We start from the raw sequence: 55723 nt of genomic DNA, 5'->3' as shown, positions 1-55723 counted from the left end.
GCATGAGGAGGGTAGCGCCCTCGGGCACGAGGTCGTTCACGGTCAGCGTCACCAGGCGGCTGTTCGTCTCCGAACGCTCCGCCGTGCGCATGAGGATACGTTTCGTGCTGCCGTCAGCCTGGGGCGCTTTGATCTCGAACAGCGAGGGGAACGGCAGGTTCGTATCGGCCAGCTCCCAGTCGCGGTCGAACTTCACGATGATCGTCGAGGTCAGCTTCGCCTTGCCATCGACCACGTCGCGCTCGGCCACCACCGAAGCGATCTTCGGCGGCGAGAGATCCTCGCCTCCGGAGGAGCAGCCGGCGAGGGCCAGCGTGGCCGCCACCGCGCCGCCAACCCAGAGCCCGAGGCCGGCATTCCCGAGTCGCATCAGCGGCCCTTGAAGTCGGGCTTCCGCTTCTCGGCGAAGGCGCGCGGGCCCTCCTTCGCGTCTTCCGTCGCCATCAGGCGGGCGAGGAGCACGTCCTCGTAGGCGAGGCCGTGGTCCATGGGCATGTCGAGGCCGCGCTGGATGGCTTCCTTTGCCGTGCGGACGGCGAGCGGGCCGCGTTCGCAGATCGTGTTCGCGATCTGATGCGCTTTATCCATCAGCTCCGGCAGAGGGACGATGTGGGAGACGAGCCCGGCGCGGAACGCGGTCTCCGCGTCGATCTGGTCCGCGGTCAGGATCATGTAGTTCGCGAGCGCCTGGGGGATGGCGCGCGGGAGGCGCTGGGTGCCGCCCGCGCCCGGCATGATGGCCCAGCGGACTTCGGGCAGGCCGAAACGGGCCTCGGGCGTGCAGATGCGGATGTCGCAGGTGAGGGCGAGCTCCATGCCGCCCGCCAGGCAGTAGCCGTTGATCGCGGCGATGATCGGCTTGTAGATCGGCATCCGCTTGGTGAAGCCGCCGAATGGCACCGGCCGGCCGCCTTCGAACTGGTTCTCCCCGCGCGACGTCGCGACGAGGTCCATGCCAGTGGAGAACGACTTCGCGCCGGTGCCGGTGAGGATGCACACGCGCACGTTCGAATCGTCGCGGAAGTCTTCCCAGGCCCGGTACATCTCGCTCGAAGTCTGGGCGTTGACGGCGTTGAGCTGGGGCTCGCGGTTGATGGTGAGGACCGCGACGGGGCCCTCCTTTTTGTAGATGATGTTCTCGAAAGAAAGGTCTGCCATGCCCTCACCCCGTGTGGCTCGAAGTGAAGCGAAGGATACGCCTGCCGCCGCCGGGGGCGATACCGCCGCCTTTCCCTTTCGCGAACGCAAACGCAAGCTCGACGGCTCGGTCCACGATTACGAAACCGAGCTGGTCCACCGCGACGGGCGCGTCGCCATCGTCCGTTTCCACATGACCCGGGGCGGTGGGCCACCGCGCCTGCCGGTGGTGGTTCCGGCCGGGTCGGTCTCGTACGGGTTCTTCTGGGCGCGCCGGCCGTACAACCTCTACCGCTGGCTCGACCCCGAGGGGAATGTGATCGCGCACCGGCTCGATGCGGTCACCGACGTCCGCTTCGGTGACGACGGGCTGGAGTACCGCGACCTCGTCCTCGACTGGTGGGTCCTCCCGGACGACACCCTCCTGGAGGAGGACCGCAACGAACTGGAGGAGGCGATCGCCACCGGCGCCATCTCGCCCGATGATGCGGAACGCGCGAACGAGGCCGCCCGTCAGGTGTACAGCCGCTATCGCCACATCATCGATGAGGCGGTGGCACTGGAGCGGCGCTGGGTGCCCTGAACCGGGACCGGCACCGGGCACTGCCGTCCGGCGCGCCGGTCGCTGGTATAGTGCGCCCATGATGCGCGCACTTCGCCGGTACCTGAACGCTGCCCTCATCGGCTTCATCGTCACGTTCGTGATCTATCTGTTCGTGCGGTTCGACCCGGACAAGATCATCACGGGCATCGTCATCTCGCTCGTGGGCGCCGGTGGCGCGCTCGCGCTCTACATCTTCCTGGACCGCAAGTTCGGCGGCGAAGAACCGGACCTCTTCGACAGAGACGGCAACCTGGTCGACAAGGCCGGGAAGATCCTGAAGGCGAAGTCGCAGCTGTAGCGTGGGAAGTCCCGCCCGAGAAGCGCTGGCGATCCGGCGAGGAGAGTACGGCGTCGCCTCGGCGATCCTGACCGAAGCCGCCAACTGGCTTACCCATTCGGGCCGGCAACTGTGGCCGCCCGAGGAAGTCTCCGAAGACGCCCTCAGGCGGCGAAGTGCGCCCGATTCGGTGCTCACCGGTTACTGGCGGAGTATCCCCGTGGTCACCACCCTCCTGGAGTGGCGGGACGACATGTTCTGGCCGGGCATCGACGATGCTGGCTTCATCCATCGCCTGGCTGTTCGGCGGGCGGCTGCCGGTCAGGGGCACGCCCAGGCGATGCTCGAATGGGCCGCCAACGAAGCGGCCAGTCGGGGCAAGGAATGTCTCCGGCTCGATTGCGTCGCCACGCGGACGCGTCTTTGCGCGTTCTACGAGCGTTGCGGGTTCGAACGCGTCGGCTCCTGGACGCGGGCCCCGCACTACGAACAGGCGCTCTATCGCCGCCCCGTCGCCAGTCGCGGCTGAGCCAGTTACGTTCGCGTCCCTGTATCGTTTCCCGTCAGTGACTGGCCGCGCCTTTGCCCTCCCCCGCGAAGCCTTCGCATCGCTGACCCCACACCAGCAGGGGCTGGTGGCAGTGCTCGGCGCGGCCATCCTCTGGAGCTCGGGAGGGCTGTTCATCAAGTGGGTCTCGCTGGACGCACTGGGGGTCACGATGTGGCGATCGCTCCTCGCCGGCGTGGTGATGTGGGCGATCGCGCGCCCGCCCATGCGCCCCCCGTGGAAGACCGGCAAGCTTACCTGGGGCATCGCCATTAGCTACGCGCTGACGCTCGTGATGTTCGTCGCCGCCACCAAGCTCACCACCGCGGCGAGCGCGATCTTCCTCCAGTACACGGCGCCGCTCTACCTTCTCGTGACTGGCGCGGTGTTCCTCCACGAACGGGCGACGAAGACCGACTTCGCCACCGTGGCCGTTGCTTTCGGGGGCATGGCGCTCTTCTTCGTCGGTAAGCTCGATGCCGATGCGATGACCGGGAACGCACTTGCCGCCGCCTCGGGCGTGACGCTCGCGGCCATGTTCACGCTCTTGCGCGCCCCCGGCTGCGCTGTTGAGACGCGCCCCGAGGCGATGGTGTGGGGGAACATCCTGCTCGTCGTTGGCCTGTTCGCGGTGAACCTGGGCCGGCGGACGAGTTCGCCGTTCACACCGGACCTGAGCGATATCGCGGGCCTGGTCTTCCTCGGCGTCGTGCAGATCGGCTTCGCCTACCTGCTCTTCGGCTACGGCGTTGCCCACGTCCAGGCGCTCGAAGCCTCGCTCATTGGCATGCTCGAACCGGTGCTGAATCCCGTCTGGGTGTTCCTCTTCCTCGGCGAAACCCCCGGATGGTGGGCTGTCCTCGGGGGCGCCATCATCATCGCCGCCGTCGCCGCCCGCACGTTCACGACTGAACGCGGCAAAGCCAACGCGAACACCACCGTCATCCCCGCCGACATATGAACACGCCTGCGGACCGACAGCACCTGGTCGATGTCTACCATGCGCTCGACGCAATGCACTCCTGGCGCGGATGGCACTGGTGGCCCGAGGCCGACCCTTTCGAGGTCTGCGTTGGGTGCATCCTCGTGCAGAACACGATGTGGACGAACGTCGAGCGGGCCATCGAACGCCTGAAGCTGGCCGGTGCCCTCACCCCTTCAGCCATGGCCGCACTCGATCACGCCGACCTGGAAGAACTGATCCGTCCCAGCGGCCAGTACCGGCAGAAGGCGCTGAAGCTCCGTGCCTTCCTGGAACTGGCCGGGCAGCACGGGGGCTTCGGGGCGCTGATGGCGATCCCCGCGGCCAAACTCCGGCCCATCTTGCTGGCCTGTTTCGGCATCGGCCCGGAGACCGCCGACGCGATGATCTGCTACGCCTCCCGGCAACCGGCATTCGCGGCCGATGCCTATTCCATCCGGCTCTACAGCCGGTTGGGGCTGGGCCCCGTCGCCTCGCGGGACTACCACCTGTGGCAACGCTGGGTACTCGCCGGGCTCAAGGGCGCATCGCCTGACGGCTGGGGCGAACGCGATCTGCTCGCCCGCTACCACGCCCTCATCGTGATGCACTGCAAACACCTCTGCCTCAAGAACCGGCCGAAGTGCGGCGACTGTTCCCTCGTGAGTCGATGCGAGCATGGCAGCCGGGTTACGCTGGGCGCGTGATGAAACGGGTCAGCCTCAGGGTCGGCACGGCGGTGCGAAAGCTTGCATGGGAAGGCGAACGCCTCCGCTGGCGCCTCTTCCACCCGGTCACGGTGGGTGCCCGCGTCATCCTCATTCGCGACCGCCAAGTGCTCCTCATCCGGCACACCTACCGCGACGGGTGGTTCTTCCCGGGCGGCGGCGTAGACAAAGGCGAACCACTCGACGAGGCCGCCCGCCGGGAGGCTGAGGAAGAAGCCAACGCGACCCTGCACGAACTCACCCTCCTGGGCGTTTACAGCAACTTCGACGAGGGCAAGAGCGACCACCTCGCGATGTTCTCGTCGCGGGACTTCGCACTGCGCCCGTTCACGCCCAACAACGAGATAGCGGCGCGGGAGTGGTTCGCCATCGACTCGCTACCCGCGGACATCTCCGCGGGAGTGCGGGAACGGATCGAAGAACTCATCGCCGGCGGGCCGCCCCGCGCCGGGGTGTGGTAGATGGTCGGCGAGCCGGTCGGCGACGCGATTCGTGCCGTCCTCCGGGAGTACGGGGCCACACTCGATGTCGCGCCCGCGCTCGTGCCGGATTCGATCAGTGCGGAGAACTACCGCGTCGAGACCAACCGCGGGACGTTCTTCGTCAAGCGTTACCGCGAATCGCGGCCGCGCGACCGGATGGTCAAGGAGCAGGCCGCGATCGCCTGGGCGGCGGCCAATGGACTACCGGTCGCCCGGCCGCTCGCCAACCAGCGCGGCGAGACGTTGCACGAGTGCGAGGGCCGCTGGTGGTCGGTCTCGCCGTGGGTCGAAGGTGGCACGTACCGGCGAGGGCAGATGTCGCCGGCCGGCGCCGAACACCTCGGCGCAGTCCATGGGAGGACGCACCGCGTCCTCGCGGCACATCCCATCCGGGCCCTTCCGCCGAACAGCGAACTCACGTGGGATACCGCGGCCTCGGTCGAGATCCTGAAGACGCTTGGACCACACGTCCGGGACCGCGGCGACGACCGGGAGCGGCGCATGGTCCGCAAGCAACGCGAACTGCTGGAGTCGGGCATCGCCCGCCCGTCTTCCGAGTTCTCCGGGATACCGATGCAGGCGACCCACGGTGACTTCCACGAGCGAAACGTCATGATCGATGAGACTGGTGAGGTCGCCGCCATCGTCGATTGGGAGCGCTTCTGCGTCCAACCCCCGGCGTTCGAAGTGCTGCGGGCCGTCAGCTTCGTCCTGCTCCTGGAGCAGCCGCTGCTGAGCGCCTACCTGCGGGGCTACCGGCGCGAAACCAGCCTCGATGAGACCACCATCGAGCCCACCATCGAAGCGTGGCGGCAGTCCGCGATGCACAACACCTGGGCGCTGCGGGACTATTTCCTGCAGGGGAACCCCGCCACGCGCCAGTTCTTCGCCGAGGAAGAGGCGCGAGCCCGGATATTCAACGACTCCGCCTTCCGGGAACAGCTCGCGGAGACGTTCCTGCGCGAGGCCTGCTAAACGTCAGTAGCCCCGGTGCTCCTTGTTCAGCGCCCGCACGTCAGGCTGGGGGCTCGCCTCCACCGGCCGGCCGGGCCGGCCATGCTCATCCGGCTCGGCGAGTTCGCTGACGGTGTCGGATTCGGGCTCGACCACGCGGACATCGGACTCCGCCGGCTCAAGCACCTTCGCCGCGGTCTCCATGAATTCCTTGACTTCTTCGATCGGGTGAAGACCCTTCACGAACTTTACCGCGCCCTTGATGTCCTCAATCGGATTCAGGTCGCTCTTCGCGTCTTTGTCCTTGCTCACCGGTGGTGCCTCCCAAGTTCGTGACGTCCAGTATGCCCCGCCCCGCACAGGCGGCACCACCGGCGTCGGTTTCCGCACCACCCTCCCGGTGGCAACCTCCACGTACCAGCCTCCGGGTCGGTCCATTCCAAATTCCTCGCGATAGCCAGGTTGCATGGCGCCGCTCAAGCCGTCTTGATACTGATCGGCCGTGGAGACGGCGGCGGCGAGGGTTCCGTCTTCGGCAGGCGCACCTCCAGCACGCCGTCCTTCAACGATGCCTCGATCTTCTCCTCATCGACATTGCCGGGGATGGAAAGGCTGCGTTCGAACGAGCCGAAGAACCGCTCGCTGTACCCGCCGTCCGGCTCGCCCTTCTTTTCCACTCGCTTTTCGCCGCGAAGCGTCAACATGCCCTGGTGGACGTTGACCTCCATGTCCTTCGCCTCAACCCCGGGGAGTTCGGCATGGACGACGATGGATGTCTCGTCTTCCCTCACATCACACCGCGGGCTCCATTCGCCTGCGAGCGATCCACCCCCGAAGCGGGCAAGGAGATCGCGTGGCCAGAACGATGTGAGTTCTTCGAAGGGGTTCCGGCGCACGATATTCGACATCTGACATCCTCCCTCTGGATGGATATCAGCGTAGGCTCGCTCCCTTGCCGCCCTATGGATCGTTCGGCCCTATTCTGATGGGCCGAACGGCACTAGTTTCCAGCGGCACTTGCCAGCGTCGCTTCGACCAGGGCGAGGAACTGGTCCGCGGCGAATGGCTTCTGCACAAAGACGGTGTTCGGCGTTCGGGCGGCGAACTCGGCTGGCCCTTCGGCGCTGTAGCCGGAGATCAGGATCACCGGTAGCCCGGGCCAGCGCTCAAGGATGTTCCGCCGAAGCTCGATCCCCGATTCGCCCGGCATGACGATATCGCTGATCACCAGGTCCGGCTTCTGCAGATCGATCTGCGCACGCGCCTCGCTGGCGTGGGCGGCCTGGAGGACGGTGTAGCCTTGCGTCCGGAGCAGGCGCGCCAGCATGACCCGCACCGGATCATCGTCATCGACGACCAAAATGGTCCCGGCCACACGTTGCTCCTGCCCCGAGGAGGACACTGCCCCGGAAACTCGTAACGCGTCTTGGGCGGCAGTTGTCGCGCGCACGTTGCTCCCTGGCGGCTCGCCTTTTGTATGCATCTATTCTCACCGAGCGCGCGGGTCCGCAGTCATTGGGGATTACCCTGATAGGGTATCCAGCACCCCCGCAGGCACAGGCGCGAATGATACCGGGGCACAACCGGTCAGTGTCTATCTTCCGCCGTGCCAGCTTTCCAGCGCCCCGGGGAACGCTATGATGCCGGGCCATGGACCTCCTGAGGAACTGCCGCTACTCGGTCGCGTCGTATGGCCCCGGCGCCGCCTATGCCGCCTGGCTGTTGCGTTCATTCGGCGCCTCTGTCCGCCACGTCTCCGCCCTGGACCCGGAAGGGCTGGGCGCCTTCCTCGCTGAAGGCGGCGAGAGTGACGACGCGCCCCCGCTTCGACCAACTCCGGGCGAGACGTTCATCACCGACGCGCCCGTGACAGCTGCCAACCGCCGCGTCCTCGAATCCGCGGCGCTCGCGGGCCGCGTCATCTGGATCACTCCCTGGGGTCTCGATAGTTCGTGGGCGGAACGCCCGGCGAGCGACCTGACCCTCTACGCCGCCAGCGGCTGGATGTACTCCGTCGGCGACCCCGGCCGCCCACCCCTGGCACCGCCCGGCGCGCAGTGTCGCTTCATCGCGGGCCAGTTCGCGACAATCGCCGCGGTCGAACACGCCGCGAAGGGGGCTGCTCCGTCGCCCGGCCTGGTCGATGTGCCGGTGATCGAGGCACTCGTCGCCACGCTTATCTATGACCCCGTGGCCTTCCAGTACTTCGGACGTCCCCGCGGCCGTGCCGGCAACCGCCTCAACGCGAACCAGCCGCTGATTGCCACGCTCGCCTGCCAGGATGGGTTCATCGGCCTGCATACCGCCCTGCACCGGCAATGGGTCGCGCTCGCCGAGCTGATTGGCCACCCGGAGATCGTGAAAGACGCGCGCTTCGAAACCATCGCCGCCCGCTCGGGCAACATCCCTGCCCTCGATGAAGGATACCTGCTCCCCTGGCTCGCCTCGCGGACGCGCTGGCAGGCATACCACGAACTCCAGCGTCACCGCATACCCGCCTCTGGACACCCGGACATGGCAGAGGTCCTCTCCTCGCCGCAACTCGAAGCCCGCAAGAGCTGGCACACCGTGACTACCCCGGGCGGGCGCTCGTTCCAGGTCCCGGGGGAACCCGCCCGCATCCCTGCAGAAGCCGGGCCTGGCCAGCGCGATAACGCCACGGGCCCGTGGCGTGCCGGTGCGTTGCGCGTCGTCGACCTCTCGATGGGGTGGGCCGGACCGTTCGTCGGCATGAACCTCGCCGCCATGGGCGCCGATGTCATAAAGGTAGAGAGCCATACTCACTTCGACTGGTGGCGCGGCTCGCGCCCACCCGGCGACGGCGATGGCGGCGACCTCCACGAGCGCAGCCACGTTTTCAACAGCGTGAACCGCGGCAAGCGGGGCATCACCCTGGACTTAACCCACCCTCGTGGCCGTGAGATCGCGCTCGACCTCATTGCAAGCGCCGACGTGGTGATCGAGAACTTCGCTGCGGGGGTAATCGAGAAGCTGGGCCTGACCTACGCGGCCGTCAGCGTCAGTAACCCGTCGCTGATCATGCTGAGACAGCCCGGGTTTGGCTCAGATGGCCCCGAAAGCGGCTATGTCGTGTTCGGGAACACCATCGAAGGAATGTCGGGGCTGTCCTCGCTCATCGGCTACGAAGGCGGGCCGCCGACGATGCTGAGCAATGCTTGCGGCGACCCGGTAAGCGGCCTCGGCGGCACCCTGGCCGTGCTCGCCGCCCTCGAAGCGCGTTCCCACGACGGCAAGGGCCGGGTCATCGAATGCGCCCAGCTCGAAGGCTTCCTCCCGATGGTCTCCGAAGCGCTCATCGCCTACCAGCAGACCGGCCAGCAGCCCCGGCGGCAGGCGGACCGCCGGCCGGGCCACACGCCTTCCGGGGCATTCCCCCTCGGCGACGATCGCTGGCTCGCACTGGAAGTCGAAACAGACGAACAGTGGGCCGCGCTCGCGAAGGAAATCGATGGCGCCTGGGCTCATGACCCTTCGCTGCTCCCGTCGTCGGGACGTGAAGCGCGGCGCGACGCCATCGAGGCGGCAACCGCCGCATGGGTCGCAGCCACCGGGGAAGCCGCCACCCTGAGCGCCTGCGATCGCGCTCATGTTCCCGCTTCGCTCGTCATGAGCGAAGGCGAGACGCTCGGGCTCGAGCCGCTCCTGGTCAGCGGCTTCTGGCAGGGCATCGACCGCGAACCGGTGGGATACCACCTCTACCCGGGCATCGCCTTTTCGTCGGCCGGCTTGCGTCCGCTCCCCGGGACCGCCGCACCCCTTCTCGGCGAACACACCGCGGAGGTGCTGGCGGCGATGGGGTACGACGCCGACGCTCGCGACGGGCTGGCCGCCGCGGGCGTCACCGGGCGCGTGCCCGTCCCGGCTTAGCGCTTCGAGATCGCGTCTACTTCGGCCAGCTCTTCGGCGGTCAACCGCCAGCCGCCGGCGGCCACGTTCTGCGCGACCTGCTCCGGTTTCGTCGCCCCGGCGATGACGCTGCCGACGTGCGACAGGCTGGCGAGCCAGCCGATCGCGAGGTCAAGCATGGTCTTGCCGCGCGCCTCCGCGAACGCTTCGAGTTTGCCCAGCATCTCGTAGTTCTTATCGGTAAGGACGCGGGCCGCCATTGGCCCCGCGTTCGCGAGTCGCGTACCCGCGGGCAGGTCCTGGCCCTGGCGGTACTTCCCTGTCAGGAAGCCGCTCGCCAGCGGGAAGAACGGCAACACGCTCACCCCGTACTGGTTGCATGCCGGTACCAGCTCCGCCTCGATCCGCCGTTCCAGCAGGCTGTACTCATTCTGGGCGCTGATGAACGGCGTGTAGTTGCCTTTCTGTGCGACGAAGTGCGCCTCGGCGGCCTGCCACCCGGCGAAGTTCGAATGGCCGATGTAGCGCACTTTCCCCGACGAAATGAGGTCGTCGAGCGCGCGCAGCGTCTCTTCCATCGGCGTCTGGGGATCGGGCCGGTGGAGCTGGTAGAGGTCGATGTAGTCGGTCTGCAGGCGGCGGAGCGAATCTTCCACGGCGGCCATGATGTACTTTCGCGACCCGCCGCTCTTGTGCGGCCCCTCGCCCATCTTCATGCCCCATTTGGTCGCGACGAGGACGCTGTCCCGCTTCCCCTTGAGGATCCGGCCGAGGAACTCTTCGCTCTTCCCCTGGCCTCCATAGACGTCGGCCGTGTCGAACAACGTGATGCCGGCATCGATGGCGGCGTGCACCACCTTTTCCGACTGGTCGTAGTCGCAGCGCATACCGAAGTTGTTGCATCCGAGTCCGACGACCGAGACCTGGAGGCCGGAACGGCCGAGGTTCTTGTAATCCATGCGTAAGCCCCCGAGAGAAAGTGAGTGAGGGCAGTATAGGCACAGCACGCTGCGCTGGCGCGGAACTCAGCACACCGGCAATCCGCTCTCGTAGCGCGACGCCTTTAAACCCGTCAGCTGATGCTGTCGCGGAACGCCACGGCCTCGGCCGAGATCGTCGCAGCCTGTTCCACCGGGACCAATGCTCGGGACTGGATCTCCAACGATGGCCTCCAGACTGCAGCGGCTCTCAGCAGCGTGGCCGCTGAATCGGCTTCAAAGATGGCGGCGCCGCCCGTCCCATCGGCGAACTCGTACCACCCCCTCACCTCAACCTCCGGCGGAGGCGACCACCTCGAGAGGATCTGGAGCATCCGCTTCGCTCCTTGCTCACTGGAATCCACGACACGCCACGTGTTCAAGAACAGCATCCCTTGGCCTCCCTGGGAAGATCGCGGGCACTGTAGACCTCAATGCTTAAGTTGCATAGATCTGTTTTTGTCGTCCCTGGCCCCGGCAGAGCGCCATCGAAGGGCACTGCCGCGCCCTGGGTGCCGAGTGTCCTCGCCCGCCTGCCATGAGTAGAATCCCGCAATGCCACTCCTCACCTTCCCCGACGGCTTCCAATGGGGCGCTGCCACCGCCGCCTACCAGATCGAGGGCGCCTGCCGCGAAGACAACCGCGGCCTGTCCATCTGGGATACCTTCACCCACCAGCCCGGCACTATCCAGGACGGCGCTACCGGTGATGTCGCCTGCGACCACTACCACCGCATGCAAGAAGACGTCGACCTGATGGCCGGCCTCGGCCTCCAGGCATACCGTTTCTCGGTCTCGTGGTCGCGGGTGATGCCGTTCGGCAAGGGCGCTATCAACGAGAAGGGCCTCGCCTTCTACGACAGGCTCATCGACGCCCTCCTGGCGAAGAACATCGAGCCCATGCTCACTCTCTACCACTGGGACTTGCCCCAGTCGCTCCAGGACCTCGGCGGTTGGGCGAACCGGTCGATCACCGACTGGTTCGCCGACTACGCGAACCTGATGTTCGAACGGTACGGCGACCGCGTGAAGAAGTGGGTGACGCTCAACGAGCCGTACATCTTCACCGACATCGGCCACCGGCGTGGCGTCATGGCGCCCGGCATCCGCGACCTCGCGATCTACGGACGGACCATCCACCATGCCCACCTGGCGCATGGCAAGGCGGTGCAGGCATTGCGGGCGAGCGGCAAGGGCGGCGAAATCGGCATCACCAACGCCAACTCCAGCTACGAACCCGCCGACGACACGCCCGAGACCGCGGCCGCCGTGGAGCTCGCGCGCGACTTCGATTCGCGGCTCTTCCACGGCCCCGTCTTCGGCAAGGGTTATCCCCAGAGCGTCCTCGACTACCACGATGCGCGGAACGCGAGCCTCCCGATCGAGGAAGGGGACATGGCAATCATCGCCAGCCCGACCGACTTCCTCGGGACGAACCTCTATTCCCGCTCGCTTATCCAGGCCTCACCTGGCCGTGGCGTCGGGTTCGCCTTCGCAGCGCCGCGGCTGCCGCTCCTGCCGATGGGTTACGAAGCCGCGCCACACGCGCTTGGCGACTTCGTCCGCTGGGTTTCGAAGGAGTACGGCTACCCGAAGATCTACATCACCGAGAACGGCGTCTGCGACAACACCGAGCCCGGCCCGGACGGCCAGGTGAACGACGCCACCCGTGTCGAACTGCTCGGGGGCTTCCTCAAGGGTCTCCACGGCGCCATCAACGACGGCTGCGACGTGCGGGCCTTCTACCAGTGGTCGCTCTACGACAACTTCGAGTGGGCCTTCGGCAACACCAAGCGCTTCGGCATGGTCTACACGGACTTCGACTCACTCAAGCGCATCCCGAAGCGAAGCGCGGCCTGGTATTCGGAGGTGATCCGGCGGAACGGGGTGGAGGGGTAGAGACGTCCCCAGGCCGGTCCAGTGGCGGCCATCGTTACGACGCAGGAGACATCCATCCGGACCAAGCGACCGGGTCCGCCCGAAGATATCCAAACCGATCGGCCGCCCTCCGGGACTCCAGGGAACCGAATTGGCCCCCGCAGCGTCATGATGATTGCATGTGGTGGCGCTGATGCGTTGTTTTACCAGTCCTGGAGTGCTTGGAGCACTCGCCTTGCTGGCGGCCGCATGCTCCGGCGACTCGAAGGACGAAACCGTCTCCGCCCCGACTCAAACCCCAGAAATCGTGGTCCAGCGGCCGCGCCTGAACTACTGCCCACCCGGGGTCGGCGACGAGATCTGCGACTTCGCCGCCGCCGCCGAGGGCCGGGTTCAGCAATCCGACGCCGCGAGTCTGGTTGGCGCCGGTGGCCCGTTGGACAACGCCACCGGCCGTGACGCGCTCTCGGCCGCCATCGCTGCCGCTCTGCCAGTTTCCGAAGCTCACCCTCGCACGCTGCGCAGCATCACCTGCCCGATGGTGCGCGTCCCACCGCCCGAGCCGAACTGCACGGCGAAGTTCGGGCTGGTGTTCGCGACCATCTCCGAAAAGGAGATCGACGCGGGCCCTATCGGGATACTGGTCCTGGTGTTCGAGCGCGCGGCTTCTGGTCCGCGGCTCACCACTCATGGCATCCCGGAAGGTCCGGGGCGCCTGTACGTCATCTTTGGCCCGCGGACGACCGGCGGCGAAGTGCCGGGCTCCGACATCAACGGGCCGGGCCTCGGCCACGGCGTCTACCCGGTCGAAGTCCTCGCGCCCGGCGAGGAACCGTACGCCCCCGGCGCGGCCGAGATCATCGATGGCGTCGAAGTCCGGCCCCTCCGCATCGGTGGCGATACCACCCTCCCGGACGATGTTGTTGTTTACCTCGGCCCCGCGCCCTGGGCAGCCGATAGCTTCGCCGTCCTACTCTGGCGCGAGTATCGCGGTCCGGACGGCGCCATCCGCCGAGACGACCTCTTCGGGAACGCTATCGCACAGCACGGTCCGCTCGGGATCACCGCCTGGGCTGCCGATGAGAAGTTCAACGACATCACCCTTACGGCCTGCCAGGAAGGCGCCTGCCGCGGCATCGGCGTTGGCGGCTGGGCCGGCGAATTCAACGTCTTCCGCTCCATCGACGGCGGCATCACCTGGACGGCCGCGGGCCGGGTCCCGGCAATGGCATTCCCTAAGGCCGTGACCGGCGATGGCGTCATCTTCGGCCAGTACCTCGCTCGCGATGTGAACGAGCGGCCCGTCTACCGCTTCTTCCTCCATCCTTCGGGCAGGGAAGTCCCCCCGCCCGCACCGCATACCGAACCGCGTAGCGTCCCCGGGCTCGGTGTTGTCTGGGAACCGACCTACCTCGGACGGTCAATCGGCATCGAGCCTTCCTACGACTCTGCCGGCAACCAGCTCGCCGGGCTCTTCGCGTGGAAATTGCAGGCGAGGATCGCTGCTCGCTTCGAAAACGGCGGCATCTTCGCCTCCTGGACCTACACTCCGGACCGGCCTTCCGACCCGCATCCAGCGATGAACTACATCGGACGGGTCGAGCCGTCTGGCCACCCCTCGGCCATCTACTCCAACGAGACCACCCTCAACTGGATCGGGCCCTTCGCCCTCGGCCACCGCTACCTCATCGGCAATGCCGAGGTGAAACCGAAGCCGGATAGCCAGATCCCGTTCGATGTCCCCGCCGTGCTGATCGACCTCGCGACGGGCTTCGTTTCGCCGCTGCGCGAACTCAACGCTGGCCTGCCTCCACAACTGCAGCCCTTCGTCCGAGGCGCGGTGCCGGGCCGCGTCGCCAGCGTCTCGAACAGCACTACCTGCCTGAACGTCCGCGAACAGGCTACGACCACCTCAGCCAGCCTCGGCTGCTATCGCGATGGCGTGCTGCTGTTCGAGCGAGGAGAGACGACCACCGTCTCCGGGGTCACCTGGGTCGCTGTGACCCCACCCGGCGGGAAACCCGGGTGGGCAAGCGCCGAGTTCCTCGAACGGCGTGCGGACTGACTCCTGATGCCTGACCCCTGACACCTCCGTATAGTCCACCCCCATGACAGCCTTCTCCGGCATCCGCATCATCGACTTCTCCGGGGGCATCGCCGGACCCATGGCCACCATGCTCCTCGGCGACCTGGGGGCAGAGGTCATCAAGGTCGAACCTCTCGCCGGCGACCGGATGAAGGACCACCCCGGCTACCTTTGCTGGAATCGCAACAAGCAGGTGGTCACGCTCGATCTCCACACGTTTGCCGGCCTTTCCGCCGCACGCTCGCTCCTTGCCACTGCCGATATGGCTGTGTTCGACTGGCACCCGGGGGAGCTGGAGCGGAGCGGTCTCGACGCCGTAACAGTGCGAGCAGCGAACCCCGCCTTGCTGCACGCCTGGTTTCCGCCCTACTCCCCCCATGGCCGCTGGAGCCAGCTCCCCCCGGATGAAGCGCTCCTCTCGGCGGTAAGCGGCGTTTCGTGGCTGCAAATGAGCTACGAAGACCGCCCGACGTACCTCATCAGCCCCCAGGTGCAGTACGGCCAGGCCATGATCGGCGCCGGTGTGCTCGCCTCGGCGCTGGTCGAGCGTGCCAAATCGGGCGAAGGCCAGGCGATCACCGTCAGCGGACTCCACGGCGTCTCCGCTGTCGAAAGCGGCGGCACCATCCGTGCGGCCGATATGTTCCGCATGGGTGGGCGCGGCAGCCGCGGCGGCGTCCCGAACTACCGCCTCTACGAATGCGCCGATGGCGAATGGTTCTTCCTCGGCACGCTCACGCCGCAGTTCTTCCTCAAGGCTCTCGAAGCCACCGACATGATGCACCTGATGGCCTGGGAACAGGTCGGGGGTGAGTTCACCAACCTGCTGAAGCCCGATATCAACCCGCTCGTCATCGCCGCCCTGGAAGAGCGGTTCAAGGAAAAGCCGCGCGCCGAATGGCTCAAGATCCTCCACGACAACGACGTCCCCCGGGGGCCTGTCGGCAAATCGCTCGAATGGTTCCGAAGCGAGACTGCCCGCATCAATGAAATGCACCTCGAGTTCGAACACCCCACGCTCGGCAAGGTCGAGTTGCCCGGCGTCCCTGTGAAACTGACGGCTACCCCGGGCTCTGTGCAGTCGCTCCCCATCTCCACGAAGCTGGACGCTATCGCCCAGAGGGCGGCCCCGAAAGTCAGCCCCAGGGCACCGGCTGGGAAGCGGGGTGGTCCGCTTTCCGGCATTCGCATCCTGGACCTTGGCGCCTTCATCGCCGGCACCTTCGCGCCCGGCATCCTCGCCAACTGGGGCGCCGACTCGATCAAAGTCGAACCGATCGACGGCGACCCGTTCCGCACCTACGGCCTCGGCTTCATCGGCTACAACCGCGGCAAACGCGGCCTCTCCATCGACCTGAAGAACCCGAAAGGGCGCGAGGCATTCCTCGACCTCGTCCGCGTCTCCGATGTCGTGCTGGACAACTACCGCACCGGTGTGCGCGAACGTCTCGGCATCGACTACCAGACGCTCAAGGCGATCAACCCGCGCATCATCTCTTGCTCGGTAACCGGCTACGGGCCGGTGGGCGAACTTTCGCCGGACCCGGGGTTCGACCCGCTGGTCCAGGCGCGCAGCGGCCTGATGGATGCCCAGGGCGGCGGTGTGGAGCCCGTCTTCTACCAGATCCCGGTAAACGATACCGCCAGCGCCATGGTGGCCGCGTTCGGCGTCGTCGCCGCGCTCTTTGCACGAGAACGCTCCGGCGAGGGCCAGGAGGTCCTCACCTGCCTGGCCAACCAGAGCATCCTGACCCAATCCGGCGAACTGACCTGGTACGAGGGCCGGCCCGCGAACCCAAAGGGCGGCCTCGACCTTCTCGGCACGAGCGCGACGAACCGCTTTTACGCCTGCAGCGACGGCTGGGTGATGGTGGCGGGCACGAAGGCCGAGCACTTCCCGGCGATCTGCATCGCGCTGGGCCACCCGGAGTGGGCTGGCCGCCTCATCGCTGAGAAAGCCATCCAGGAACCGGTCGAGGGCCAGCTCGCGAATCAGTTCGCGGAAATGTTCGCGACCATCTCGAAAGACGAGGCGGTCGACCGGCTGCTGACGAAGGGTGTACCGGCCGCGACCGTCACGAGCACGGCGGACCTCTTCGAAAGCCCGTACATGCACGAGAACAACTACTTCGAAGATTTCGACCACCCGGCCTTTGGCGCCATCCGCGGCCCACGGTTCCTGGGCGAATTCTCGAGGACTCCCGGCGGTTATCCACGGCGCTCGCCCGGGATCGGGGAACATTCGGTTGAGGTGCTCCGCGATTGCGGCTTCAGCGAAGACCGCATCAGCGAGTTGCTCGCCCAGGGCGTCATCCGCCAGGAATGAGTACGACGGTCCGCCTGCGGGAACCAACCGAGGGCGACGTGCCCCTGCTCGACGCATGGAACGCTTCGCTGGCGTTCCGGGGCGAGTTCAACGACTTCGGCCTGCCGCCGCGCTCCGCAAATGAAGCCGCCGAGAAGGGTTTCATCGATGACCAGCACGGCACGCTGATCGTCGAGGCGGATGGCACACCCGTGGGCACGATCGACTGGCGCCCGGCAATGTACGGCCCACCGCCCGAATCGATGGCCTACCAGCTCGGCATCTCGCTCGCTCCCGAAGCGCGCGGCAAGGGCTACGGCACCCAGGCGCTCCGCCAGGTCGTCGAATACCTGTTCGCGAAGACGAAAGTGAACCGCATCGAGGCTTCGTGCGATGTCGAGAACGTCGGCAGCCAGTTCGCGCTCTCCCGGGCGGGTTTCCGCTACGAAGGCGTGGCCCGCGGTGCGCAATTCCGCGCGGGCAGCCACCACGACCTCATCCTGTTCGGTTGGGTCCGCGGGGAACCGCCTGGCGAGGGGTGATCGCCACGGCTCTGGCCCGCTCGCATTCAAGTGACCCTCGCGCCGCGGGGTATAGTAGCGGCTCCAACCGCTCTGAAGGCACGCACGATGACGACGACGACTGAAGCGATTTCCCCGGCAATGCTCGATGACGACGTAGCGGACTACATCAGCCGCGGGCTCGAACACCTCTGGGTGCACACCCAGCAGCAGGCCGACCTCGAAAAGGAGGACGGCCTCAAGGTCATTGTCCGGGGTGAGGGCATCCATCTCTGGGACATCAAGGGCCGCAAGTTCATCGATGCGATGTCCGGCCTCTGGGTGGTCAACGCCGGACACGGCCGGGCCGAACTTGCCGACGTCGCCGCGACGCAGATGCGCGAAATGGCCTACGCCAACACTTTCTCGTACGCGAACAAGCCAGCCATCGACCTCGCCGAGAAACTCGCCGGCCTCATGCCCCCGTCACTCAACCGTGTGTTCTTCGTGAACTCCGGCTCGGAGGCCGTCGAGACCGCCATCCGCATGGCGAAGAACTACCAGTACAACATCGGCGAGAAGAAGCGGTACAAGGTCCTTGCTCGCCGCGGCTCCTACCACGGCATGACGGCCGGCGCGCTCTCCGTGAACGGCGCCGCGGCCATCAACCGCGCTCCCTGGGAGCCCCTGGTCGCCGGCTCGGTCTTCGTCGAGAACGTGAACTGCTACCGCTGCCCGTTCGAAAAGACCTACCCGTCCTGCGACACCTTCTGCGCCCGCAGCATTGAGCGCACGATCCAGGCGGAGAGACCCGAGACCATCGCCGCATTCATCGCCGAACCCATCTCCGCCGCCAATGCTGTCTCCCAGCCCCCACCCGAATACTGGCCGACGATCCGCAACCTCTGCGACAAGTACGGCATCCTCCTCATCGCCGATGAGGTGATCAATGGATTCGGCCGCACCGGAAAGTGGTTCGCAAGCGAGCTCTACAACTTCGAGCCGGACTTGATGACGATGGCTAAGGGCCTCTCATCCGGCTATCTCCCGATCGCGGCCGTCGGTGTCAGCGATCGAGTGGCGAAGGAATTCCAGGGCGAGAAGGCGCGCACGTTCGCCGGTGGCATCACCTTTGGGACCCACCCGGTCGCCTGTGCCGTGGCGCTCGCGAATCTCCAGATCATCGAACGCGAGAACCTGGTAGAGAACGCGGCTCGCAACGGAGCCTACCTGCTTCAGCGGCTCAACAGCCTGAAGGAGAGCCACCCGACGATCGGCGAAGTGCGCGGCCAGGGATTGCTCATCGGCGTCGAGATCGTGAAGGACCCGGCAACCAGGGCTCCCTTCCCGGAATCGGACGACCTCGCGGGCAAACTGTCTGCCGCGCTGGTCCGCAACGGCATTCTCAGCCGTGCCGGCAACCTCGTGAACATCGCCCCGCCGCTCGTCATCAGCGAGGCAGAGTGCGACGACCTCGTGGCCCGCTTCGATGCCGCCCTGGGCGAAACCGAGCAGGAGCTCGGTATCGCCTGAGCTACGGCAGGTAGGCGATGCGGCTGGTTTGGCCCAGGAGGTCCGGGAGCACACGCTGGGCGTCTCTCACGAAGTCGACCATCAACGGCCGGGTCTCGCGAGGGTCGATGATATCCTCGACGGCGAACGCGTGGGCAGTCCGGAAGGGCGATTGGAGCGTATTCAGGCGTGCCTCGATCTCCAGGCGCTTCGCCTCCGGATCCGGCGCCGAATCGATCTCGCGCCGGTATGCAGCGGTCACGCCACCTTCGATATGCATCGAACCCCAGTGGCCTGACGGCCAGGCAAAGCGCCGGTACATCGCCGTTCCGCCGCGGTAGTGCAACCCGCCCGCGACGCCGTAGGCCTGGCGGATGAGGAAGCACAGGTACGGCGTTTTCGAAAGCGAAAGGAGCGAAACGATGCGGGCGCCCGCGCGGACAATGCCTTTCTTCTCCTCCTCGAGGCCAACCATGAAGCCCGGTTCATCGCAGAAGTAGACGAGCGGGAGGTGGAAGGTGTCGCAGAGCTGCAGAAGGCGCGCAGCTTTCTCTCCCGCGGCCTTGTCCATCGAGCCACCGAGGAAGCGCGGGTTGTTGATCATCACGCCGACCGGATAGCCATCGACCCGCGCCAGCCCGGTGATTCGGGACCGCGCGAACTCCGGCTGGATCTCGAAAAACGAATGCCGGTCCAGGACCATCTCGAGGATCTTGCGCGGGTCGTAGACGCGCTGGCGGTTCTGGGGGACGACCGAGAGCAGCCCTTCGTCCCTCCGCTCGGGATCATCGTCCGTCTCTACCCTGGGCGGCATGTCCCAGACGCTCGAAGGGAGGTAGGAAAGGAATCGCCGCACCTGTGCCAGCGCATCGGCTTCGTCTGCCGCCAGGTTCGCCACCACACCAGAAGTGCGCACCTGGATGTCCTCATTGCCCAGGTCTTCCTTCGAGATTTCGATGCCAAGGCCCGCCTTCACGACAGGCGGGCCAGCCACGAAAAGCTGGCTCGTGCCCTTCACCATCACGTTGAAGTGACACATCGCGGCCTGCACGGCCGGCAACCCGGCGACGGAACCCATGACCGCCGATACGCAGGGCACCATCTGGAGAAGCTCCGTATCGAGCACGCGGTCGTTCGCCGGCAGGTATGTGCGGCCCATCGACTCGAACGTGCGGACGCTCCCGCCCGTGGCATCCAGCAAGCGGATGAACGGCAACTTCAGTGAGTACGCCTGCTTCACCGCCCAGCCGCTCTTGTCGGCAACCGAACCATCGGCCGAACCGCCCCGGATCGTGAAGTCGCCACCGTGGACGATGACCTTCCGGCCATCGATCTTGACGACACCGGTAACCGAATTCGCAGGGGTGAGTGCTTCGAGCTCCCGCCCTTCGTACGTGGCCTTCCCCGCGAGGACACCGGTCTCGGCGAACGTCCCCGGGTCGGCGAGAATGTCGAGCCGTTCGCGCACCGTGAGTTTGCCGCGGCCCTTATGAAACGCAACTGATTCGGGGCCGCCCATCTGTCGGGCCATATCGGCCCGGAGGTGCAGTTCATCGATTTCGGCCTGCCAGGTCATGGACGCACTCCTCCGAATGTGGCGGTGGGCGGGATTCTACGGGGAACGGCGCGATGCGGCGGAGGGCGCTTCACGCCCACGGCGCATCGCCGCCGAAGACGTTGAGCGCCACAGGATAGGGGGGTACCCTACCGGAACAAACAACCGGGAGGCCTCTGATGCATCTACCTCCACTTCGTGCCGGCGGTGTCGCAACGCTCGCGTTCGTCGCGCTGGCACTGGCAGCGTCCGCGTGCGGCGGAGACAACCCGGGCAAGACGGACGGGGGCATGGCCTCCATGCAGGATGCGCCCGAGGGCGCCATCCGGGTCGACCTCGTGAACTGGGCGGTTAAACCGGCTCAGGCGAGCATCAAAGCCGGCGAAGTTACCTTCTGGGCGGTCCACACGATGGAGCACATGCACGGAGAGAACGAAGGTGGCGCGACGCACGACCTGCAGGTGATGAAGCGCGGTTCCGACGGCGCTCTTTCGCTGGTTGGCCAGGTGCAGGGCCTGCGCATGGGGGATGAAGAGTCCCTGACACTTACGCTCGAACCGGGTGAGTACGAACTCGCTTGCAACGTCGTCGAGAAGGTAGGCGACCAGGCGATTGGGCACTACGCGAAAGGTATGCACGCCACCTTCACCGTGACCGCATGAGCACCCATCGGCGTCAGCTTCGGATCAACACGCGCCTGCCGGACGCGGCGCTTTCGTGTGCCGCATCGATGACACGCATGTAGCGCACGCCATCGGCGAAGCTGGTCAGCCGGACGGGGGCGCCGTCGCGGACAGAGGCAACGAAGTCCTCCTCGACTTTCCAGCCACGATCGGTGCCCGGGTCGGCGACGATCGGGGTGGCCTCGCCGCCGTGGGGCTGGATGACGGCAGAGTCGCCCATCTTCCAGCGAATAGTGGCCTTCGTCCCAAAGACGGTGACGCCATTCGAATCCGCACCGGCTGCCACAGAACTGAAGTGATGGGTGATGCGCGCGCCGCGCTCCAGGTGTCCAGTGACGATATACGTGTCGGGAACAGTCACCGGCAGCAGCTTGCCCGTCTCGGCGTCCAGGCGCTCCTTGACGAAGATGTCGCCCGAAGCGGTCACATCGGCGTGATCCCCAAGCCAGCGATGGATCACCTCTACGAAGATCCCGAACATCATCACGTTCTTTCCGGAGTAGTCGGCGCGTTGCCGCCAATGGAGCGGGACGGCCGGGTCAAGCGCGGAAGCGTTCAGGACGTTTACCGCGACTTCGCGGATCTCGCCCAGGGCGCCCTCCTCGATCAGCCGCGTGATCGTCGGCCCGAGCTTGAAGTCGAAGGGAGCCGGCACGAGCTGGGCGACGAGGCCGGGGTTCCGTTCGCTGGCTGCGAGCATGTCCTCGGCCTCCGCCAGGTCCATCGCCATGCGGGCCTCGCACAACACGTGCTTGCCCGCTTCGAGTGCCTTGACGCTGTACTCGCGGTGCTTATAGGGCCAGGTGCCGATACAAACGGCATCGATGCCCGGGTCCGCCAGCAGCGCTTCGACAGAGTCGAACACCCGGGCGATCCCGAACTCGTCCGCGATCCGCTGGCCGCTTTCGATGCTCCGGTTGGCGACTCCGGCGAGGACGACGTCCGGTGCGCGGAGGAGGCCCGGGATGTGCTGGGTGCGGGTGTTTGCTCCCGCACCGATGAGTCCGATTCGAAGCGGCATGCTGTGAGGTACTCCAGGGGAAGGTGTTCGGGAAGGCTAACGATAGTTGGCCGCGTATTCCAGACGCCCCCAGCCCCGGGGTGACCGCTGTTACCCGAGGACCACCACCATCTCCTCCGCGCCGTGTATGCCACGGACGATGATCTTCTCCACGTCGGCCGTCCTGCTCGCACCCGTCAGGATCAACGCGTCGCCACCACCGAGGTGCGCCGCAAGGCCGTGCGGGAAGGCCACGACTGTCGCCGGGTCGACCTTCACGACGACTCGGCCGGCCGCCAGCAACGGACGGCGTGCTGCCTGGTCGCCGGTCAGGAGGACGCTTCCAGTGGATGCGATCGCCGCGGTGGCACGAACCAGACGGTCGCCCTCGCGGGGCACGCAGGCGTCGACGACATCCACTCCCAGCTGCCGCGCCCGATGGGCGAAACGCTCCGGCAAGCTCGCGGGAAGCGCTTCCGTGATAGCCGACTCGGGGATAATGCTCCTGCGGGCGGACGCCTTCAGCAGGAGTTCCGGGTCGTGGTCGATGCTCGGGTCCGGCAAGAGCCGCGGGTCATCGCGATGCGGGCCGGGCGGGCGCAAGGTCCGGCCGAAACTGCGCAGGCCGACTCGGGTGAATGCCGTCGCCGCGCGCGCACGCGTCGCCCCACCGAACGAGAGTGCCCACAGTTTCCAGGCTGTTCGCTCCTTCAGGTCAGCCGCGTGATGGCCCTTCACCGCGTCGGCGCGCAGGTCCAGGAGCATGCGATGGAGCGGGATGCCCACCGGGCAAACCTCCGTGCAACGCCCGCAAAGGCTCGAAGCAAAGGGCAGGTCCGCATACCGGCCGTCCGGCCACAACAGCGGCGCGAGGACTGCACCGATCGGCCCCATGTAGGGAGACCCGTAAGAAAGGCCGCCGGCAACCCGGTAGACCGGGCAACTGTTCATGCAAGCGCCGCACCGAATGCACTTCAAGACCTCGCGGTAGCGCGGATCCCGCAGTGCGCGCGAACGCCCATTGTCGACGAAGACGACGTGCCGTTGCTGTCCCGGGAGCGGGTCGGCCAGGAAGTGACTGAACGACGTCAGTGGCTGTGCCGTTGCGCTCGGGGCGAGCACTTCGAGGATAGCCAGCGCCCCCGCTTCATCGGCGACGACCTTCTCGATGCCGGTCAGCACGATGTGGAGCTTCGGGTGGCTGACACCCAACGAAACGTTCCCTTCGTTCTCCACGATGGTAATGCGGCCCGAACTCGCCACCACCGCGTTCGCACCGGTGATCCCGGCATCGCAATCCTGGAAGAAATCTCCCACCACGTCGCGCACGTGACGGCTAAGCCGGGTGGGGTCATCGTCCGGGAGGTCGGCGCCGGTCCGCGCGAGCATCTCCCTGATCCGCGCCCGGTTCAGGTGAAGCGCCGGGGCCGTGATGTGGCTGGGGCCGCGGCCCTCGATGTCGACGATGTACTCGCCGATGTCGGTCTCCAGCACGTCGATCCCATCGTTGCGGAGGGCATGCGTCAGGCCGATCTCCTCGCCAACCATCGTCTTTGACTTCGCTACCCGGCGGGCATCGCCAAGGAGTGACCGCACCATCGCGACCGCATCCTCAGCCGTCGCGCAGCGGTGGTAGCCGATGCCGCGCCGCTCGAACTGGCCACGGAGCTGCACGTGCAGGTCCTCCAGGTTGTCGATCGCGTACGCTCGGGCGGCGGACGCTCGCTGGCGGGCATCCGCCGGTCCGCGAGAGAGCATGGCCTGGGAATCGCCGACGAGCTTCCGCATGATCGGCGTGACGGTCGCCGATGGCCGCTCGAGCCGTATCTCCCTGCTGGCTCGCTCACGGTAGGTCTTCATGAGAGCGCCCGCGAAAGCAGCTCGGCAAGCGTCCATCCCTGCAACTGCACGCCTATCCCGCGCGCTCCGCTTTCGATGTGCGACAGGCAGGAGTAATCCGCAGAGACAACCACCCGCGCCCCCGTGAGGGCAATGTCATCCAGCTTCGCGGTCATCATCGCGACCGAAAGCTCCGGCTGCTTGGCCGCGAACGTCCCGCCGAATCCACAGCACTCGTCCTCGTAGAGAAGCGGCCGCACCTCGAGGCCTTCGACGCGCCCCAGCAACCGCAATGCGGCGCCGCTGGCATGGAGCTCTCTCCGAGCGTGGCAAGAATCGTGGTAAGTGACGACGCCATCGAGCTTGAACACGACATCCTGGAGGGCCGGGTGGCCCGCCACGTAGCTGGCGAAGTCCGCGAAACGGCTGGCGATGGCGGCAGCCCCGGCCGCTCGCCGGCCCTCAAAGAGGGTCGGCAGATAGTGGCGGACCATCGAGGTACACGAGCCTGAAGGCACGACAACCGCCTGATGGGGACGGGCTGCCTTCAACAGCTCTCGCCCCACACTGTGTGCCTCGTTGCGGAAGCCGCTGTTGAAGGCCGGCTGGCCACAGCAGCGTCCGTCGATCATGGTCACCCTGTCGCCGAGCGCCTCCAGGACGTGACGCGCGAAGCCGACGTCCTGGGGACGAAGTGCCGACATGTAACAGGGATCGAACAGCGCAACGCGGGCCATGGGCGCCATTGTAAGCATCCCGGGCCGGTTGCTTGTCGCCACCGGGACTACACGTATACTGCTGCCTACGAAACAGAAGAGGGTTACTCCAAATGGCCGACACGACCATCACGATTCGCGACAACGGTCCCTATGTGATTCGAGGGGGAGCGACGCTCACGGATGCCGACGGCAAGCCCTACGAAACCCAGGACGCGATCTTCCTGTGCCGCTGCGGCGCCTCGGCGAAGAAACCATTCTGCGATGGGACGCACAAGACCACGGAGTTCCAGTCGGCGCCACGCGCCGAGAGCTGAACTTGCCTCGAAGGCGGACGCGCTAAGCTGTGCAGCGCAATCCCGTCTTGAGGTATGGCGTTGAAAGTCCTCCAGTTCGTCACCGAGGCGCTCGGCGATGCTTCTTACCTTGTCGTCGCCAACGGGACCGCCGCCGCCATCGACCCTCAGCGCGACGTCCGCGCGCTGCTGGCCGCTGCGCGGGAACACAACGCCTCCATCGATTACGTCCTCGAAACCCATGTCCACAACGATTACCTCTCGGGCGCCCGGGAACTGGCAGCACTCGGGGCGCGAATCGCCGCGCCCGCGAAGGCGGACCTTGAGTTCCCCCACCTGGCGCTCGAAGACGGCGCCGAGCTGCAGTTCGGCGGCGTCACCCTCAGGGCCGTCGCGGCGCCCGGCCACACCTACGAACACACCGCCTACGTTGGCGTGGATGAGCGGGGCCACACGCGGGCGGCCTTCACAGGCGGCGCCCTGCTCATGGGCAGCGCCGGACGCAGCGACCTCCTTGGCCCGGAACACACGGCCGACCTGACCCGTCTCCAGTGGGAGACCGCCCAGCACATCCGGGGACTTCTGCCATCGGCAGCGGCGCTCTTCCCCACCCACGGCGCCGGTTCGTTCTGCAGTACGACGGGTTCCACTCTGGAGCGCTACGGGCCGCTCTCCACCGAACTCACACGCAATCCCGCCCTCTCCAGCCTCACTCCCGAAGCGTTCGCTGCCATTCAGCTCGCCGCGCCTGCACCGATCCCGGGCTACTACCGCTACATGGCGCCGATCAACCGGAAGGGCCCCAAGGTTTATGGCGAGCCGCCTCGGCCCCGCCTGCTGTCACCGGAAGAGGTTGCCACGACAACCGCTGCCGTCGTGGACGTGAGGCCCCGCGCGTCTTTTGCCGGTTCGCACATCCCTGGTTCGATCGAAATCGAGGAGAGCACGTCTCTCCTCGCCTATACCGGCTGGCTCATCCCGTTCAACGCGCCCGTCGTGCTGGTTTCCGAAGACCGCGCCCAGGCCGACCGCGTCACCCGTGACTTCTTCCGCATCGGATACGAAGACGTGCGCGGGTATCTCCCTTTTCGGGACTGGCAATTGTCACGGAGGCCAACCGCCTGGCTGCCCCACGTCGATAGCGCCCGGGCGCGGGAAATCCTTCGCACCGCCGAAATGCCGGTACTCGATACGCGCTTCTCCAGCGAACAGCTTGAACGCCCGCTGCCGGGAGCGCTGAGCCTCCCCCTCGATCAGCTCACTGAATGGGTCGATACCGCACCCGCTCGCTCGCTTGTGGTCTGTGCCAGCGGCCAGCGCGCCACGATGGCGGCGAGCGTCCTCCTCAAGTCCGGGCGCGACGCTATCGCACTCGTCCAGGGCGGCGCGGAGGAACTCCTCCGTAACTAATCGGCCGCGGGCCTCGGCCCGGTGCCCAGGTGTTCCCCGAAGAATGCCTCGATGCGGCGCCAGCTATCTTCGGCCGCGTCCTGGTTGTAACCGACCCGCATCGGGCCCCAGGAACTGAGTTTCGCCGCCACGCCACGATGGTCACTCATGTAGCTGTGGCCCGCCGCCGGATAGGTCACGACGTCGCCCGGCACCCCGGACCCCTGGAGGTGGCCGGCCAGTCGCTCGCCGCCCTTCCCAAACACTTTGTCGCGTCCGCCAAATCCGCCAAGGACAGGGCAGACGCCCTCCATATCCCGTTGGTCTTTCGGCACACTCCCGTAAAAGACCGCCGCCGCCCCCACCGGCGCCCGGATGGCGAAGAGCAATGCGATCCCGCCCCCGAGGCAGAACCCGGCCACTCCGATCCGGCCCGGGTCGACTCCCGGCCGCCCGGCGAGCCAGGCCCTGCACGCTTCAAGGTCGTCGAAAACGGGACCGGCGCCATCGCCAAGCCCACGTACCGTCCGGACGACGCAGAGCGGCATCGGGCCGCGTGTGCTGTACAGGTCTGGCGCGAGGGCGACGTAGCCCATGTCGGCGAATCTTTGCGCCTTCGCCCGCATGTCTTCGTTCAGCCCCAAGATCTCGTGGATGAGGATGACTGCCGGCCGCAGCCCAGCCTCGCGAGGTGTTGCCACGACTGCATCCAGCAGACCGCTTGCCCCGCGAATGCCTACATTTTCCACCGCGGGATTCTAACCTCGGTGGCTGCGGAGGGCGCTAGTCGCCGTCGGAAGCGAGCCCGACGGCAACCGCGCAGCCGTTCCAGGTGCACTTCGCCGGCATCGGCGGTTTGGGAGTGGCGGTGGGCGTGGCTGTACCGGTCGGCGTCGGGCTGGGCGTAGGCGCCTCCTTCGAACAACCCGGCGTCCCTGGTCCCGTGTTGGGGTTGAAAATGGTGACCGAATGCCCGAGTCCGGACTCGACCACGTACGTGCCGCCGAAGTTGAACCCAAGCGCGCTCGATGTCGCTCCAGCGGCGAGCGTCTCATCGAAGACCGCCGGGGCGCCGCCGATCTCCGGGTGGAAGACGCGGATGGGCTGATTTGACGTGTTCTTGAACTCCACTTCATCGTTCCGGACGATGTTGCACTGCCGGGGATTGAACCCCTCGGTGTTCACTTCCACGGTCCACCGCGTGACGGCTCGCGCGGGCGTTTCGCCGCCGCTGAAAACCGCCAGTGTGATCGCTCCGAATAGCGCCATCATCAGCGCCGAAGCCGCAAAGAGCGGCCGATAAGAAACCAAACGCATGCCGACCTCGAAGACCCCACCCCACCACGGGCGGTACTTACCGTAACCAGCATCGTCCGAAGGGGAAAGCAGGAAGGAAAGGTCGGCTTAATCGATCGCCAGTGCCGGGAGCCGCAGGCAGTGCGGGTTGGTCCGGCAAGGAGGCTGCGGTGGCGTGTAGTCCGGGTCCGGCGTGCAGATCGGCTCCCAGTACTCGACGAACACCGGAGTCACGACCGTCATCGAGTGCTGCGGCCGGTCGAAGTCGTAAAACACCGTGCTGCCGCCGTGCGGGATGACAATCTCCGAAGAGTACTCACCCGGCTTTACGTAGCCGGTATCCAGCAGTGGTGGGTCGCTGGCGACGACACCAGGGCGGACGACGCGAATCGGTGTCGCCCCCACGTTGTGGAAGCGGACGTACTCGCGGTTCATCCGGCATACGCCAGGGTTGAACCCGAGTTCGCTGACCTCGACCGTCTGGACTGTGTAGGCGCGCCCGACAGTCGCCGGGAAGGAACCGGAAAACACCGTCACCGCCAGGATGACGAAAGCGGCAGCGAACGGTGCGAATCGAACCACAGGCGCAGCCTAGCGGAGCCAACGATTGCGGGCACCCAGGCCCGGGTTCGCCCCGGACGCAAACAGGCCCCGAAAACTCGGGGCCTGCTTCATTCGCTGCTCATTCTTTGGGCTACCGGGCGGTCTCCCGAAGAAGAGCGGCCACTCGTTGCTGGGACTTCGGTCTCGTCCGCCGCTCCCCAGGGGAGCGATCCGGGCCGCCTGCCTCGTGCAGGTCTTTGATTGTGCCCGGCTCTTGTTGCGAACTACTCGGGACACGTGCCCAGAGTGGCCGCAGTGCCTGGTCTGCTCAGCGCAGACCTTCCCTCTGCACAATCCATACTCCGTAGACGGCGTGAAGCTTGCTGTGCATTTGCGACCCCCTACGCCGGCCGCGGTTCCTCCGGTCCCCGGCCCTCTTCAGGCGGGCGGATCGACCGCGAACTCTGATACCAAAGTACTCCTCCAGATCCGCCTGTCAAGGTGTTTTCTTGGTAGAAGGTGAAGAATGCGCGTATGGATGGATAGGCAACCAGTTTGTGGCCTGTTTGGCCCATCGGCACCGGGAGTCGCCCCGTTGCAAGCGGCTCAAGCGCGGCATGGCGAACGTTTACCGCCGAATCGTCTTCAACAGCATGAGATGGGCCGAAACACCCAGGGCAACCGCGAGCAGTGTCAGCCTGAGCCACGTGTTGTCGATCAGCACTTCGGTCACTCCGATGCCCAGCCAGAGCGAACCAATAGACATCACCTTTGCCCCGACCGTCGCGCCGCGCTCTTCCTTGTAGTCGCGGAGATGGCTGCCGAACCAGCGGTTGGTTGTGAGCCAGTGATACGCCGAGGGCGAACTCTTCCCATAGCAGGCGGCCGCCATCAGGAAGAACACCGTCGATGGCAACAGTGGCAAAAAGATCCCGAGGACGCCGACACCAACGAGCAGGGAGCCGAGGCCGATGAACAACCACCGGACCAACCGGTGACGGCTCGGCACTCGAAGCGCCACCGGCTGAGAAGTTCCCAATTCTGTCAATTCGCCTACGGAAGACTGTCCCACGAGAGCTTCAGTATGGCATATCCGACGCGGCGGGGGCTACGCCGGGGACCCGGATCAGAAGATCACGCGGCGGAGCTGGCCACCGCTGAAGATCAAGGCGTCGCCCTTACGGATCACGAATGCGCTGGCCCCATCGAAGTCCTTATGCCGGTACTGCCGGGCGAAACCGCCATCGCGCCGGAGCACCACGATCCGGTCGTTCGAGGCATCGAGGATCGCCACTTCACTCCGATCGGTCATCGCCTGCACCGCCTCGGGAGCCACCAATTTCCGGTCGATACCTGCCTGTGAGAACGTAATCGCCGTCTGCCCGCCGGCGATGAAGCGGTGAACCGTCCCATCGGCGTCGGTCGTGATGAACTCGCCATCGACCATCAGCCTGCGGGCATTGCCGAGGTCGCTGTTCTTCAGCGCGGCGAGCGGTGCGTTCGGGAAGCCCTGGGGAGTCTGGAGGTAACGGTAGATAGTCGACTGGCCGGCATCAAGGACGAACAGGTCCGGCCCGTTCACGGTGATATCGCTGATCGCCAGGTTCGCGGGCGCCGCGAAGGAAACCGTCCGAAGGCCGTCAACCCGGGAGTACATCCAGAGCTTGTTCGCGGCATCGGCAATGAGCAGCACGGGACCGCCAAGGTCCGATTCATCCAGGTGAGCAATCGCGATCGGCTTCCCGCGCTTCTCGTCTTTGTTCTCGGAGAAGACAATCTGCGGCTCCGCGCCGTTCGACCTCACCGCGATCACCTGCGCCGAATTCACATCCAGCAGGTAGACGGTGTCATTCCCTGCTGCGATACGGCTGACCGCTACGGGCTTCGTCCCGAACTGCTCGAGAGAAGCAATCGCTTCGACGCGCTGCGGCTCGAAGATGCTGTCCATCTTCGAAATCGCGCCCGCCACTTCGCTGATGAGTTGCTCGGCCTGGGCGTTTTCCCCTTTTTCGCGCACGGCCAGGAGCATTGCCTGGGCCTCCGTCAGGAGCTGGCGCTTCTGCGCCGGGTCCACCTGGGCATTGGAAGCAGCGACTCGCTGTTGCGCCCCGGTGAGCAGGGTCTCCACGCGTTCGCCATCGCCGTCTCGAAGGAGCCGCGGGACCGTTGCCATCCCCGCCAGGAGCACGAGGATGATGAGCGCTCCCAGGATCACCATCCACGCCGGTGGGAGCTGGCCCGCGACGACCGAGCGATGTCCGAACGAGTTCCCGCCCTTCCAGCGCCCACCCATGTTGGTGCGCGGCCGGACGAGTGCCGTACCCCCGTTTATAGCGGCGCCGTTCTCGGCGGCCAGAGTCTCAGAAGCAGAGGACTGCACCGAGGAACGTGCCCGCTGCCCCGCCGCGAGCTCCGCCGCCAGGGGAAGGTCCTCGGCGAGGAGCTCGGGGCGCGCAGGCGGCGCCCCCGAAGACACCAGCCCCCGTGAGAAGCTCTGCGCCTTTCGGGGCCTGTTCGATGACGGCGGCTGGTTGCCGAGGACGTTGACGGGGGAATGGGCGACGTATCCGCCACCCGGCGTCCGCCACGCGGGAATGACCGCGGCCGGCGCAGCCGCTGCCTCAGCGGAAATCGTCGCGACAGCGGCGCGCGAGCGAGCCGCACGCGCCGCCCCTTCCGCGGCCAGCCGGTTGATGGAGATCGCTGACTCCCCGGCGGCACGCAGTAACGGCGCCGGGGCTTCCATCGCCATCAGGGGAGCGGGGCTCGCAATGGCCCGGCGCGGCGTCACTTCCAGCAAATGCGCCCTTGCCGAGAGCACGACGCCCTGGTCCTCATCTTCGATGAAGAGACTCGGCTGAAACATGCCCCCGGATTCCCGCCCGGGCGCCGCCGAGTCGCCACCGATGATGTAGTCGTCGCCCGCCGTTTCCTCGGTGTCGTCGAGTCCCTCGGGGCGCGGTCCGGTCACCAGCAGGACAGTCGCCTGGCGCATCTGCTGCAAACGGCGGTAGAGGTTGGGCAAGACCTGTTCTTCGGGAAGCGCCAGGATCCCCTCGATGAGCTCATCATCGAGCTCGATAACGGCGCTGCTGGAAAGCAAGAGCAGGCGGTCGCCCTCCCCGAACGGGATGCGCGTCAATTGGGGCTGGACTGGAGCCGAGCCCAGCGCGCTCCCGTGCTCGCCGTCGGCGCAGAACGAAGTCATTCGTCCATCGTGAAAGAGGAAGGCGGCCGTGGGGCCTGCCTGGGCGATCACGGCCTGTTCGCCCCGCCGGCCAAATGCCGAAAGCCCAAGCGCCACGCGGTGCTGGGCGATGCTCTTCCGGTTCCAATCGCCGACGTTTCGTTCGGCCTCCTGGAAGAGGCGGCCCAGCGAACCCGTCAGGCTCATATCGAGCCCCGCGAAGACCTGGCCGAGATCTGAGATCACGTGGCCGGCAAACGCCTCGCCCGCCGGCGTGGTGCCTTCTGCCAGGAGAAACAACTCCGCGCGGTCGTCGGCGGGGCCTTTGCCGCGAAAGACGCCGGCATTCGGCCCCCGGTCGACCGGTTCACCGTCAACGATGGCGAACTGGCCAACCTGGAGGGGTTCGGTCAAACGGAGACCGTCCTTTAACTACCAGGATGGACACGGGGATGCGGCCCTGGTGCATCCCGACGACGAAATCGGCAGGCCCCCGCCAGCACCAGGGGATCACTATACCACCGTGTTTTCGCAGTAGAACAACCCGAGCGTGAACCTGTGAGTAGGGGATTCACCCGGTTTTCCTACGGATTTCTCCCCACAAGTCAGTCCCCCGGCGGCATCAACGGTATACTCGAAGGCACGCATGCACGGTACCTGTAAGACCTGCGGTTCGGCCCTCCACTCCGACCTTTCCCGCGCTCACGGCCGCTGCGGGCCGTGTCGTGCCGGCGAAGATCAGGCCGCGCCGCCGGAGTGGACTCGCCACTTTTCGACTGCTCCGGCTCCGGCCGAGCCGCGGCAGGAACCCCGCGCGAACACGAAGTAACCAAACCTCCGCCGGGTGTTGTTGTGGGGGCGATTCGCAAGTTCCGCGGAATCCGCTACCATGCGAGCGTTTGCGGGTCATGCCCGGGGTACGGGCAGCCCAGTTCACTACAAGGAAAACACGTTGCAACTTCAGAACGCCGTCATCGTTGATGGAGCCCGCTCGGCATTCGGCCGCGGCGGCCGCGGCAAACTCGTCGCCACCCGCCTGGACGAAGTGGGCGCACAGGTCGTGCGCGCACTCCTCGAGCGCAACCCGAAGGTCGACCCGGCCCTCATCGAAGACATCGCCATGGGCAATGTCGGTGGCGCGGGCGAACTCGCCGGCATCGGCGCCGATACCATCGCCCGGCTCGCCGGCCTCCCGGCCGAAATCTCCGCCGTCGATAGCAACCGCCAGTGCGGTTCATCCATGGAAACGCTCCACCGCGTTGCCCAGTCCATCATGGTCGGAGCGACCGAAGCCGGCATCGCCATCGGCGCCGAGCGCATGGGCCGTTCCCTCGGTGGTGGCCCGCGTGGCACCGCCACCCGCATCACCGAATTCAACCAGAAGCGCCTCAAGCAGACCGATGTCCAGCGCAACATGGCCGCCAACCACTTCCAGGACTTCAGCGTCCCCTTCCCGGATGAGATCCTGGATTACTCGCCCGTCCTTTCGATGACCCAGACCGCCCAGAATGCCGCAGAGGTCTACGGGCTCAGCCGCGAGGACATGGACCAGTTCTCGGTCGACAGCCACAAGAAGGCTGTCGCTGCCTACGAGAAGGGCATCTACAAGGACGAGATCATCCCGCTCGAAGTCGAAGAGCCGGTCTTCGATGCCGAGGGCAACTGGGTCGAGGCCGAGCGCGGCAAGACGATCATCTTCGACCGCGACGAGTGCATTCGCCCCGGTACCAACATGGAGACCCTCGGTTCGCTGCCGGCCATTAAGGGCGTCGTCAGCCCGACCGGCCAGGAAATCCGGATCACGGCCGGCAACAGCTGCCCGACGAACGATGGCTTCAGCGCGGCGCTCATCATGAGCGAGAAGAAGGCACTCGAACTCGGCCTCACGCCGCTGGCCCGCATCGTCGGGTTCGGCATCGCCGGAGTGAAGCCCCAGGTCATGGGCCTTGGGCCGATCCCTTCAACCCGCAAGGCGCTCCGTCACGCCGGTATCACCGCCGACCAGATCGACCGCGTCGAGTTCAACGAAGCCTTCGCAGCCCAGGTCATCCCGAGCTGCAAGGAACTCGGTATCCCGCTCGACCGCGTGAACGTGAACGGCGGCTCGATCGCTCTCGGGCACCCGCTCGGCGCGACCGGCGCCCGCCTCGTCCTCGCCGTCGCGCACGAACTGCGCCGCAGCGGTGGCCGCTACGGCCTCGCCACCCAGTGCATCGGCGCCGGCATGGGCATCAGCACCATCATCGAGCGCATGTAATCCTTCGGCTTCGGCCAAACAAGCAACGCGGGGGAGGCCAATGGCCTCCCCCGTTTTGCGTGCATCCCGTTTCACCGTTCCTTGTTCCTGCGCTCCCTATGCTCTGGTGAAGCGATCGTTACCTTTCTCACGAAGCTCTAAGAAACCACCGTGAGTATCCAGCGGTTGGGTGTTCACCCCGGAGGAGAGTCTCTTGAACCTGAAGATGATCGGCGGCGCCATCGCCGGCTTTGCGGTCCTGGCAGTCGGGGCGTTTGTGCTCTGGTTCTTCGTGTTGCGCGAAGACGGGCCCGAAGCGGTCTCCACCGACTCGGCGCTCGAATCGCTGGACAAGGCGACAGCCACAGCCGCGGCCGGTACAACGCCGGCGTCGGGTGCGACCACCGCCCCCACCGCCGGCGGCCCTACCACCAGCACCGGCATCAACGGCACATGGAACGTCGACACGAGTGTTGAAACGTTCGTCGGTTACCGCGTGAAGGAAGAGCTCGCCGGCATCGGCGGCACCGAGGCCGTTGGCCGGACCGCGAAGGTCACCGGCACCGTCACCATCGCCGGGAACAAAGCCACCGCCGGAACCATTACCGCAGATATGACCGCCCTGAAGAGCCAGGAGTCGCTGCGTGACGGCCAGCTCCGCAACCAGGGCATCGAGTACTCCAAGTTCCCGACCTCGGAGTTCAAGCTCACCGGAGCGGTCGATGTCCCCGCAACCGTTGAGAGCGGCACGACCGCGAAAGTCACTCTCAAGGGCGACCTCACGCTGCACGGCGTAACGAAGTCCGTCGAAGTCCCCGCCGAAGTCACGCTCAAGAACGGCACCCTCGTCGTTGTCGGGCAGATCACGCTCCAGTTCGCCGACTACGCGATCAACAAACCCAACTCGCCCAAGGTGGTCGGAATGGAAGATAAGGGAGTAATGGAACTCCAGCTCTTCCTCAAGAAGTCCTGACTCCATGCCCACCCGGCAGCGGATTGGCTCTGCCAGGCGACTCTGCCATCCGCCACCATGTCCATCCCTGGGGGTGTGGCGATGGCGAAATCCGTTGCGGTTGTCCTGTTCGAAGGTGTCGAGGAGCTTGACTTCGTCGGTCCGTGGGAAGTGTTCACGATGGCCGGGCTGGTCACCCGCGGAGATGTCACCGCCTTCACCGTGGCCGAGCGTGCCGGCCTGGTGAAGTGCGCGAAGGGCCTCCAGGTTGTCGCCGAATTCGCGTTCGAGGACTGCCCGAAAGCTGACATCGTGCTCGTTCCCGGCGGCCTCGCCACGCGCGTTGAGGTCGACAATCCAGAGATGATCGCGTTCCTCTCGAAGATGGACGCGCGGGCGGAGTACACCACCTCGGTTTGCACCGGCGCATTGCTGCTGGAAAAGGCCGGCATCCTCAAAGGCTTGAGGGCGACCACACACTGGGGCTCGATTTCGGAACTGAAAGCCACCGGGACCGAGACGATCGAGAACACGCGCTTCGTCGATAACGGCCGGGTAATCACGTCATCCGGCGTGTCGGCCGGCATCGACATGAGCCTCCACCTCGTCGGGAAGATCTGGGGGGCCGAAGTGGCGAAGGCCACGCAAAAGTACATGGAGTACTACCCGGAACCCCCGGCATGGGACTGAGCCGCCCCGGGCGACGGATAATGGGCGCGTGAAAGCCTTCGAGTCAGTCCGGGGCCTGGTAGGCAACACGCCGCTCGTCGAGCTTCGCTCGCTCTCGCCGAACCCCGGCGTACGGCTTTTCGCCAAGCTCGAAGCCCAGAACCCCACCGGCAGCATCAAGGACCGGATCGTGCTCCGCATCCTCGAGAGCGCCCGCGCGTCCGGTGCCCTCGCCCCCGGACAGGCCATCGTCGAAGCGTCCACGGGCAACACCGGCGTTGCCCTGGCAATGTTCGGAAGGCTCATGGGGCACCCCGTGGAAGTCTGCGTACCTGAAAGCGTCTATCCCGAGATCGAGCAACTTCTGCTGGTCTATGGCGCCGGAATCCGTCGAGTCCCCCGGCAGGCTGGCATCAAGAGCGCTCGCGAAGTGGCGAAGGACATCTCCCGCGAGACCGGCGCCTACTACCTCGGCCAGTTCGACAGTCCCGAAAACGCCCGCACTCACTACGAAACCACGGCCGCGGAGATCCTGGCCGACCTCGCGGAGGCCGGGGGCGTCCACGCGCTGGTCGCTGGCATGGGCACGGGCGGCACGGTCAGCGGTGCCGGCCGGCGGCTCAAGGAAGCCAACCCGGCCTGCCATATCTACGGTGTCGAACCGCGCCTCGGCGTCCACGTCCAGGGCCTCAAGTCTCTCGAGGACGGGTTCATTCCTCCTGTCCTCGATGAAGCAGTCCTCGATGGCAAAATCCTCGTCGGCAACCGCCATGCCTTTTCCCATGCACGCCGCGCCATGTTGGCGGAAGGCATTTTCGGCGGCATCAGCAGCGGCGCCGTCCTCCACGCCGGCATGCGCCTGGCCGGGCGGATGACCAGCGGAAACGTCGTCCTCATCTTCGCCGACGGTGGATGGAAGTATCTCGGCACCGACCTCTGGCGCGAAGACGACGGCGATGATCAACCCGACGACGGCGAAGACCCGCTCGACGACATCCTGTGGTGGTAAGCCTGGCGCCGGGCGAAGGGCTAATCCTCTTCCGGAGACGAGAGGAAGTCCGGGAAATCACCGCCGCCGTCACGTAGCTGGTCGAGGATCTTCTTCGCCATCTCGTCCATCTGCTCAGGCGTGATACCCATCTTCTCCAGGGTGGTCCGCATGAGCCTCTGGACTTCGGGGACGTCCTGGCGGATGAGCGCCTCGGCCATCTCCAGTTGCGTCTCGATGGCGTGGAAACGTTCCCGTCGCTCGGTCTCATTCTCGGTAGCGAGGATCGTCGACATCAGGCGCGTGAAGAGCGTCGTCGTCCGCGCGATGCGGATGCGGTCATCGTGGTGCGGCGGGAACTCTCCGGTCACGGCCACTTCCAGGCCGGTGCGCTTGTCGGTCGCTGCGTACTGCTCGGGCATACAGCAAGGGTATCAAGTTCGTCCCGCCTGGGGGCAGCCCCACCGGCGGCACCGTCAGGCCGCCCGGGATGCCTCATAGGCCGCCAGCATCTCCGCCCCCATTCGGGACAGGTCCGGCGGAGGGGCGGACGCGACCGACACCCCCGCTGCCACCTGCGTCCAGAGGCTCAGCACAGCCGCTACCTGTTCCCGATGGCGCATGGCATAGACGCTCCCCAGGCTGAGAAGCGCCGCGCCCAGCGCCGCCTCCGATGTGTCCTCCTGGCGCGTCGCGTCCCACGCCACCTTGGTTGCCATGTGGTCCCACGGCCAGGCCATGACGGTGTTCTTCCGGTCGGCCAGCGACGCCCTGAAACCGTCTGCAGTCCGTCGCGAGAGGAGCGCGGCCTCCCGGTCTGTCTCCGGCAATCCACCGGCCAGGACGCCCTCGAAGTCTGCGGGCCGGGCATGCACGGCGCCGACGAGCAACGAGCCCGCGTTCGCACAAATCCGTTCGATCTCGCCATACGGCATCGAGGCCATCGGGCGGCCCCCCGCGAACTGACGCAGCAGCCACTCAGCGAATCCGCCGCATGGCTGACCCTCCCGTACGTCCCGGACGTTCTGCCGCCGGCTGAAGAACTTCACATCCCATCATCGGCACGGCTCGCTGGGGCCCGCAATCAGGCGGCACCCTCAGCGGGCCGCTTCACGCCCCGGACCGGCGAAAGGAACACGGCAATCGATGAGAGGTACATGAGCCCCACGGCCACAAACAGCGTCTCGCGGAACCCGATAACCGCACCGAGCACTCCGCCCAACACCGTGCCCAGCACGGCAAAGCCGAAGTTCAGCAGCCGGAAGTTCGCGAACATTCGTCCTTGCACCCGTTCGGGTGTGATCGCCTGGCGCAGGCTCACATCGTGGATCTCGTGCAGCGTCCAGAACGGGTCGGTGACGAATTGGGCGAGTACGAGCAAGAGCACGCCCAACCAGCCGCTATCGGAAGGAAGTGCCATGAACACCGCGCCCGTGGCCCGCATGAACGAAGCCGCGATGATCGTCGCGCCGACCCGGCCCAGGAAGAGCGACCCCCGGTTTGCGATCCATGCCCCGCCGAGTGACGTCACGCCCCCGACCGCGAAGATCATGCCCAGTACGCCCGCGCTGAAGCCGAGCTCGCCCACCAGGTAGAGCAGATAGACCGTGGTGAGTACCTTCTCGCCCATCGCCTGGAGCGCTTCTGCTACCGCCAGCCCGCGAAGCACGCCGTCGCTCGCGACCACGCGAGCCCCTTCTTTCGCCTCCCGCCAGAAGTGCTCGGACTCGGGTTCCCGGACAATCTCGGCTTCAGGCTCCTTGATCCGCCAGACAAAGTATGCGGAGACCACGAACGATGCGGCATCGATGGCGACGGCGCCGGGAGCCTTCAGCAGCTGCACAAGCCAGCCGCTCAGGCTGAAGCTCGCGACCTCAGCGACTGAAGCCGTGCCGGCGAGCTTGGCATTGCCTTCGAGCAGTTCCTTCCGTTCTACCAGCGTCGGCAGATAGCTCTGGTACGCGGCGGCAAAGAAGACGCTCAAGACACTGGTCACCGCGCCCACAGCGAACAGCTGGTACATCGTCAGCCCGCCGGACACCGCGGCCAGCGGCACGGTGGCCAGGGCGGCGGCACGTCCCAGGTCCGCGGTGATCATGATGGGCCGGCGTCTCAGCCGGTCGACCCACACTCCGGCAAACGGGCTGACGAGGAACCCGGGGACCAACTGGCTGGCGCCGAGGACTGCGACTTCTGGAGCGGTCGCATCGAGGAAAGCGATGGCGGTGAAACTGAGAGCGATCTGGCCGATAAGCGACCCGAACGTCGAAGTGGTCGTCCCTGCCCAGAGGCGGACGAAGTCAGGATTGGACCAAAGCCCGGTGAGGAAACGCGAACGCATGGAGACTGCTGACCTTTGTGAATCGGCCCTCCACAGGGAAGGGCGGGCGCCGAGGACGGGCGCGACGCGAAACAGCCCCGGGGTTACCGGGGCGGCGAACTGGCCTGGACCAGTCCCTTCGCGCGGCCTTTATGCCGCGGCGGAGCAGACGATGGTGCGTTCGCGGACCTTCATTTCACTCAACCTCGAAGCGCGATACTACCCGGTTCGCGATGATTGGGCTCTCCGCCCCTCCAGGAACCCGACGACGGAGCCAGCCCACCAGGGCAGTGCGCCCGCTACCAGCCCAGCGCGCGTTCGACACCTTCGAGAGTGGCCGATGCTCTCGTCACGTCTGGCCGGTACTGGCTCACGGCGGTGTCCGGGTCTTTCAGGCCGTTCCCCGTGAGGATCGCCACTGCGCGGCCCCCGCGCATCGTGCCCGCACGGCCATGCTTCAGCAGTCCAGCGACACTCGCGGCGCTGGCAGGCTCAACGAACAACCCTTCCTTGCGAGCGAGCAGGCGATAGGCTTCCAGGATCTCCTCGTCGGTAACCGCTTCGATGAGACCCTGGCTCTCGTCACGGGCGCCGATCGCCCCCGCCCAGCTCGCCGGATTCCCAATCCGGATGGCCGTGGCGACCGTCTCTGGCTCCGCAACGGGCTTGCCAATGACAAGCGGCGCGGCTCCGGCGGCCTGGAACCCGAACATCCGCGGGTGGAGCGTCGCCCTGCCGGTCTCAGCACATTCGCCGAAGCCCTTCCAGTAGGCGGTGATATTGCCCGCGTTGCCCACCGGGATCGCCAGGATATCGGGCGCTTCGCCGAGCGATTCGCAGATTTCGTACGCCGCCGTCTTCTGGCCCTGGATCCGGAACGGGTTGACCGAGTTCACCAGCGCGACCGGGTGCTTCGCCGTCAGTTCCCGAGCGGCGTTGAGCGCGTCATCGAAATTGCCTTCGACCTCGATGATGCGGCTGCCGTAAGCCATTGCCTGGGCCATCTTCCCGGCTGCCACCCTGCCACCGGGGACAAGGACAAAGCAGTCCAACCCGCAATGGGCGGCATAGGCGGCGGCGCTGGCACTCGTGTTTCCCGTGCTGGCGCACATGATCGCGCGGGCGCCCGATTCCATCGCTTTGGCCACAGCGACAACCATGCCCCGGTCTTTGAACGATCCAGTGGGGTTGCAGCTTTCGAGTTTGAACCAGAGCTCATCGAGCCCGCACTCCCGCTCGAGCGCCGAGGAGCGGACCAGGGGCGTGTCACCTTCGCCAAGAGAGATGCGAGGCGTGCTCTCGGTCAGCGGGAGCACGTTCCCCCACCTGTGCAGCACCCCGCGGACCTGGGGACTGGGATTCCTCACGGTTCCTCCGGCGGGCGGAATGCATGGAACTTCGATTCGCGAAGCTCCTGTTCAAGTACCTGGATCTGTTTTCGGCGCTGCTTCTCCATCATCGCGTTGTACTTGGCAAACTCCTCGCGCACGTGGTCGACGACTTCAGCGATGTCCTTGCGGATGTTGGAGACGCGCTCGCCCAGCCCGGAGTGCCGCCCTTCGAGCAGCGTGACCTCTCCATGGACCTTGTCGATCTGGGCCATGACCTTGTCGCTCGCTTCCTCAAGTGTGTTCAGGCGTCCGTCGATCCGGTTGTGCTCTTCGCGCCAGACGGAAAGCTCGTCGATCAGGTCCTGGCGCAGGCTCCGCTCGTTCGCCACCCCGGCGATCACGTCTTCGTTGCGCTTCACCATCTCGCCGACCACTTGCAACCGTTCGAAAACCACGTCGAACCGATCATCGAGGCCTTCGAAGACCACCGTCTTCACTCGCTCTTCGAGGTCCCGGTTCACCTCGATCGTGCGATCGAGGCGCAGGCCAAATTGTTCGAGGTGAGCCTCTACTTCGCGCTGGCGCTCCAACACGGTCTGGAGCGTCTGGCTCACCTGGGCCGTCTGGTTCTGAACCTGGGAGATGTCCGCGAGCACTAACCCAAGCTGGCTCGCTGCGCTATCGATCCGGCGGATCGCTTCGCTGCGTTCCTGGCGGTCATAATCGGCTTCGGCGCGCAGCAAACGCAGGGCGTTGTCCGTTTCGGATTTGTTCGCGCTGATGGCCTGGCGAACGTGTTCCGATGATTCGTCGAGCGCCCGGATCTTCTCCGGGAATCCCTTGAACGGCGCCAGCTTCGGGTCGATTTCCCTGACGGATCGCTCGGCCCCGGCGACCTCTTCCGAGAGGTCGTGCACCTGGCGGCGCAGCTGGTCGAGTTGCGCCAGCTGCCGAAGCTGCTCTTCGCGGCTCGTGCGAATCTGCTGTTCGAGCCACGTGATGATCTCGCCGAGTGCCTGTGCCTGGGACTCGCCGGCCATGCCTAGCCCTCCACGCGGAGGAACGACGACACCTGGTTCACCACCGGCAGCGCTTCGATGGCGCGCAGCGCAGTCCGCATCGAACCTTCCTTGGCCCGGTGCGTCATGATCACCAGTTCCGCCGTCTGAGCATCCGAATCCGCTTCCTTCTGGCTCACGGCGGCGATGCTCACGGAGTGGTCTCCGAGCGTCTGGGCGATCTGGGCGAGCACTCCGGGCCTGTCGTTCACGGTCACGCGCACATAGTACCGCGTGTGCAGGTGTTCCAGCCCGAGCACCGGGAGGTCGCCTTCCGGGCCCCAGTACTTCCGTTCCCGGTTGCCGAGGACGATCGCATGCGAAAGATCGAGCAGGTCGGCGACGACAGCCGAGCTTGTCGGTTCCGCCCCGGCGCCCCGTCCCTGGAAGAGCACCGTCCCCGTCAGGTCGCCTTCGATCTGGACGGCGTTATAAACGCCGTCCACCTTTGCGAGCGGCTCGGTATTCGGAATGAAGGCCGGTGCGACGCGGGCAACGATGCCGCCGTCGATGCGCTCCGCTATAGCCAGCAGCTTGATCACGTATCCGAGTTCCTGGGCGTACTGGAAGTCCCGGGGATGGAGCTTTGTGATGCCCGTAGTGTCGATCTGGCTGGGGCGCACGCGGCTGCGGAAGCCCAGGGTCGCCATGATCGCCAGCTTGTAGGCGGCGTCGTAGCCCTCCACGTCGTTCGTCGGGTCGGACTCCGCGTAGCCCAGGCGCTGGGCGTCGGCGAGGGCCTCGGCGAAACCCGCTCCGCCTGGGGGCTCGATGCCCTGCGCGCGCAGTGCCTGGCCGACAGCTCCGGTCCGGGCCAATCCGGTGAGGATGTAGTTGGTCGTCCCGTTGATGATCGCCCGGATCGACGCGATCCGGTTCGCCAGGAGGTCCCGGCGCAGTGGCGCGATGAGCGGGATCCCGCCCCCCACGCTCGCCTCGAACATGATGTCGAGTCCGCGGCTGTGGGCTTCAGCCAGCAACTCCGGCCCGGATTTCGCCATCAGTTCCTTGTTCGCCGTCACCACATGCTTGCCCGCCTGAAGGGCGGCACGGATAAACGAACCGGCCGGCTCTTCGCCACCGATGACTTCCACGATGATGTCGATCGACGGGTCGCCGAGCACATCGTTGACGTCGGTTGTCAGCAAACCGGCCGGCAAGTCGACTGTCCGGGGCTTCGAAAGGTCACGGACGGCCGCGCGCCGCACGACCAACGACGCCCCCACCTGGCGGGCGAAGTAATCCTTCCGCTCGATGAGCGCCTGGGCCACGCCGCCGCCAACGACGCCCAGCCCGATCAGGCCAACGCCGATTTCACGCGCCCCGGCGTCAGTCCCCTGCGTGCTCATTCGCCCATTCGTAGTCGCGGCTGTCCATATCGAGCTTGATGGTGACGCCTGATCGCTTGGCGGCAACTCCATCCTGGAGGGCGAAGTCGGCCAACTGCCCTTTCTGCGTCTCGGTGTAGACCCCCTGGGTATCACGCTTCTCGATGCGGAACACCCAGAAGCTCCCGGCGACTTCCAGCGGGCCGATGAGATCGGAGCCCGCGGATTTGCCATCGATGGCCGCCCGGACCGCATCGGGCAGCATGCGTGTTGGCGTGGGTTCCATCAGTCCGTCATTCTGACGGGAAGAGATGTCGGTCGAAGCCGCCTGGGCGACGGACCCAAGGTTTTCGCCGGTGTTCACCCGTGCCAGGACCTTGTCGGCATCCTCTTTCGACGCGAGGACAACGGCTCGGAGGGTCACGACTTCGCCGGTATTTCCGATCTCCTCGGCGAGCTTCGCCTTCAGTTTGTTGATGTAGACCTGGGCCTCGGTGTACCGGCGATAGGCGCCATCGCTCATCTTCACCGTCGTCAGCCGCTGCCGGTAAAGCGTGTCGAACGTGCTACCGGCGCCGCCCGCGGGCACACCCAGTTGGGCCGCGATCTCCGCCGACGTTTCCTCGTCGGAGACGGTGATGCCCTTCTCTTGTGCGAGGATCTTCGCCAGCGCCTCGTCCTCCAGCTCGGTGAGCAACGTCTGCTCGAGGATTGAGACGTTCGTTCCCGTGCCGGCGTTGGATTGCGCCGCAAGGAACAGCCGGTCTGTGTAGTACCTCAGCGAGTACTTCTCTTCCCCAACGCGGAGGATCGTCTTGTCCGGGTGGAGGTAGTTGGCTTCGAACCAGCGATACCCGAAAACCAGGACGAGGACGGCGATGAGCAAGCCACCGACCGCCCAGACAGCACGAAGCTGCTGGCCCTCGTCCATCGAGAACCGGCTCTTCGATTTTGCTTCCTTGCGGGGACGTGGCCGGGGCAGGCCGGTTGTTCGGTCACGACGGGCCATGGGTCTCCTCGGAGGGCGGGGCGCCCGGGGTGGTGCTTAGCCTCGTATTGGGAAGACGCCGGTCTGGCGCACGTGCGCGAGCGTGTAGGGCAGCAAGGCGAGGTGGCGTGCCCGCTTAATCGCCGTGCACACGAGCCGCTGGTGCTTCAGGCAGGTGCCCGTCTTGCGCCGCGGTTCGATCTTGCCACGGTCGCTGATGTACATGCGCAGGCGGCCAACATCTTTGTAGTCGGCGCCCTTGATCTTGTCGACGCAGAAGCGGCAGACCTTGCGACGGCCGCCGTAACGCGGGCGCTGTGGCCGCGCGGGCCGATCGCCCCCTTCGGAGCTTCGTTCAGAACGTTCTTCAGATGCCATGGTGTATTCCTTCCCGATGGGTTCGACCCTCCTCTTGGGAGGGACCGGGTGGGGCGGGCGCAGAGGCGCCCGCGGGAGTCGGTTATTCGAAGGGCAGGTCGTCGACTTCCATGTCGCCGCCGCGACTGAAGCCTCCGGCGCGGGGGCGGGCGGGAGTACCGCTGCCCCACTCGTCGCCGCCACCGCCGCTCGCCTGGCCGCCGCCTTCGCGGCTGCCGAGGAGCTGGACGACGTTGGCGACAACCTCGGTCATGTAGTGCTTCTGGCCGTCATCGCCATCCCAGCTGCGGGTCTGCAGGCGGCCCTCAAGGTAGAGCTGCTTGCCCTTGGTGATGTACTGCGAAACCCGTTCGGCCTGGTCGCCCCAAATGAGAATGTTGAACCACTCAGTGTTGTCTTCCCATTCGTTGGTCTGCTGGTTGCGCCGCCGGTTGTTCACCGCGAGCGAGAACTTGCATTGCGGGGTGCCCGACGCCATGTACCGCAGTTCGGCGTCTTTCCCTGCGTTACCAATGAGCATGACTTTGTTCAGGCCGGCCATGGTTTCGTTTCCTTATTCTTCGGCGGGTGCTTCCGCCTCGGCTGCAGGCGCTTCCGCTTCGGCAACAGCTTCCGCGGGCGCTTCGGCCTTGGCGGGGGCGGCTACCTCAGGCTCCGCTGCAGGAGCAGCCTCGGCTGGTGCAGGCGCTTCTTCCGCAACGGCGGGGGCGGCAGCCGGCGCTTCCGCGCTTGCGATGGGCTGACGGGGCTCTCGCGGCGGCGGCGGCGGCGGCAGTTCGTCGGCACGCACCGCCAGGTGGCGGTACACCTTCTCGTCGATCTTCAGCGCAGCCTCCAGGGAGGCCAAGCTCGATGGGTCGAAATCGATCCGGGTAACCACGTAGTCGCCGTCGATCGCGCGGCCAATCGGGTAGGCCATACGGCGACGGCCCCAGTGGTCAACTTTGAGCATCTTCCCGCCTCGGCCTTCAACAAGGCTGGTGAGGCGCTGGGGGCCCGCATCCGGACCACCCGTTTCAGCGACGGCAAGGTCATAGACCACCGTCAGTTCATATTCCCTCATGAATCCTCAAGCCGGGCGATGGGTTTGTCCTCAACAGAAGAGGACCGGGCTCCCGGCGCGAACGCACAAGGTACCACGCGACAATCTTCGGCTCAACGCAGCGGAATACTCGCCAACCGTGTGACCACGCCCCGCGACCCGCTAGACTCCCGTGATGAACCGATACCACCGGAGATTCTGCAGTTCCGTCGAATGGGGCAAGACCCTGAAGTCCACGGTCATCCCGTGGGTCCTTCGCGAGTACGACCTCGGGCAGAATGTCCTCGAAATCGGGCCGGGGCCCGGGCTGGCGACCGACGTCCTTCGCGAACGGTTCGAACACCTTACGAGCATCGAGATCGACGACCGCCTCGCCGAAAGCCTGGCCGCGCGCATGCACGGGACGAACGTTGATGTCCGCCATGGCGATGCCACCGAAATGCCCTTCGCCGACGCCTCGTTCAGCGGCGCAGTCTCGATGACCATGCTGCACCACGTGCCTTCGCCAGAACTACAGGATCGCCTCCTGGCGGAGACGTTCCGGGTCCTCCGGCCGGGCGGCACGTTCGCCGGCTCCGATAGCACCCTGAACTTGAAGTTCCGGTTCTCGCACCTCTTCGACACGATGGTCATCGTGCCGCCCGCAACTTTCGAAGAACGCCTCCGGCGCGCGGGTTTCAGCGAAGTGGCAATCCGCGAAGGCAAGGGCGCCTTCCGGTTCCGGGCGGTCAAACCCTCGGCCTGAGCGCTTCCCCCAGCTTTGGCGGCGGGCCGTGAGTCAGACGGCGATCGCGTCAGTGATCCCCGGCACGGGATAGGCCCGCGCAAACTCCGCCACTTCGGCGTTGACCGCCTCGCGCACACCGGCACCATCCGGGTCTTTCAGGACGCGGACGATCCACTTGCCAACGCGACGCATCTCGTCTTCCTTCATCCCCCGCGAAGTGAGCGCGGGCGTGCCCATGCGCAGTCCGCTGGTGATGTAGGCCGACCGCTGGTCGTAGGGAATGGTGTTGCGGTTGGTGATGATCCCTGCCCCCTGGAGCGCGTTCTGGGCCTTGAGACCACTGATATCGACCGAGTTGCAGTCGACCAGGAGCAGGTGGTTATCCGAACCGCCGGAGACGAGGCGAACGCCGCCGGAAACAAGTTCTTCGGCGAGTGCGCTGGCGTTGGCCACAATCTGCTTCGCATAGACCGTGAATTCGGGCCTGAGGGCCTCCGCGAAGGCAACCGCTTTGGCCGCGATGCTGTGGAGATGCGGCCCACCCTGGGTGCCCGGAAAGACGCCGCGGTCGAGCGCGTCCGCGTGTTCCAGCTTCGAAAGCGCGAGTGCACCGCGCGGACCGCGAAGGGTCTTGTGGGTGGTGGTGGTCACGACATCGGCGTAGGGGGCAGGCGACATGTGGACGCCACCCGCCACGAGGCCGGCGATGTGCGACATGTCGACCATGAGCAAGGCGCCCGATTCGCGGGCAATCTCGCCAAAGGCCGCGAAATCGATCGCACGGGGATAGGCCGTCGCACCGGCGACGATGATCTTCGGCCGCGATTCGTTCGCGAGGCGGCGGACGACGGCCATGTCGATGGTTTCGCTTTCGCGGTCGACGGTGTAGGGGACGAAGTGGTAGAGGCGGCCGCTGAAGTTGACGGGCGAGCCGTGGGTGAGGTGCCCGCCCTGGCTCAGCTCCATACCCATGATGGTGTCGCCGGGGTTCACGAAGGCCTGGTAGACGGCCATATTGGCCTCGGCGCCGCTGGTGGGCTGCACGTTCGCGTGTTCCACGCGGAAGAGCCGCTTCGCGCGGTCGATGGCCAGGTTTTCGAGTTCGTCGCTGAACTGGTTGCCGGCGTAGTAGCGCTTGCCCGGGTAACCCTCGGCGTATTTGTTCGTGAATACCGAACCGGTTGCCTCGAGGACGGCTGCGCTGGCGTAGTTTTCACTCGCGATCATCTCGAGCGACTCGACCTGGCGCGTTCGTTCGTGCTCGATGATCCCGGCTACTTCGGGATCCAGGCGGGAGAGTGCGGACATAGGAGCCTCCGCTGGTTCGGTGGTGGGAGTCCTTCAAGAGTAGAGGCAGATCGGGGGTGGGTGAAGCGACGCCCCCTACGACCAGCGATCCCAGCGCATGATCTCGCTGACCGGCTTGCGCGTGACTGGACCGAAGTTCCCCATCGGGTAGCCCACCGGGATCACACAGAACGGCACGATCGCTTCGGGCAGCGCCAGGACTTCGCGGGCTTCGGCCCGGTCGGCAATGGCGAAGGTCGTCGGAGTCGCTGCCAGTCCAAGAGCGCGCGCGGCGAGCAGCAGGTTCTGGACCCCGGGCCAGATGGAGCCACCGGCCCCGGCCCCGGCCGCGAACGAATCGCGAAGTGGCAGCGCCACCTGCAGGCAGGCGATCACGATGGCCGGGATGTCGGCGAAGTGCTCAGCCTGCCAGCGCACGGCTTCCAGCATCCGCGCGCGCTTGGCCTCGGACTGGTGGGGAAGCGAGCCTGCGCGGCCGCCGGATGGGCCGGTGTATGCCTCGAAAACGCGGCGGTTCATCTCCGCCAGCTTCTCCTTCTGAGCACGATCCCGGACGACGATCCAGCGCCCGTTTTGCTGGTTCGAACCAGAGGCGGCCTGGTTCGCCGCATCGATCAGCTTGACCAGTGTCTCTTCCGGCACGGGGTCTGGCTTGATCCGGCGCATGGCGCGGCAGTTGTAGAGGACGTCGAAGATTCCCATCTGGTTGGACATTCGGTGCGGCTCCCGGGTTGTAGTGCACTAACTGTAGCGAAGCGACCCGGATGCGCATCGCCTCCGATCCAATACGGGATCTGACCTACACTCGCATGGTGAAGCATGAGATCCGTGGCCTCCGCCTGGGCGAGAACTGGACGAGCGCCGCCGGCGCACTGGAAGGCATCCTGACCTACCTCGGGCAACCGCTGCCGCGGCATGCACTCATGGGCCTCACAGGACACGCCTGGCACACCTGCCTTGCGACTCGCGGCCAGGTTTCGGTGCTTCCATCCGGGCCCGCGGACCTGGACTGGCGGGCGATGGTCGAACGGTATGCACGCACGGGTTACCGCTGGGAACGATTCGGCCTCGAACTTCCGGCCGATAGCCCATGGGATGACCTGCGCTCGGCCGCCGTGGAGTGGGGGATCTCTCACCTCGATGCGGGCAGGCCGCTTCTCGGATGGGACTTTCACCTCCACGAACACGGCATCGTGGCCGGCTACGACCGAACGCGCGGCGGCTTCCTGGTGGAGGACATCCTGACGGCGGAGCTCGGCCCCTTCGTGCTCTGGGATGTCTGGCCAACGGCAGCAACCGGGAGAATCGAGCTCTTCGCGCCCGTCGAAGCCGTGGAATCTGACCCGTTGGAGACGATTGCTGGAGCTCTGCAGACAGCACTGGACTGTTTCGAAGGCAAGGACGGGCCGGAGGACGGCCAGCCCCGCGGTACGGCCGCAATCGAGGCGTGGGCCGACGCGTTTGACGGCGACACGGAGGTCGACAGGGCCGGAAACGCCTACACGCTCGTCGTGCTCCAGGCAGCCCGGATGGACGGTTCTGCGTTTCTCGCGGATCTCGCCGAGTCGATCCCGGACCTCGCCGCGCCTCTTGCCGCCGCCCGTGATGCCAGCCGCGAGCAGGTCAAAGCAGTGGCGCCACTGATCACCCTCTTCCCGTTCCCATCGGGAGGGCACGGCAACGTGAACAACCCCGGCCTCCGCCGAGCAGCGGCGATGGCGTTGCGCCGTGCGGCGAAACACGAGAGGGAAGCGGCGGCGAGCATCCGCGAGGCATTGGCACTGCTGGAGGGCTGACCCGGGAGCTTCCGGGTTAGAATCGCCCGGTGAAGACCTATCCCGTTTCTCCCAACCTCTCCACCCCACGGGGCTACAGCCACGTCGTTTCCACCAGCGGCGGCCGCACCATCTATGTCGCCGGACAGATAGCGATGGACAAGGACGGCAAGGTCGTCGGCGTTGGCGACCTGCGCGCGCAGACCACCCAGGTTTTCGAGAACGTGAAGGCCGCGCTCGCCGCCGCCGGAGCCACTCTTTCCGATGTGGTGAAGCAGAACACCTACATCGTGAACCTGAACGCCGAAGCCCTGCCCGTCATTCGGGAGGTGCGGGGGCAGTATTTCCCCGCCGAGAACCCGCCTGCCAGCACCCTTGTCGGTGTGACGGCGCTGGCCTTCGCTGACCTGCTGATCGAAGTCGAGGTCATCGCCGTCGTCGACTGACCAGTCCGCTGCTGCGCTGCCGGCGGGGTGGAACGCGGTAAACCCGGAGCCTCGCCGGCGCGCGCTCCCGACACCCGCGCGCTACCATTGTGACGCACGGAACAAGCGACTATGGCCGACCTCAGCATCTACCTCTTCTGGACCGGTATGGTCACCTCGCTCATCGCCGCCGGGCTATACGTGGCCTACGTCGCCAGCGCGTCGCTCGCTGTGCGCCGGATGAGCGCCCAGACGGCCGCCGGCACCCTCACCATCGCCCAGCCCAGCGGAGTCCCGAACGCGGGCATCGGGCGGCTCGCCACCACGTTCTCCTCCTTCACGGTCCTCTTCCTCGGGGGACAGGTGGCAGCACGCTGGTCGGCCACGGGACATGCACCCGTTTCAAACCTGTACGAGTTCACGGCTGCCTTCGCGTTCGGCATAGCCCTTGCCTACCTGGCCTTCGAGACGTACATCGGCAACCGTCGCTTTGGCCTCCTCGGCCTCCCGATCGTCGCCGCGATGCTCGGCATCGCCTCCATGTTCCCGTCTGAGATCACGCCGCTCATCCCGGCGCTCCAGAACGGGCCGCTCCTCACCATCCACGTCAGCGTGATGATGCTCTCCTACGCGATCCTCACCGTCTCGTTCTGCGGTGCGGCGGTCTACCTCGCGCAGGGCGGCGAAGGGCACCGCAGGTTCGCCTCGCTCCCGAGCGCGGAAGCGGCCGGCGACCTCGCCCACAAGGCTGTGCTGGCCGGCTTCCCGTTGCTCGGCCTCGGCATCGCCCTCGGCGCGTGGTGGGCGAACAGCGCCTGGGGACGCTACTGGGGCTGGGACCCGAAGGAGACCAGCGCGCTGGTCACGTGGCTCAGCATCGCGGCGTACTTCCATGCTCGCGCCGGCTCCGGCTCGGTGGCCGGGGCCCCGGGCATCCGTCGCATCGTCCCCGCGAAGGTGCGGCGAGGCTGGCGCCCGGACCCGATGTGGTGGCTCGTGATCATGTGGGCGCTCGTCATGTTCACCTATTTTGCGGTGAACCTCTGGGTAAGCGGCCTCCACAGCTACGCGGGGGTATAGCCGGATCGTCGCTCGCGACAAGCTACAATGTGCGCATGACCGTCAGGATAAGTGTCGACCGCCTGCCACCCGAAGTCGTCGAGGCACTCGACCGGGGTGACACCGTAGTGTTCGAACGCCTCGGGAAGGTCACTGCGGTCGCCCGGCCGGAGGAGACCAGCGGTTCACGGCTCTGGCATGAACTCGCGAAGCTTGCTCCCCTCGACTCCGAGTTCGAAGCCGATGTCGCCGCCCTGAGCAACGTCGTGGTGCCTCAGGGGTCGGCATGGGCGTCCTGATCGACACATCGTGGCTGATCGATGTCGAACGACGCCTTGTCCAAGATCCTCGGCTTGCCGCCGAGCTACCCGACGAGCCCTTCGTTAGTTCAATCACGATCGCCGAACTTCGTATGGGTGTAGAACTCTCCGACGCCGCCCATCGGCGGAACCGCGAAGCGTTCGTCGAGGTCCTCGTCCGCGAGGCGACCATCGTCGCGTTTGGCCTTGACGAGGCCGTTGCATACGGGCGGACTGCCGCCGCCCTACGTCAGGCCGGACAGCGTATCGGCGAACGCGACCTCATGATCGCCGCCACGGCACTCGCGAACGGGCACGAAGTCCTGACACTCAACCGGTCAGAGTTCGAACGAGTGCCTGGCCTCATGCTTCGCGAGTACCCTTCAAGCTGACGTTGGTCGTCGCACAATCGACCCGTGCGGAGAACCTCTGGAAAGGGCGACGATGGACCCGTCTCAATCCCAGGCGGCGGTGGAAGCCGCCAAATCGGTCGCATCCGCGCTCGGCCTTCGCGCCGAAGACGCGCTCTTGCTGCACAACTCGAACCGGATCGCGGTCCGTTTCTTGCCCTGCGACGTGCTGGCACGGGTAGGCCCTGCCAGGACTCACGGAGCCGACTTTGGGTTTGAACTCGAGGTCTCCCGCCGGCTCGCCGCGTCCGGCGCCCCATGCGGTGAGCCGGACCCTCGTGTAGCGCCGCGCACGTACGAGCGGGATGGATTCGCCATCACCTTCTGGACTTACTACGAGCCCGTTTCGCCCGAAACCTCCCCGCCTGATTTCGCACAGGCGCTTCATCGGCTGCACGCAGGCCTACGCAAGATGACTCTCCCAACGCCGCACTTCACGGATCGTGTCGCGGAAGCTCAGTCGCTGGTCGGAGACCCTGTTCTGACTCCGGAGCTCAGGGCCGCCGACCGGGAGCTGCTGGCGAACGCACTGCGAACCCTGCGGACCGCTGTCGTCCAGCGCGGGTCGAAGGAGCAGCTCCTCCACGGCGAACCGCACCCGGGCAACCTGCTCAACACCAGGGACGGCCCGCTGTTCATCGACCTCCAGACCGCATGCCGCGGCCCTGTCGAATTCGACGTCGCCCACGCGCCCGACGCGGTCGTCGCACACTATCCGAATCTGGATACCGAGCTGGTCGACCAGTGCCGACTCCTGAAGCTCGCCATGGTCGCCGCCTGGCGTTGGGACCGCAACGATGAGTTCCCGGACGGCCGCCGGATGGGGGAGGACTTGCTCCGGCAGTTGCGGGCCGCATCGGATCGTCTCCGCCTCTGAACCGACCGCTGACGGCTGGTCGGCGGATCCCCCTGCCCTAACCCCCTAACCCTCGCCCCGGCGTACAATGGCTTGCGTGGATGGATTTACCGTTAGCGAAGTCAGCGGGCTTCGTTCCCCCGTGGTGATCATGGCCTTCACCGGTTGGAGCGATACCGGCACCGTCACGACCGATGTCGCGAGCCACCTCATCGAAGCCTTCGACGCCGAGCGCTTCCTCACCGTCGACCCCGAGGACTACTACGTCTTCACCGACACGCGCCCCCACGTCCGCATCGACGAGGATGGCGTGCGGGCGCTCGATTGGCCCGACAACGAGGGCTTCGCCGCCCGGCTACCGGACAACGACCACGACCTCGTGATCGTCCGCGGCGTGGAGCCGAACCTGCGCTGGCGGACCTTCTCCGAGCGTCTCTCGGACGTGGTCGCGACGTTCGAACCTTCGCTCGTCTGCACGCTGGTGGCGCGCCCGGCGGCAACTCCCCACACACGGCCCATCCCGGTGACCGGCTCATCGGCCGACCCGCGCCTTTCGGCGAAGTACGGCCTGGGCCGTTCCCTCTACCAGGGCCCCACGGGCATCCTCGGGGTGCTGCACGATTCGCTGCGGCGGCGCGGGGCCGGGCTCATCAGCCTCGCGGCCGGCGTGCCCCACTACCTCAACGTCGAAGAGAACCCCGCCGCTACGCTCGCCCTCCTTCGGGCCCTCCAGCCGGTCATCGGCATCGCCCCACCGGAAGGGGACTTCGAGGACGAGATCGAGCGCTTCACCAGCCGTGTCGAGGAAGCTTCGCGCGGCGACACCCAGATCGGCGAGTACGTCCGTACGCTGGAAGAGCACTACGGCGAAGACCGCGAACCGGAAGCCGAATCCGGCGGAGACCTGCCTTCCGCCGACGACATCCTGCGCGATGTCGAGGACTTCCTCCGGGGCAGCAACGACCGTTAGCACGGAGGTCCCGCCATGGGAATCGCAACGCTCCTCTACAAACTGGCTTCGCCCTACGACGCCTACGTCGCCCATGTCTCGGAGTTGAACACCGCCCTTGAGCGGCTTCGTTACCAGAGCGAACGCGCCCTTGGCTACGAGGCCGGCCTTCACGGTTCGGTGCGCCTGATGCCCGGCGGGGCTGCCCGCGCCGAACGGGTCGATCGCTTCCGCGAACGCCTGGGCGATGCCGCCGCGAGCATGAGCGACGAGCAGTTCGAAGACTTCCTCGCGCACCTCGGCGGTGGCGAAGCGGCCAACGTCGAAGCCGACCGCGCCCGCGTGGTCGACCGCATGAGCACTGCCACGCGCGGCATCGAAGAGTACTTCGCCATCGCGGGCAAAGCCCTGGCAACGCTGGAAGAACGGGGGTACAACCCGAACCGTTCCGATATCGCCCGCCAGCTGCGCGAGAACCACCTGCCCATGCACACCGTCGGGGAGTACCGCCGCATCCTCCACGAACTCGGCACGAAGGTCGGTGTGCGGCCGAAGTGAGCCCCCACGCCCTTCCCCCTCTCCCATGCCCGGGCGAGGGGAGCGCCGACGACCAATGACTGACGAACGCAAGGCCAACTCGCGGCTGGTGTATTCGACCGATGGCGGGCGCGTCCCTCACCCCCCGTCCCCCTCTCCCAAGCCTGGGAGCGGGGGGGTCACGATGCCTCCGGCCGGCCTCACCAACCGCAAGCTCCCGCCCGCGCCCCCCGCGGCTAACGGCCAACGGCCAAAGGCCCCTCCGGACGACGGGATCGTCCGGGTGCAGCGGGACAAGAAGGGCCGGGGCGGCAAGACGGCGACGACGGTGACGGGCCTCCCGGGGAGCGAGCCGGAGCTGGACGCGCTGTTGAAGCAGTTGAAACAGTTCTGCGCGACCGGCGGCAGCCGCGAGGGCCGCGTGCTCGTGTTGCAGGGCGACCAGCGCGAGAAGCTGGTGCCGAAGCTGGTGGCGATGGGGCACAAGGCGAAGCTGGCGGGGGGATAGTCCCTCACCCCCCGACCCCCTCTCCCATGCCGGGCGAGGGGGAGGTGAAAGGCGAGACGCGGGCGAAAAACGAAAACACGTCGATTCTGCGTGGATCTGCATCGATTCTGCATTGGATCGCGTGACGTGACTGCATCGGTCCGCATGACGCGGTGGTCCCTCACCCCCCGACCCCCTCTCCCATGGCTGGGCGAGGGGGAGGTCCTTTGGCGTGTACCTGCGCGGGCGGCGTTTTTCCTGGGGTGCTGGAAGTGGTTGGAAGTGGTCGAGGCAGATTCGGATACGTAACTACTTGTGGTACTACTTGAGCGGGTCGAAGTAGTGGGCTGCAGGTGACGTGTCGTGAGGAGCGAGCAGCGGGCGATGAGCGGGGAGGGGACGGTAGCGAGCGAGCGGGCGGCGGGCATTTGGGGGGAGGGTGCGGGGGGTGGGGGCGGAGGTGGAAGGGGGCGGTGGCGCGAACACTCCGACCAGCAGGCGATCCGAAGAGCCGGTGCATGTCATCCTCTTCGCCGTGAATGGAACGGCGCGGCGGGGCGCCGCCCCGGCCGCCGAGAACCCGCGGCGAGTCTCCCCGATCTACCAGCCGACGGCGGGGGTCGCTCCCGCATCATCAGCGCGGACAGGGGGACCTCGGCCCCCCCCCACCCCGGGGGCGGCCGTCTGGGCGGTGGTGTAGGCGAGAACCTGCAACAGGTCTTCTCGGTGGGCGTCTCGGAGATCTTCATCGACCGACGTCCAGCGTTCGGCACGCTCGATCTCATCCCAGTGGCTCTTGTACTTCGCATCCACCACTAACACCATGTCACCGCGTTCGAGGAGCAGGTCAGGAACCAGCGACTTCTGCGAACCAGAATACGGGGGGATCCCAAAACAACGGGGTCGTCGTCTGGAGGCGCCGACCCGAACGAACGCTGAAGCCGTGGCGGGGCGCCCATCCCGCCATCGAGGACGACAGCCAGTTCTCGAACACAAGCTCCATATCCAAGCGCCATGGCAACCCGGCCAATCCGAGGTGCCGGCGAGCCCCGTTGATCGATTGTCCAAAGCCCAGCCGTCAGGCCATCCCGAAGTTCTTGCGGAGACCAGAGGCCTTCGCATCCACGAGCTGACAACGGCGAGGCGACGGCCCGCGGCGACCACTTCTCGACTCTGTGGATCAGTAATTCGCAAACACCCAGCAGTGCGCTAGCGATTTCAGCGGACGCCTTCTGTTCCTCGAGCGAGGCTCGCTGAAGGCGCAGTACATGATGAACAAACCCCATCATTTCGGCGTCCACCCGGAGCTCCGGGTACCGGCAGGGTATCGCCGTCGCGCGGGCGCTCGGCACGTTCCTGGTCGCCCATCGTTGCCAATCAACGTTCCCTCTCGGTGCTTGCAGGTCCCCTTCGACACTCTCGAATCGCCGAGAGGTCGACTCTAGCAACGCGCTGAGACGGTCCAGGACGACGGTGGACAGTACCCACGGTGGCACCTGACGGTCTGAGTACGGAAGAGGCGGGAGCGACAGCAGCTTCGGCACCGTCTGCATTCCTGACTCAGCGAGGACTTTGCCTAAGCCCCCCCAGCGAAACCTTGGCCGAACTACCAGCCCGAGTTCCGGTCTGCCAGTCACGGGGGAGACGAGGGGAATTGCACCGATGGAGCTCGAAGTCTGTACGTTGATCTCTACCGCTCTTCCAGAGTGGCTGAGCCGTGCTTCCGCTCCAAGCAATGACAACGAATGGCGATTCAGATTGAGGAATTGCTCACCGAGCCGCGCGGCCACTCCCTCTGAGTCGCGAGGTTGCACTCCGCGGATCATTCTCGCGGGGGACCACGTTCTGACGCTTGTATCGGTCGCCTCGAACACCGGCGCGAGCTGGTCCCGGCGCCGCAGAGTGCGTTGGGTTTCGGGGAACGTCGCCATCCGTCAGAGGCTCTCGACCCACTGGATGTAGGCCCTAATCGATTCGGCGAATCCGGGGAGATAGCCCTGTGCGAGATACTCCTCCAACAGCGGCACCAGGTTCTGTTTCAACGTGGCTGGAGCCGTCCTTGATTCGCTGTCTAGGAAGTAAGAATGACCGGGAAGAAGGGCGAAGGCCTCGTCGGTCGCCCAATCCAAGAAGATAGCCGAGAGCCGGTCGAATGCTTCGAGCATGACAGGGGCACTTAGCGCTTCCACCACCTTCCTTTGTGGCCAGAGGCGAATGAATGCGAACCGTCTCCGAATCGCGACGTCGAGGATCGCGATACTGCGGTCGGCGCTGTTCATCGT

Annotated in this window: 59 protein-coding genes and 1 pseudogene (1 of these 60 cut by a window edge); 30 read left to right on the top strand and 30 right to left on the bottom strand. The window is 66.1% G+C overall.

From position 1 onward, the window contains the following. Both IPG14_RS17055 and IPG14_RS17050 read right to left on the bottom strand, forming a co-directional pair. Positions 1–370, bottom strand: the 5' end (the start) of a protein-coding gene (locus tag IPG14_RS17055) for a hypothetical protein (RefSeq protein ID WP_343392627.1). The gene continues 1001 nt to the left of window position 1, outside the view; only the first 370 of its 1371 coding nucleotides appear in the window; the start codon lies at positions 368–370; its stop codon lies off the left edge, out of view. Next, entirely contained in the window at positions 370–1158 is a 789-nt protein-coding gene (locus IPG14_RS17050; RefSeq protein WP_343385772.1) for an enoyl-CoA hydratase-related protein, read from the bottom strand. The genes IPG14_RS17055 and IPG14_RS17050 overlap by 1 nt, the downstream gene beginning before the upstream one ends. A 13-nt stretch (positions 1159–1171) precedes the next feature. Between IPG14_RS17050 and IPG14_RS17045 the strand changes: the two genes are divergently transcribed. The 7 genes from IPG14_RS17045 (at position 1172) to IPG14_RS17015 (ending at position 5711) form a co-directional block, all read left to right on the top strand. After that, on the top strand, positions 1172–1720 hold the full coding sequence (locus IPG14_RS17045) for a hypothetical protein (protein ID WP_343392626.1): 549 nt from the start codon (positions 1172–1174) through the stop codon (positions 1718–1720). Between the two features lie 61 nt (positions 1721–1781). Beyond that, positions 1782–2039 (top strand): hypothetical protein, encoded by a 258-nt coding sequence (locus IPG14_RS17040; RefSeq protein ID WP_343392625.1) that lies wholly within the window; start codon positions 1782–1784, stop codon positions 2037–2039. Between the two features lies 1 nt (position 2040). Then, positions 2041–2547, top strand: a complete 507-nt coding sequence (locus IPG14_RS17035; RefSeq protein ID WP_343392624.1) for a GNAT family N-acetyltransferase — start codon at positions 2041–2043, stop codon at positions 2545–2547. Positions 2548–2584: 37 nt separating this feature from the next. Then, on the top strand, positions 2585–3526 hold the full coding sequence (locus IPG14_RS17030; RefSeq protein ID WP_343385776.1) for a DMT family transporter: 942 nt from the start codon (positions 2585–2587) through the stop codon (positions 3524–3526). Then, a complete protein-coding gene (locus IPG14_RS17025) occupies positions 3523–4233 on the top strand; it encodes an endonuclease (RefSeq protein ID WP_343392623.1) in 711 nt (236 codons plus the stop codon). The genes IPG14_RS17030 and IPG14_RS17025 overlap by 4 nt, the downstream gene beginning before the upstream one ends. Beyond that, on the top strand, positions 4233–4715 hold the full coding sequence (locus IPG14_RS17020; RefSeq protein WP_343389942.1) for an NUDIX domain-containing protein: 483 nt from the start codon (positions 4233–4235) through the stop codon (positions 4713–4715). Before IPG14_RS17025 ends, IPG14_RS17020 begins: the two co-directional genes overlap by 1 nt. Continuing rightward, positions 4716–5711: a phosphotransferase gene (locus tag IPG14_RS17015; protein ID WP_343392622.1), complete on the top strand. Its 996-nt coding sequence runs from the start codon at positions 4716–4718 to the stop codon at positions 5709–5711. It abuts the gene before it with no gap. Positions 5712–5714: 3 nt separating this feature from the next. On the opposite strand, the gene IPG14_RS17010 is transcribed toward IPG14_RS17015, so the two are convergent. From IPG14_RS17010 to IPG14_RS17000, 3 genes are all read right to left on the bottom strand, one after another. Next, entirely contained in the window at positions 5715–6002 is a 288-nt protein-coding gene (locus tag IPG14_RS17010; RefSeq protein ID WP_343392621.1) for a hypothetical protein, read from the bottom strand. Positions 6003–6166: 164 nt separating this feature from the next. Beyond that, on the bottom strand, positions 6167–6598 hold the full coding sequence (locus IPG14_RS17005) for an Hsp20/alpha crystallin family protein (RefSeq protein WP_343385781.1): 432 nt from the start codon (positions 6596–6598) through the stop codon (positions 6167–6169). A 92-nt stretch (positions 6599–6690) separates the two neighbouring features. Continuing rightward, positions 6691–7065: a response regulator gene (locus tag IPG14_RS17000; protein WP_343385782.1), complete on the bottom strand. Its 375-nt coding sequence runs from the start codon at positions 7063–7065 to the stop codon at positions 6691–6693. A gap of 275 nt (positions 7066–7340) precedes the next feature. Here IPG14_RS17000 and IPG14_RS16995 point away from each other — a divergent pair, with 275 nt between their 5' ends. Next, positions 7341–9578 (top strand): CoA transferase, encoded by a 2238-nt coding sequence (locus tag IPG14_RS16995; protein ID WP_343392620.1) that lies wholly within the window; start codon positions 7341–7343, stop codon positions 9576–9578. Here IPG14_RS16995 and IPG14_RS16990 read toward each other — a convergent pair. Together IPG14_RS16990 and IPG14_RS16985 are read right to left on the bottom strand one after the other, a co-directional pair. Continuing rightward, positions 9575–10516 (bottom strand): aldo/keto reductase, encoded by a 942-nt coding sequence (locus tag IPG14_RS16990; RefSeq protein ID WP_343392619.1) that lies wholly within the window; start codon positions 10514–10516, stop codon positions 9575–9577. The genes IPG14_RS16995 and IPG14_RS16990 overlap by 4 nt on opposite strands. A gap of 113 nt (positions 10517–10629) precedes the next feature. Next, positions 10630–10926 carry a DUF3303 family protein gene (locus tag IPG14_RS16985; RefSeq protein ID WP_343392618.1) on the bottom strand — a complete coding sequence of 99 codons (297 nt, stop codon included), beginning with the start codon at positions 10924–10926 and terminating at the stop codon, positions 10630–10632. Between the two features lie 163 nt (positions 10927–11089). On the opposite strand from IPG14_RS16985, the gene IPG14_RS16980 reads away from it, so the two are divergent. From IPG14_RS16980 to IPG14_RS16960, 5 genes are all read left to right on the top strand, one after another. Continuing rightward, complete coding sequence (locus IPG14_RS16980) at positions 11090–12433, top strand: GH1 family beta-glucosidase (protein WP_343392617.1); 1344 nt, start codon at positions 11090–11092, stop codon at positions 12431–12433. A 196-nt stretch (positions 12434–12629) separates the two neighbouring features. After that, complete coding sequence (locus IPG14_RS16975; RefSeq protein ID WP_343392616.1) at positions 12630–14477, top strand: SH3 domain-containing protein; 1848 nt, start codon at positions 12630–12632, stop codon at positions 14475–14477. 43 nt (positions 14478–14520) lie between these two features. After that, complete coding sequence (locus tag IPG14_RS16970; protein WP_343392615.1) at positions 14521–16824, top strand: CoA transferase; 2304 nt, start codon at positions 14521–14523, stop codon at positions 16822–16824. Beyond that, entirely contained in the window at positions 16821–17345 is a 525-nt protein-coding gene (locus IPG14_RS16965) for a GNAT family protein (protein WP_343392614.1), read from the top strand. The genes IPG14_RS16970 and IPG14_RS16965 overlap by 4 nt, the downstream gene beginning before the upstream one ends. Positions 17346–17432: 87 nt before the next feature. Continuing rightward, complete coding sequence (locus IPG14_RS16960; RefSeq protein WP_343392613.1) at positions 17433–18836, top strand: aspartate aminotransferase family protein; 1404 nt, start codon at positions 17433–17435, stop codon at positions 18834–18836. Between the two features lies 1 nt (position 18837). On the opposite strand, the gene IPG14_RS16955 is transcribed toward IPG14_RS16960, so the two are convergent. Further along, complete coding sequence (locus IPG14_RS16955; RefSeq protein ID WP_343392612.1) at positions 18838–20391, bottom strand: carboxyl transferase domain-containing protein; 1554 nt, start codon at positions 20389–20391, stop codon at positions 18838–18840. Positions 20392–20549: 158 nt separating this feature from the next. Between IPG14_RS16955 and IPG14_RS16950 the strand changes: the two genes are divergently transcribed. Further along, positions 20550–21032, top strand: a complete 483-nt coding sequence (locus IPG14_RS16950; protein WP_343385793.1) for a hypothetical protein — start codon at positions 20550–20552, stop codon at positions 21030–21032. Between the two features lie 13 nt (positions 21033–21045). On the opposite strand, the gene IPG14_RS16945 is transcribed toward IPG14_RS16950, so the two are convergent. From IPG14_RS16945 to IPG14_RS16935, 3 genes are all read right to left on the bottom strand, one after another. After that, complete coding sequence (locus tag IPG14_RS16945; RefSeq protein ID WP_343392611.1) at positions 21046–22074, bottom strand: Gfo/Idh/MocA family oxidoreductase; 1029 nt, start codon at positions 22072–22074, stop codon at positions 21046–21048. Positions 22075–22164: 90 nt separating this feature from the next. Further along, on the bottom strand, positions 22165–23913 hold the full coding sequence (locus tag IPG14_RS16940) for an LUD domain-containing protein (RefSeq protein ID WP_343392610.1): 1749 nt from the start codon (positions 23911–23913) through the stop codon (positions 22165–22167). Next, entirely contained in the window at positions 23910–24629 is a 720-nt protein-coding gene (locus IPG14_RS16935; protein ID WP_343392609.1) for a (Fe-S)-binding protein, read from the bottom strand. The genes IPG14_RS16940 and IPG14_RS16935 overlap by 4 nt, the downstream gene beginning before the upstream one ends. A 92-nt stretch (positions 24630–24721) precedes the next feature. On the opposite strand from IPG14_RS16935, the gene IPG14_RS16930 reads away from it, so the two are divergent. Next, positions 24722–24925, top strand: a complete 204-nt coding sequence (locus IPG14_RS16930) for a CDGSH iron-sulfur domain-containing protein (RefSeq protein WP_343385797.1) — start codon at positions 24722–24724, stop codon at positions 24923–24925. Between the two features lie 54 nt (positions 24926–24979). Beyond that, complete coding sequence (locus IPG14_RS16925; RefSeq protein ID WP_343392608.1) at positions 24980–26314, top strand: MBL fold metallo-hydrolase; 1335 nt, start codon at positions 24980–24982, stop codon at positions 26312–26314. Here the strand turns inward: IPG14_RS16925 and IPG14_RS16920 are convergent. The 5 genes from IPG14_RS16920 to IPG14_RS16900 form a co-directional block, all read right to left on the bottom strand. After that, a complete protein-coding gene (locus IPG14_RS16920) occupies positions 26311–27042 on the bottom strand; it encodes a dienelactone hydrolase family protein (RefSeq protein ID WP_343392607.1) in 732 nt (243 codons plus the stop codon). The genes IPG14_RS16925 and IPG14_RS16920 overlap by 4 nt on opposite strands. A 34-nt stretch (positions 27043–27076) precedes the next feature. Further along, positions 27077–27610, bottom strand: coding sequence for a hypothetical protein (locus IPG14_RS16915; RefSeq protein ID WP_343392606.1), 534 nt, complete (start codon positions 27608–27610; stop codon positions 27077–27079). A gap of 87 nt (positions 27611–27697) precedes the next feature. Then, positions 27698–28171, bottom strand: a complete 474-nt coding sequence (locus IPG14_RS16910) for a hypothetical protein (RefSeq protein WP_343392605.1) — start codon at positions 28169–28171, stop codon at positions 27698–27700. Between the two features lie 589 nt (positions 28172–28760). After that, positions 28761–29180, bottom strand: a complete 420-nt coding sequence (locus tag IPG14_RS16905; protein WP_343392604.1) for a YbaN family protein — start codon at positions 29178–29180, stop codon at positions 28761–28763. Between the two features lie 78 nt (positions 29181–29258). Next, complete coding sequence (locus IPG14_RS16900; RefSeq protein ID WP_343392603.1) at positions 29259–31733, bottom strand: hypothetical protein; 2475 nt, start codon at positions 31731–31733, stop codon at positions 29259–29261. Positions 31734–32271: 538 nt separating this feature from the next. Between IPG14_RS16900 and IPG14_RS16895 the strand changes: the two genes are divergently transcribed. The 4 genes from IPG14_RS16895 to IPG14_RS16880 all read left to right on the top strand — a co-directional run bounded on the left by IPG14_RS16895 (position 32272) and on the right by IPG14_RS16880 (position 36185). Continuing rightward, positions 32272–33576 carry a thiolase family protein gene (locus IPG14_RS16895; protein WP_343385805.1) on the top strand — a complete coding sequence of 435 codons (1305 nt, stop codon included), beginning with the start codon at positions 32272–32274 and terminating at the stop codon, positions 33574–33576. A 193-nt stretch (positions 33577–33769) separates the two neighbouring features. Next, positions 33770–34528, top strand: a complete 759-nt coding sequence (locus IPG14_RS16890; RefSeq protein WP_343389960.1) for a YceI family protein — start codon at positions 33770–33772, stop codon at positions 34526–34528. Between the two features lie 57 nt (positions 34529–34585). Beyond that, entirely contained in the window at positions 34586–35197 is a 612-nt protein-coding gene (locus IPG14_RS16885; protein WP_343385807.1) for a DJ-1/PfpI family protein, read from the top strand. Positions 35198–35225: 28 nt separating this feature from the next. Further along, complete coding sequence (locus IPG14_RS16880) at positions 35226–36185, top strand: cysteine synthase family protein (protein ID WP_343385808.1); 960 nt, start codon at positions 35226–35228, stop codon at positions 36183–36185. Between the two features lie 20 nt (positions 36186–36205). On the opposite strand, the gene IPG14_RS16875 is transcribed toward IPG14_RS16880, so the two are convergent. The 10 genes from IPG14_RS16875 to rpsF all read right to left on the bottom strand — a co-directional run bounded on the left by IPG14_RS16875 (position 36206) and on the right by rpsF (position 44630). After that, a complete protein-coding gene (locus IPG14_RS16875) occupies positions 36206–36586 on the bottom strand; it encodes a hypothetical protein (protein ID WP_343385809.1) in 381 nt (126 codons plus the stop codon). Positions 36587–36640: 54 nt separating this feature from the next. Further along, positions 36641–37213, bottom strand: a complete 573-nt coding sequence (locus IPG14_RS16870; RefSeq protein WP_343392602.1) for a hypothetical protein — start codon at positions 37211–37213, stop codon at positions 36641–36643. A gap of 35 nt (positions 37214–37248) precedes the next feature. Further along, positions 37249–38505, bottom strand: a complete 1257-nt coding sequence (locus IPG14_RS16865; RefSeq protein ID WP_343392601.1) for an MFS transporter — start codon at positions 38503–38505, stop codon at positions 37249–37251. Positions 38506–38783: 278 nt separating this feature from the next. Continuing rightward, complete coding sequence (gene thrC, locus IPG14_RS16860) at positions 38784–39851, bottom strand: threonine synthase (RefSeq protein ID WP_343392600.1); 1068 nt, start codon at positions 39849–39851, stop codon at positions 38784–38786. After that, positions 39848–40855: a hypothetical protein gene (locus IPG14_RS16855; RefSeq protein ID WP_343392599.1), complete on the bottom strand. Its 1008-nt coding sequence runs from the start codon at positions 40853–40855 to the stop codon at positions 39848–39850. The genes thrC and IPG14_RS16855 overlap by 4 nt, the downstream gene beginning before the upstream one ends. A gap of 2 nt (positions 40856–40857) precedes the next feature. Then, the gene (locus tag IPG14_RS16850) at positions 40858–42222 is read right to left on the bottom strand and encodes a homoserine dehydrogenase (protein ID WP_343385814.1); all 1365 of its coding nucleotides are present in this window, start codon (positions 42220–42222) and stop codon (positions 40858–40860) included. Beyond that, the gene (locus tag IPG14_RS16845) at positions 42203–43210 is read right to left on the bottom strand and encodes a SurA N-terminal domain-containing protein (RefSeq protein WP_343385815.1); all 1008 of its coding nucleotides are present in this window, start codon (positions 43208–43210) and stop codon (positions 42203–42205) included. The genes IPG14_RS16850 and IPG14_RS16845 overlap by 20 nt, the downstream gene beginning before the upstream one ends. 36 nt (positions 43211–43246) lie before the next feature. Beyond that, positions 43247–43567, bottom strand: a complete 321-nt coding sequence (rpsR, locus tag IPG14_RS16840) for a 30S ribosomal protein S18 (RefSeq protein ID WP_343385816.1) — start codon at positions 43565–43567, stop codon at positions 43247–43249. A gap of 82 nt (positions 43568–43649) precedes the next feature. After that, positions 43650–44108 (bottom strand): single-stranded DNA-binding protein, encoded by a 459-nt coding sequence (gene ssb / locus IPG14_RS16835; RefSeq protein ID WP_343385817.1) that lies wholly within the window; start codon positions 44106–44108, stop codon positions 43650–43652. 12 nt (positions 44109–44120) lie between these two features. Continuing rightward, entirely contained in the window at positions 44121–44630 is a 510-nt protein-coding gene (gene rpsF, locus IPG14_RS16830) for a 30S ribosomal protein S6 (protein WP_343392598.1), read from the bottom strand. A gap of 154 nt (positions 44631–44784) precedes the next feature. Between rpsF and IPG14_RS16825 the strand changes: the two genes are divergently transcribed. Beyond that, on the top strand, positions 44785–45354 hold the full coding sequence (locus tag IPG14_RS16825) for a methyltransferase domain-containing protein (RefSeq protein WP_343385819.1): 570 nt from the start codon (positions 44785–44787) through the stop codon (positions 45352–45354). Between the two features lie 33 nt (positions 45355–45387). Here the strand turns inward: IPG14_RS16825 and glyA are convergent, their stop codons facing one another. Then, positions 45388–46644, bottom strand: a complete 1257-nt coding sequence (gene glyA, locus IPG14_RS16820) for a serine hydroxymethyltransferase (RefSeq protein ID WP_343392597.1) — start codon at positions 46642–46644, stop codon at positions 45388–45390. A gap of 75 nt (positions 46645–46719) precedes the next feature. Continuing rightward, on the bottom strand, positions 46720–47358 hold the full coding sequence (locus IPG14_RS16815; protein ID WP_343385821.1) for a nitroreductase family protein: 639 nt from the start codon (positions 47356–47358) through the stop codon (positions 46720–46722). 98 nt (positions 47359–47456) lie between these two features. On the opposite strand from IPG14_RS16815, the gene IPG14_RS16810 reads away from it, so the two are divergent. From IPG14_RS16810 to IPG14_RS16770, 9 genes are all read left to right on the top strand, one after another. Continuing rightward, entirely contained in the window at positions 47457–48440 is a 984-nt protein-coding gene (locus IPG14_RS16810) for a hypothetical protein (RefSeq protein WP_343392596.1), read from the top strand. A 29-nt stretch (positions 48441–48469) separates the two neighbouring features. After that, positions 48470–48865, top strand: coding sequence for a RidA family protein (locus IPG14_RS16805; RefSeq protein ID WP_343392595.1), 396 nt, complete (start codon positions 48470–48472; stop codon positions 48863–48865). Between the two features lie 111 nt (positions 48866–48976). Continuing rightward, positions 48977–49924 carry a cytochrome c biogenesis protein CcsA gene (gene ccsA / locus IPG14_RS16800; RefSeq protein WP_343385824.1) on the top strand — a complete coding sequence of 316 codons (948 nt, stop codon included), beginning with the start codon at positions 48977–48979 and terminating at the stop codon, positions 49922–49924. Positions 49925–49959: 35 nt separating this feature from the next. Beyond that, on the top strand, positions 49960–50202 hold the full coding sequence (locus IPG14_RS16795; RefSeq protein ID WP_343392594.1) for a hypothetical protein: 243 nt from the start codon (positions 49960–49962) through the stop codon (positions 50200–50202). Beyond that, on the top strand, positions 50190–50594 hold the full coding sequence (locus tag IPG14_RS16790) for a PIN domain-containing protein (protein ID WP_343385826.1): 405 nt from the start codon (positions 50190–50192) through the stop codon (positions 50592–50594). Before IPG14_RS16795 ends, IPG14_RS16790 begins: the two co-directional genes overlap by 13 nt. 52 nt (positions 50595–50646) lie before the next feature. Beyond that, entirely contained in the window at positions 50647–51489 is an 843-nt protein-coding gene (locus IPG14_RS16785) for an aminoglycoside phosphotransferase family protein (protein ID WP_343392593.1), read from the top strand. A gap of 76 nt (positions 51490–51565) precedes the next feature. Continuing rightward, on the top strand, positions 51566–52438 hold the full coding sequence (locus tag IPG14_RS16780) for a PAC2 family protein (RefSeq protein ID WP_343385828.1): 873 nt from the start codon (positions 51566–51568) through the stop codon (positions 52436–52438). A 15-nt stretch (positions 52439–52453) separates the two neighbouring features. After that, positions 52454–52975: a hypothetical protein gene (locus IPG14_RS16775; protein WP_343385829.1), complete on the top strand. Its 522-nt coding sequence runs from the start codon at positions 52454–52456 to the stop codon at positions 52973–52975. A 55-nt stretch (positions 52976–53030) separates the two neighbouring features. Further along, positions 53031–53462 carry a stress response translation initiation inhibitor YciH gene (locus tag IPG14_RS16770; protein WP_343392592.1) on the top strand — a complete coding sequence of 144 codons (432 nt, stop codon included), beginning with the start codon at positions 53031–53033 and terminating at the stop codon, positions 53460–53462. Between the two features lie 579 nt (positions 53463–54041). Here the strand turns inward: IPG14_RS16770 and IPG14_RS16765 are convergent. Continuing rightward, the gene (locus IPG14_RS16765) at positions 54042–54266 is read right to left on the bottom strand and encodes a hypothetical protein (protein ID WP_343392591.1); all 225 of its coding nucleotides are present in this window, start codon (positions 54264–54266) and stop codon (positions 54042–54044) included. A gap of 1109 nt (positions 54267–55375) precedes the next feature. Beyond that, a pseudogene (locus IPG14_RS16760) lies at positions 55376–55723 on the bottom strand (restriction endonuclease); the annotation flags it as partial.

The sequence above is a fragment of the Candidatus Amarobacter glycogenicus genome, from assembly GCF_016704105.1.
GTDB classification, from domain to species: Bacteria; Chloroflexota; Dehalococcoidia; order Tepidiformales; family Tepidiformaceae; genus Amarobacter; species Amarobacter glycogenicus.
Note: the sequence above shows the minus strand (reverse complement) of the source record. Positions and strands in the feature narration are given on the sequence as shown.

What these genes read in the sequence shown, in the direction of transcription:
- IPG14_RS17050 (WP_343385772.1), bottom strand. Translation starts at nt 1,158, where the DNA reads ATGGCAGACCTTTCTTTCGAGAACATCATCTACAAAAAGGAGGGCCCC.
- IPG14_RS17040 (WP_343392625.1), top strand. Translation starts at nt 1,782, where the DNA reads ATGCGCGCACTTCGCCGGTACCTGAACGCTGCCCTCATCGGCTTCATC.
- IPG14_RS17025 (WP_343392623.1), top strand. Translation starts at nt 3,523, where the DNA reads ATGAACACGCCTGCGGACCGACAGCACCTGGTCGATGTCTACCATGCG.
- IPG14_RS17020 (WP_343389942.1), top strand. Translation starts at nt 4,233, where the DNA reads ATGAAACGGGTCAGCCTCAGGGTCGGCACGGCGGTGCGAAAGCTTGCA.
- IPG14_RS17015 (WP_343392622.1), top strand. Translation starts at nt 4,716, where the DNA reads ATGGTCGGCGAGCCGGTCGGCGACGCGATTCGTGCCGTCCTCCGGGAG.
- IPG14_RS17005 (WP_343385781.1), bottom strand. Translation starts at nt 6,598, where the DNA reads ATGTCGAATATCGTGCGCCGGAACCCCTTCGAAGAACTCACATCGTTC.
- IPG14_RS16995 (WP_343392620.1), top strand. Translation starts at nt 7,341, where the DNA reads ATGGACCTCCTGAGGAACTGCCGCTACTCGGTCGCGTCGTATGGCCCC.
- IPG14_RS16990 (WP_343392619.1), bottom strand. Translation starts at nt 10,516, where the DNA reads ATGGATTACAAGAACCTCGGCCGTTCCGGCCTCCAGGTCTCGGTCGTC.
- IPG14_RS16985 (WP_343392618.1), bottom strand. Translation starts at nt 10,926, where the DNA reads ATGCTGTTCTTGAACACGTGGCGTGTCGTGGATTCCAGTGAGCAAGGA.
- IPG14_RS16980 (WP_343392617.1), top strand. Translation starts at nt 11,090, where the DNA reads ATGCCACTCCTCACCTTCCCCGACGGCTTCCAATGGGGCGCTGCCACC.
- IPG14_RS16970 (WP_343392615.1), top strand. Translation starts at nt 14,521, where the DNA reads ATGACAGCCTTCTCCGGCATCCGCATCATCGACTTCTCCGGGGGCATC.
- IPG14_RS16965 (WP_343392614.1), top strand. Translation starts at nt 16,821, where the DNA reads ATGAGTACGACGGTCCGCCTGCGGGAACCAACCGAGGGCGACGTGCCC.
- IPG14_RS16960 (WP_343392613.1), top strand. Translation starts at nt 17,433, where the DNA reads ATGACGACGACGACTGAAGCGATTTCCCCGGCAATGCTCGATGACGAC.
- IPG14_RS16955 (WP_343392612.1), bottom strand. Translation starts at nt 20,391, where the DNA reads ATGACCTGGCAGGCCGAAATCGATGAACTGCACCTCCGGGCCGATATG.
- IPG14_RS16950 (WP_343385793.1), top strand. Translation starts at nt 20,550, where the DNA reads ATGCATCTACCTCCACTTCGTGCCGGCGGTGTCGCAACGCTCGCGTTC.
- IPG14_RS16945 (WP_343392611.1), bottom strand. Translation starts at nt 22,074, where the DNA reads ATGCCGCTTCGAATCGGACTCATCGGTGCGGGAGCAAACACCCGCACC.
- IPG14_RS16940 (WP_343392610.1), bottom strand. Translation starts at nt 23,913, where the DNA reads ATGAAGACCTACCGTGAGCGAGCCAGCAGGGAGATACGGCTCGAGCGG.
- IPG14_RS16935 (WP_343392609.1), bottom strand. Translation starts at nt 24,629, where the DNA reads ATGGCCCGCGTTGCGCTGTTCGATCCCTGTTACATGTCGGCACTTCGT.
- IPG14_RS16930 (WP_343385797.1), top strand. Translation starts at nt 24,722, where the DNA reads ATGGCCGACACGACCATCACGATTCGCGACAACGGTCCCTATGTGATT.
- IPG14_RS16925 (WP_343392608.1), top strand. Translation starts at nt 24,980, where the DNA reads ATGGCGTTGAAAGTCCTCCAGTTCGTCACCGAGGCGCTCGGCGATGCT.
- IPG14_RS16915 (WP_343392606.1), bottom strand. Translation starts at nt 27,610, where the DNA reads ATGCGTTTGGTTTCTTATCGGCCGCTCTTTGCGGCTTCGGCGCTGATG.
- IPG14_RS16885 (WP_343385807.1), top strand. Translation starts at nt 34,586, where the DNA reads ATGTCCATCCCTGGGGGTGTGGCGATGGCGAAATCCGTTGCGGTTGTC.
- IPG14_RS16875 (WP_343385809.1), bottom strand. Translation starts at nt 36,586, where the DNA reads ATGCCCGAGCAGTACGCAGCGACCGACAAGCGCACCGGCCTGGAAGTG.
- IPG14_RS16865 (WP_343392601.1), bottom strand. Translation starts at nt 38,505, where the DNA reads ATGCGTTCGCGTTTCCTCACCGGGCTTTGGTCCAATCCTGACTTCGTC.
- IPG14_RS16855 (WP_343392599.1), bottom strand. Translation starts at nt 40,855, where the DNA reads ATGGCCGGCGAGTCCCAGGCACAGGCACTCGGCGAGATCATCACGTGG.
- IPG14_RS16850 (WP_343385814.1), bottom strand. Translation starts at nt 42,222, where the DNA reads ATGAGCACGCAGGGGACTGACGCCGGGGCGCGTGAAATCGGCGTTGGC.
- IPG14_RS16845 (WP_343385815.1), bottom strand. Translation starts at nt 43,210, where the DNA reads ATGGCCCGTCGTGACCGAACAACCGGCCTGCCCCGGCCACGTCCCCGC.
- rpsR (WP_343385816.1), bottom strand. Translation starts at nt 43,567, where the DNA reads ATGGCATCTGAAGAACGTTCTGAACGAAGCTCCGAAGGGGGCGATCGG.
- ssb (WP_343385817.1), bottom strand. Translation starts at nt 44,108, where the DNA reads ATGGCCGGCCTGAACAAAGTCATGCTCATTGGTAACGCAGGGAAAGAC.
- rpsF (WP_343392598.1), bottom strand. Translation starts at nt 44,630, where the DNA reads ATGAGGGAATATGAACTGACGGTGGTCTATGACCTTGCCGTCGCTGAA.
- IPG14_RS16825 (WP_343385819.1), top strand. Translation starts at nt 44,785, where the DNA reads ATGAACCGATACCACCGGAGATTCTGCAGTTCCGTCGAATGGGGCAAG.
- glyA (WP_343392597.1), bottom strand. Translation starts at nt 46,644, where the DNA reads ATGTCCGCACTCTCCCGCCTGGATCCCGAAGTAGCCGGGATCATCGAG.
- IPG14_RS16815 (WP_343385821.1), bottom strand. Translation starts at nt 47,358, where the DNA reads ATGTCCAACCAGATGGGAATCTTCGACGTCCTCTACAACTGCCGCGCC.
- ccsA (WP_343385824.1), top strand. Translation starts at nt 48,977, where the DNA reads ATGGCCGACCTCAGCATCTACCTCTTCTGGACCGGTATGGTCACCTCG.
- IPG14_RS16795 (WP_343392594.1), top strand. Translation starts at nt 49,960, where the DNA reads ATGACCGTCAGGATAAGTGTCGACCGCCTGCCACCCGAAGTCGTCGAG.
- IPG14_RS16790 (WP_343385826.1), top strand. Translation starts at nt 50,190, where the DNA reads ATGGGCGTCCTGATCGACACATCGTGGCTGATCGATGTCGAACGACGC.
- IPG14_RS16785 (WP_343392593.1), top strand. Translation starts at nt 50,647, where the DNA reads ATGGACCCGTCTCAATCCCAGGCGGCGGTGGAAGCCGCCAAATCGGTC.
- IPG14_RS16775 (WP_343385829.1), top strand. Translation starts at nt 52,454, where the DNA reads ATGGGAATCGCAACGCTCCTCTACAAACTGGCTTCGCCCTACGACGCC.
- IPG14_RS16770 (WP_343392592.1), top strand. Translation starts at nt 53,031, where the DNA reads ATGACTGACGAACGCAAGGCCAACTCGCGGCTGGTGTATTCGACCGAT.
- IPG14_RS16765 (WP_343392591.1), bottom strand. Translation starts at nt 54,266, where the DNA reads ATGGTGTTAGTGGTGGATGCGAAGTACAAGAGCCACTGGGATGAGATC.